The organism is Streptomyces kryoterrae, assembly GCF_054072135.1.
Map to the genome: position 1 here is coordinate 1 of NZ_JBSUSM010000002.1, position 54517 is coordinate 54517.

At 68.2% G+C, this 54517-nt stretch carries 66 protein-coding genes and 3 pseudogenes (1 of these 69 cut by a window edge); 25 read left to right on the forward strand and 44 right to left on the reverse strand.

Annotation, left to right across the window (positions count from 1 at the left end):
• The 21 genes from ACW4TU_RS44930 to ACW4TU_RS45030 form a co-directional block, all read right to left on the reverse strand.
• Window positions 1–466: N-6 DNA methylase (locus tag ACW4TU_RS44930; RefSeq protein WP_457430782.1), on the reverse strand; the 466-nt coding region annotated here is incomplete at its 3' end.
• 76 nt (window positions 467–542) lie between these two features.
• Entirely contained in the window at window positions 543–725 is a 183-nt protein-coding gene (locus ACW4TU_RS44935; RefSeq protein ID WP_457430783.1) for a hypothetical protein, read from the reverse strand.
• The gene (locus tag ACW4TU_RS44940) at window positions 725–1195 is read right to left on the reverse strand and encodes a hypothetical protein (protein ID WP_457430785.1); all 471 of its coding nucleotides are present in this window, start codon (window positions 1193–1195) and stop codon (window positions 725–727) included. The genes ACW4TU_RS44935 and ACW4TU_RS44940 overlap by 1 nt, the downstream gene beginning before the upstream one ends.
• Entirely contained in the window at window positions 1195–1938 is a 744-nt protein-coding gene (locus ACW4TU_RS44945; protein WP_457430787.1) for an Lsr2 family DNA-binding protein, read from the reverse strand. The genes ACW4TU_RS44940 and ACW4TU_RS44945 overlap by 1 nt, the downstream gene beginning before the upstream one ends.
• 99 nt (window positions 1939–2037) lie before the next feature.
• On the reverse strand, window positions 2038–2214 hold the full coding sequence (locus ACW4TU_RS44950) for a hypothetical protein (protein WP_457430789.1): 177 nt from the start codon (window positions 2212–2214) through the stop codon (window positions 2038–2040).
• Window positions 2215–2236: 22 nt separating this feature from the next.
• On the reverse strand, window positions 2237–2515 hold the full coding sequence (locus ACW4TU_RS44955; protein WP_457430791.1) for a hypothetical protein: 279 nt from the start codon (window positions 2513–2515) through the stop codon (window positions 2237–2239).
• Window positions 2512–2952 carry an ASCH domain-containing protein gene (locus ACW4TU_RS44960; RefSeq protein ID WP_457430793.1) on the reverse strand — a complete coding sequence of 147 codons (441 nt, stop codon included), beginning with the start codon at window positions 2950–2952 and terminating at the stop codon, window positions 2512–2514. The genes ACW4TU_RS44955 and ACW4TU_RS44960 overlap by 4 nt, the downstream gene beginning before the upstream one ends.
• Window positions 2949–3626 (reverse strand): diguanylate cyclase domain-containing protein, encoded by a 678-nt coding sequence (locus ACW4TU_RS44965; protein WP_457430794.1) that lies wholly within the window; start codon window positions 3624–3626, stop codon window positions 2949–2951. Before ACW4TU_RS44965 ends, ACW4TU_RS44960 begins: the two co-directional genes overlap by 4 nt.
• 91 nt (window positions 3627–3717) lie before the next feature.
• Window positions 3718–4020, reverse strand: a complete 303-nt coding sequence (locus ACW4TU_RS44970; RefSeq protein WP_457430796.1) for a hypothetical protein — start codon at window positions 4018–4020, stop codon at window positions 3718–3720.
• A gap of 107 nt (window positions 4021–4127) precedes the next feature.
• Window positions 4128–4556: a hypothetical protein gene (locus ACW4TU_RS44975; protein WP_457430798.1), complete on the reverse strand. Its 429-nt coding sequence runs from the start codon at window positions 4554–4556 to the stop codon at window positions 4128–4130.
• Between the two features lie 11 nt (window positions 4557–4567).
• Window positions 4568–4768 carry a hypothetical protein gene (locus tag ACW4TU_RS44980; RefSeq protein ID WP_457430800.1) on the reverse strand — a complete coding sequence of 67 codons (201 nt, stop codon included), beginning with the start codon at window positions 4766–4768 and terminating at the stop codon, window positions 4568–4570.
• Window positions 4765–5139 carry an AAA family ATPase gene (locus ACW4TU_RS44985; protein WP_457431009.1) on the reverse strand — a complete coding sequence of 125 codons (375 nt, stop codon included), beginning with the start codon at window positions 5137–5139 and terminating at the stop codon, window positions 4765–4767. Before ACW4TU_RS44985 ends, ACW4TU_RS44980 begins: the two co-directional genes overlap by 4 nt.
• Window positions 5140–5345: 206 nt before the next feature.
• On the reverse strand, window positions 5346–5801 hold the full coding sequence (locus ACW4TU_RS44990; protein WP_457430802.1) for a hypothetical protein: 456 nt from the start codon (window positions 5799–5801) through the stop codon (window positions 5346–5348).
• Window positions 5802–6052: 251 nt separating this feature from the next.
• Window positions 6053–6571, reverse strand: a complete 519-nt coding sequence (locus ACW4TU_RS44995) for a hypothetical protein (RefSeq protein WP_457430804.1) — start codon at window positions 6569–6571, stop codon at window positions 6053–6055.
• A 56-nt stretch (window positions 6572–6627) separates the two neighbouring features.
• The gene (locus tag ACW4TU_RS45000) at window positions 6628–6924 is read right to left on the reverse strand and encodes a hypothetical protein (RefSeq protein ID WP_457430806.1); all 297 of its coding nucleotides are present in this window, start codon (window positions 6922–6924) and stop codon (window positions 6628–6630) included.
• Window positions 6921–7169 carry a hypothetical protein gene (locus ACW4TU_RS45005; protein ID WP_457430808.1) on the reverse strand — a complete coding sequence of 83 codons (249 nt, stop codon included), beginning with the start codon at window positions 7167–7169 and terminating at the stop codon, window positions 6921–6923. The genes ACW4TU_RS45000 and ACW4TU_RS45005 overlap by 4 nt, the downstream gene beginning before the upstream one ends.
• A gap of 19 nt (window positions 7170–7188) precedes the next feature.
• Window positions 7189–7605, reverse strand: a complete 417-nt coding sequence (locus ACW4TU_RS45010; protein WP_457430809.1) for an RRQRL motif-containing zinc-binding protein — start codon at window positions 7603–7605, stop codon at window positions 7189–7191.
• A 238-nt stretch (window positions 7606–7843) separates the two neighbouring features.
• Complete coding sequence (locus ACW4TU_RS45015) at window positions 7844–8086, reverse strand: hypothetical protein (protein ID WP_457430811.1); 243 nt, start codon at window positions 8084–8086, stop codon at window positions 7844–7846.
• Between the two features lie 106 nt (window positions 8087–8192).
• A complete protein-coding gene (locus tag ACW4TU_RS45020; protein ID WP_457430813.1) occupies window positions 8193–8447 on the reverse strand; it encodes a hypothetical protein in 255 nt (84 codons plus the stop codon).
• A 49-nt stretch (window positions 8448–8496) separates the two neighbouring features.
• Window positions 8497–9285, reverse strand: coding sequence for a hypothetical protein (locus tag ACW4TU_RS45025; RefSeq protein WP_457430814.1), 789 nt, complete (start codon window positions 9283–9285; stop codon window positions 8497–8499).
• Between the two features lie 58 nt (window positions 9286–9343).
• Window positions 9344–9835 (reverse strand): hypothetical protein, encoded by a 492-nt coding sequence (locus ACW4TU_RS45030; protein ID WP_457430816.1) that lies wholly within the window; start codon window positions 9833–9835, stop codon window positions 9344–9346.
• 222 nt (window positions 9836–10057) lie between these two features.
• Here ACW4TU_RS45030 and ACW4TU_RS45035 point away from each other — a divergent pair, with 222 nt between their 5' ends.
• Complete coding sequence (locus ACW4TU_RS45035; RefSeq protein WP_457430818.1) at window positions 10058–10219, forward strand: hypothetical protein; 162 nt, start codon at window positions 10058–10060, stop codon at window positions 10217–10219.
• A gap of 1 nt (window position 10220) precedes the next feature.
• Here ACW4TU_RS45035 and ACW4TU_RS45040 read toward each other — a convergent pair whose 3' ends face one another.
• The 13 genes from ACW4TU_RS45040 to ACW4TU_RS45100 all read right to left on the reverse strand — a co-directional run bounded on the left by ACW4TU_RS45040 (window position 10221) and on the right by ACW4TU_RS45100 (window position 22114).
• On the reverse strand, window positions 10221–10409 hold the full coding sequence (locus tag ACW4TU_RS45040; RefSeq protein WP_457430819.1) for a hypothetical protein: 189 nt from the start codon (window positions 10407–10409) through the stop codon (window positions 10221–10223).
• A gap of 88 nt (window positions 10410–10497) precedes the next feature.
• Entirely contained in the window at window positions 10498–12648 is a 2151-nt protein-coding gene (locus ACW4TU_RS45045) for a chromosome segregation protein ParM (RefSeq protein WP_457430820.1), read from the reverse strand.
• Between the two features lie 83 nt (window positions 12649–12731).
• Window positions 12732–13151, reverse strand: a complete 420-nt coding sequence (locus ACW4TU_RS45050; protein ID WP_457430822.1) for a conjugal transfer protein TraB — start codon at window positions 13149–13151, stop codon at window positions 12732–12734.
• Between the two features lie 22 nt (window positions 13152–13173).
• Complete coding sequence (locus tag ACW4TU_RS45055; protein WP_457430824.1) at window positions 13174–14841, reverse strand: ATP/GTP-binding protein; 1668 nt, start codon at window positions 14839–14841, stop codon at window positions 13174–13176.
• Between the two features lie 550 nt (window positions 14842–15391).
• On the reverse strand, window positions 15392–15700 hold the full coding sequence (locus tag ACW4TU_RS45060) for a hypothetical protein (RefSeq protein WP_457430825.1): 309 nt from the start codon (window positions 15698–15700) through the stop codon (window positions 15392–15394).
• Window positions 15697–16173 carry a hypothetical protein gene (locus tag ACW4TU_RS45065; RefSeq protein ID WP_457430827.1) on the reverse strand — a complete coding sequence of 159 codons (477 nt, stop codon included), beginning with the start codon at window positions 16171–16173 and terminating at the stop codon, window positions 15697–15699. Before ACW4TU_RS45065 ends, ACW4TU_RS45060 begins: the two co-directional genes overlap by 4 nt.
• A gap of 255 nt (window positions 16174–16428) precedes the next feature.
• A complete protein-coding gene (locus tag ACW4TU_RS45070; protein ID WP_457430829.1) occupies window positions 16429–18573 on the reverse strand; it encodes a DUF2637 domain-containing protein in 2145 nt (714 codons plus the stop codon).
• Between the two features lie 371 nt (window positions 18574–18944).
• A complete protein-coding gene (locus ACW4TU_RS45075) occupies window positions 18945–19136 on the reverse strand; it encodes a DUF5999 family protein (RefSeq protein ID WP_457431010.1) in 192 nt (63 codons plus the stop codon).
• Between the two features lie 180 nt (window positions 19137–19316).
• Window positions 19317–19586 carry a WhiB family transcriptional regulator gene (locus ACW4TU_RS45080; protein WP_457430831.1) on the reverse strand — a complete coding sequence of 90 codons (270 nt, stop codon included), beginning with the start codon at window positions 19584–19586 and terminating at the stop codon, window positions 19317–19319.
• Between the two features lie 94 nt (window positions 19587–19680).
• On the reverse strand, window positions 19681–20169 hold the full coding sequence (locus tag ACW4TU_RS45085; RefSeq protein WP_457430833.1) for an ATP-binding protein: 489 nt from the start codon (window positions 20167–20169) through the stop codon (window positions 19681–19683).
• Window positions 20170–20434: 265 nt separating this feature from the next.
• The gene (locus ACW4TU_RS45090) at window positions 20435–20581 is read right to left on the reverse strand and encodes a hypothetical protein (protein ID WP_457430835.1); all 147 of its coding nucleotides are present in this window, start codon (window positions 20579–20581) and stop codon (window positions 20435–20437) included.
• Window positions 20582–20615: 34 nt separating this feature from the next.
• Entirely contained in the window at window positions 20616–21434 is an 819-nt protein-coding gene (locus ACW4TU_RS45095) for a hypothetical protein (protein ID WP_457430837.1), read from the reverse strand.
• 305 nt (window positions 21435–21739) lie between these two features.
• Window positions 21740–22114 (reverse strand): hypothetical protein, encoded by a 375-nt coding sequence (locus ACW4TU_RS45100; RefSeq protein ID WP_457430838.1) that lies wholly within the window; start codon window positions 22112–22114, stop codon window positions 21740–21742.
• Between the two features lie 252 nt (window positions 22115–22366).
• Here ACW4TU_RS45100 and ACW4TU_RS45105 point away from each other — a divergent pair, with 252 nt between their 5' ends.
• Entirely contained in the window at window positions 22367–23122 is a 756-nt protein-coding gene (locus ACW4TU_RS45105) for a GntR family transcriptional regulator (RefSeq protein ID WP_457430840.1), read from the forward strand.
• 38 nt (window positions 23123–23160) lie between these two features.
• On the opposite strand, the gene ACW4TU_RS45110 is transcribed toward ACW4TU_RS45105, so the two are convergent.
• On the reverse strand, window positions 23161–23310 hold the full coding sequence (locus tag ACW4TU_RS45110; protein WP_457430842.1) for a hypothetical protein: 150 nt from the start codon (window positions 23308–23310) through the stop codon (window positions 23161–23163).
• Between the two features lie 302 nt (window positions 23311–23612).
• Between ACW4TU_RS45110 and ACW4TU_RS45115 the strand changes: the two genes are divergently transcribed.
• Genes ACW4TU_RS45115 through ACW4TU_RS45130 form a run of 4 tightly spaced genes read left to right on the forward strand, consistent with a single transcriptional unit; the run spans window position 23613 to window position 27258 of the window.
• Complete coding sequence (locus tag ACW4TU_RS45115; RefSeq protein ID WP_457430843.1) at window positions 23613–25328, forward strand: helix-turn-helix domain-containing protein; 1716 nt, start codon at window positions 23613–23615, stop codon at window positions 25326–25328.
• A 38-nt stretch (window positions 25329–25366) separates the two neighbouring features.
• On the forward strand, window positions 25367–26347 hold the full coding sequence (locus ACW4TU_RS45120) for an asparaginase (RefSeq protein WP_457430845.1): 981 nt from the start codon (window positions 25367–25369) through the stop codon (window positions 26345–26347).
• Window positions 26348–26375: 28 nt separating this feature from the next.
• Window positions 26376–26837, forward strand: coding sequence for a PPC domain-containing DNA-binding protein (locus ACW4TU_RS45125; RefSeq protein ID WP_457430847.1), 462 nt, complete (start codon window positions 26376–26378; stop codon window positions 26835–26837).
• Between the two features lie 10 nt (window positions 26838–26847).
• Window positions 26848–27258 (forward strand): GIY-YIG nuclease family protein, encoded by a 411-nt coding sequence (locus ACW4TU_RS45130; RefSeq protein WP_457430849.1) that lies wholly within the window; start codon window positions 26848–26850, stop codon window positions 27256–27258.
• A gap of 432 nt (window positions 27259–27690) precedes the next feature.
• Here ACW4TU_RS45130 and ACW4TU_RS45135 read toward each other — a convergent pair whose 3' ends face one another.
• Complete coding sequence (locus ACW4TU_RS45135) at window positions 27691–28263, reverse strand: hypothetical protein (protein ID WP_457430851.1); 573 nt, start codon at window positions 28261–28263, stop codon at window positions 27691–27693.
• A gap of 988 nt (window positions 28264–29251) precedes the next feature.
• Between ACW4TU_RS45135 and ACW4TU_RS45140 the strand changes: the two genes are divergently transcribed.
• From ACW4TU_RS45140 to ACW4TU_RS45155, 4 genes are all read left to right on the forward strand, one after another.
• Entirely contained in the window at window positions 29252–30718 is a 1467-nt protein-coding gene (locus ACW4TU_RS45140; protein ID WP_457430852.1) for a transcriptional regulator, read from the forward strand.
• Between the two features lie 9 nt (window positions 30719–30727).
• Window positions 30728–31600 carry a DciA family protein gene (locus tag ACW4TU_RS45145; RefSeq protein ID WP_457430854.1) on the forward strand — a complete coding sequence of 291 codons (873 nt, stop codon included), beginning with the start codon at window positions 30728–30730 and terminating at the stop codon, window positions 31598–31600.
• Window positions 31601–31704: 104 nt separating this feature from the next.
• On the forward strand, window positions 31705–32955 hold the full coding sequence (locus ACW4TU_RS45150; protein WP_457430856.1) for a GIY-YIG nuclease family protein: 1251 nt from the start codon (window positions 31705–31707) through the stop codon (window positions 32953–32955).
• Between the two features lie 200 nt (window positions 32956–33155).
• Window positions 33156–33902, forward strand: coding sequence for a DUF5131 family protein (locus tag ACW4TU_RS45155; protein WP_457430858.1), 747 nt, complete (start codon window positions 33156–33158; stop codon window positions 33900–33902).
• 45 nt (window positions 33903–33947) lie between these two features.
• On the opposite strand, the gene tcmP is transcribed toward ACW4TU_RS45155, so the two are convergent.
• Complete coding sequence (gene tcmP / locus ACW4TU_RS45160) at window positions 33948–35126, reverse strand: three-Cys-motif partner protein TcmP (protein WP_457430860.1); 1179 nt, start codon at window positions 35124–35126, stop codon at window positions 33948–33950.
• A 217-nt stretch (window positions 35127–35343) separates the two neighbouring features.
• Here tcmP and ACW4TU_RS45165 point away from each other — a divergent pair.
• From ACW4TU_RS45165 to ACW4TU_RS45190, 6 genes and pseudogenes are all read left to right on the forward strand, one after another.
• A protein-coding gene (locus ACW4TU_RS45165; protein ID WP_457430862.1) for an IS3 family transposase occupies window positions 35344–36596 on the forward strand; the annotation gives its coding sequence in 2 pieces (ribosomal slippage) (window positions 35344–35626 and window positions 35626–36596; 1254 coding nt in all).
• A 30-nt stretch (window positions 36597–36626) separates the two neighbouring features.
• Window positions 36627–36875 (forward strand): annotated as a pseudogene (locus ACW4TU_RS45170) (hypothetical protein); the annotation flags it as partial.
• Between the two features lie 169 nt (window positions 36876–37044).
• Window positions 37045–37314: a hypothetical protein gene (locus ACW4TU_RS45175; protein ID WP_457430863.1), complete on the forward strand. Its 270-nt coding sequence runs from the start codon at window positions 37045–37047 to the stop codon at window positions 37312–37314.
• A 405-nt stretch (window positions 37315–37719) separates the two neighbouring features.
• Window positions 37720–37923, forward strand: a complete 204-nt coding sequence (locus ACW4TU_RS45180) for a hypothetical protein (protein WP_457430865.1) — start codon at window positions 37720–37722, stop codon at window positions 37921–37923.
• A gap of 134 nt (window positions 37924–38057) precedes the next feature.
• Window positions 38058–38300 (forward strand): hypothetical protein, encoded by a 243-nt coding sequence (locus ACW4TU_RS45185; RefSeq protein WP_457430867.1) that lies wholly within the window; start codon window positions 38058–38060, stop codon window positions 38298–38300.
• Window positions 38301–38867: 567 nt separating this feature from the next.
• Window positions 38868–39146, forward strand: coding sequence for a hypothetical protein (locus ACW4TU_RS45190; RefSeq protein ID WP_457431014.1), 279 nt, complete (start codon window positions 38868–38870; stop codon window positions 39144–39146).
• A 474-nt stretch (window positions 39147–39620) separates the two neighbouring features.
• On the opposite strand, the gene ACW4TU_RS45195 is transcribed toward ACW4TU_RS45190, so the two are convergent.
• From ACW4TU_RS45195 to ACW4TU_RS45210, 4 genes are all read right to left on the reverse strand, one after another.
• Complete coding sequence (locus tag ACW4TU_RS45195) at window positions 39621–40565, reverse strand: hypothetical protein (protein WP_457430869.1); 945 nt, start codon at window positions 40563–40565, stop codon at window positions 39621–39623.
• Complete coding sequence (locus ACW4TU_RS45200; RefSeq protein WP_457430870.1) at window positions 40540–41364, reverse strand: hypothetical protein; 825 nt, start codon at window positions 41362–41364, stop codon at window positions 40540–40542. Before ACW4TU_RS45200 ends, ACW4TU_RS45195 begins: the two co-directional genes overlap by 26 nt.
• 41 nt (window positions 41365–41405) lie before the next feature.
• Window positions 41406–41990 carry a hypothetical protein gene (locus ACW4TU_RS45205; RefSeq protein ID WP_457430872.1) on the reverse strand — a complete coding sequence of 195 codons (585 nt, stop codon included), beginning with the start codon at window positions 41988–41990 and terminating at the stop codon, window positions 41406–41408.
• A gap of 395 nt (window positions 41991–42385) precedes the next feature.
• On the reverse strand, window positions 42386–43435 hold the full coding sequence (locus tag ACW4TU_RS45210) for an ISAs1 family transposase (protein WP_457430874.1): 1050 nt from the start codon (window positions 43433–43435) through the stop codon (window positions 42386–42388).
• On the opposite strand from ACW4TU_RS45210, the gene ACW4TU_RS45215 reads away from it, so the two are divergent.
• Window positions 43427–43555, forward strand: coding sequence for a hypothetical protein (locus ACW4TU_RS45215; protein ID WP_314254458.1), 129 nt, complete (start codon window positions 43427–43429; stop codon window positions 43553–43555). The genes ACW4TU_RS45210 and ACW4TU_RS45215 overlap by 9 nt on opposite strands.
• A 211-nt stretch (window positions 43556–43766) precedes the next feature.
• On the opposite strand, the gene ACW4TU_RS45220 is transcribed toward ACW4TU_RS45215, so the two are convergent.
• Complete coding sequence (locus tag ACW4TU_RS45220) at window positions 43767–44612, reverse strand: IS5 family transposase (RefSeq protein WP_457430876.1); 846 nt, start codon at window positions 44610–44612, stop codon at window positions 43767–43769.
• A 765-nt stretch (window positions 44613–45377) separates the two neighbouring features.
• Between ACW4TU_RS45220 and ACW4TU_RS45225 the strand changes: the two genes are divergently transcribed.
• The 4 genes from ACW4TU_RS45225 to ACW4TU_RS45240 all read left to right on the forward strand — a co-directional run bounded on the left by ACW4TU_RS45225 (window position 45378) and on the right by ACW4TU_RS45240 (window position 49632).
• On the forward strand, window positions 45378–45605 hold the full coding sequence (locus ACW4TU_RS45225) for a hypothetical protein (protein WP_457430878.1): 228 nt from the start codon (window positions 45378–45380) through the stop codon (window positions 45603–45605).
• Complete coding sequence (locus ACW4TU_RS45230; RefSeq protein WP_457430880.1) at window positions 45602–46180, forward strand: RNA polymerase sigma factor; 579 nt, start codon at window positions 45602–45604, stop codon at window positions 46178–46180. Before ACW4TU_RS45225 ends, ACW4TU_RS45230 begins: the two co-directional genes overlap by 4 nt.
• On the forward strand, window positions 46177–47394 hold the full coding sequence (locus ACW4TU_RS45235) for a hypothetical protein (RefSeq protein WP_457430882.1): 1218 nt from the start codon (window positions 46177–46179) through the stop codon (window positions 47392–47394). The genes ACW4TU_RS45230 and ACW4TU_RS45235 overlap by 4 nt, the downstream gene beginning before the upstream one ends.
• A gap of 1032 nt (window positions 47395–48426) precedes the next feature.
• Window positions 48427–49632, forward strand: coding sequence for an IS256 family transposase (locus tag ACW4TU_RS45240; RefSeq protein ID WP_457431012.1), 1206 nt, complete (start codon window positions 48427–48429; stop codon window positions 49630–49632).
• Window positions 49633–49728: 96 nt separating this feature from the next.
• Here ACW4TU_RS45240 and ACW4TU_RS45245 read toward each other — a convergent pair whose 3' ends face one another.
• Both ACW4TU_RS45245 and ACW4TU_RS45250 read right to left on the reverse strand, forming a co-directional pair.
• On the reverse strand, window positions 49729–50253 hold the full coding sequence (locus ACW4TU_RS45245) for a DUF1877 domain-containing protein (protein WP_457430883.1): 525 nt from the start codon (window positions 50251–50253) through the stop codon (window positions 49729–49731).
• Between the two features lie 34 nt (window positions 50254–50287).
• Window positions 50288–50734: pseudogene (locus tag ACW4TU_RS45250) on the reverse strand (ATP-binding protein); the annotation flags it as partial.
• Window positions 50735–50854: 120 nt separating this feature from the next.
• Between ACW4TU_RS45250 and ACW4TU_RS45255 the strand changes: the two are divergent.
• From ACW4TU_RS45255 to ACW4TU_RS45270, 4 genes and pseudogenes are all read left to right on the forward strand, one after another.
• Window positions 50855–52056 (forward strand): annotated as a pseudogene (locus tag ACW4TU_RS45255) (tyrosine-type recombinase/integrase).
• Window positions 52057–52121: 65 nt separating this feature from the next.
• Window positions 52122–53225, forward strand: coding sequence for a tyrosine-type recombinase/integrase (locus ACW4TU_RS45260; protein ID WP_457430884.1), 1104 nt, complete (start codon window positions 52122–52124; stop codon window positions 53223–53225).
• A gap of 16 nt (window positions 53226–53241) precedes the next feature.
• Window positions 53242–53595 carry a helix-turn-helix domain-containing protein gene (locus tag ACW4TU_RS45265; RefSeq protein WP_457430885.1) on the forward strand — a complete coding sequence of 118 codons (354 nt, stop codon included), beginning with the start codon at window positions 53242–53244 and terminating at the stop codon, window positions 53593–53595.
• On the forward strand, window positions 53592–54517 hold the start of the coding sequence (locus tag ACW4TU_RS45270; RefSeq protein ID WP_457430887.1) for a site-specific integrase. Its footprint extends 1495 nt past the window's final position; only the first 926 of its 2421 coding nucleotides appear in the window; its start codon is at window positions 53592–53594; the stop codon falls past the right edge of the window. The genes ACW4TU_RS45265 and ACW4TU_RS45270 overlap by 4 nt, the downstream gene beginning before the upstream one ends.

Sequence of the window (54517 nt, forward strand, 5' to 3'; positions counted from 1 at the left end):
GGCCGACGTAGGCGGCGGCGAGGATGCGTGCTGCGGCGATGAGGAAGACGCCTCCGCCACACGCCGGGTCCAGCACCGAGACGTTGAGGACGTCGGCGGGGTCGTCGTCCAGGTGCAGGTCGGTGATGGTACCCAGGACAGCCCGGGTCAGAGGGTGAGCGATCTGGGGCGGGGTGTACCAGGTGCCGGACGCGCTGCGGGTGTCGGAGGCGAGTAACTGCTCGCGCAGGCTGCCGAGTTCTGCCGCACCCCAGGCGGTGCTGTTGTCGAGGTCCTGGAGGAGCTTGCGGATCCGGTGTGCGGTGTCGACGGGCAGGTCGACGGGCCAGGGTTCGGCGAGCCGGCGGGCGGCGGCGACCGTGTTCACCGCGAGCCGGATGATCTGGCGGTGTCCGTCATCGCCGGGCGCTTCCGCCGCAAGCGATTCCAGGGTGCTTGCGGGGATGTTCATACGGGGGCCGGCCATCAGGAGTTCCTCTCTTGTCGCAGGCCAAAGGAGCGCCGCACCCGCATGAAGGCGGGCACGGCGCTCAGGGGTGGTGCTACTGGAGGGTGGTGCCGGTGACAACGAGGAACTGGTCGCTGCCGAGGTCCATCACGACCTGGACGTCCGTGCCCTGGGCTCGCTGGGCGGCGGCGTACTCCTCCGCCGGCCACGAGCCGCGGGGCCCTCCGGCGGGGAACCGCTCCAGGACGGTGCGGGACTGCACGATGTCCGTGGCCATCACGCGTCACCACCGTTCACGCGCTCGTGGATTACGATCAGCGGGCCGATGGCGTCGGGATTCTCTGCCATGCCGACCCACTGCCCGAGGGCGGTGAAGACCGGGACGGCGTCGGTGCCGGTGTCGAGCACAACGACGTAGTCGCCGTACCTGTCGAGGACCATCTCCTGCAGTGCACGCGCCGGTGCGGCGGCCAAGACCTCCAGAGCGTCGACGCTGAGCCGAGCGGGCTCCGACGGGTTGCCGGACTGGGTGAGGAACCCGGAGACGTGCAGTAGATCACCGGGCTGGATCTCGGTGAGCAGAACGGACGCGATGCGGGCGTTGCCGGTGGTGCAGGACCAGATCACGTCGTCCACGGCCTTGTCGGTCAAAGAGACGACCAGCTGGAACCGGACGGTGCCCGGGGTGTCGCCGGGTGTGGGGACGGTGTCGAGGAAGCCGTCGACGGTGAGGGGCTTGGTGTCCATCAGCCCGCCACCGCCAGGTTGATGGTGCGGTGGGCGGCGTCATACGCGTCCACGACGGCTTTGCGGATCATCCCGGCGTCGGCGACCTGGTGGCCGTGAGCGCGCGCCCACACCCGGATCGCGGCCAGCTGCTCCTTGCCGCGCCCCGTGCTGGTCGGCGCGGGCACGGCGGCGGGGGGAAGGGGACGGCTGCCGGCCTTGACCACGCGCAACGTCTCCTGCGCCTGCTCCAGCTTTGCCTTGAGCTTGGCGACGCGCTCCTCGGCCTCACGCAGGGCGTCGTCGCTCTCGCGGCGCACGGTCAGCTCGTAGAGGTCACTGCAGATCCGGGCGGCCTTATTGCGGATCACGGCGGCCGGATGGATCTTCGCCCAGGCAAGCAGGGCCTCGATCCCGTCACCGTCCACCGGGCCCTCGGACGCCGGATCGGCCGTCTCCGGGGTGTCGGCGTCGGCGCCCGGGGTGGGGGCACCGTTGTCGGTGTACTGGAGGGCTTCGGCCAGTTCACTCTCCGACAGCCCGAGGGTCTCGGAGACGTGCTCGGGGGAGTCGCCGTTGTTGAGCATGGAGGCGGCGGTGGCGGTGAAGGCGTTGGCGGGCATGGAGTCTCCGGGCGTCTGGGTGTCATCGGGGGTGGTGAGGTGGGGGAGCAGGGACACGAGGTCGTCCTCGTCGCAGGGCAGTCCGAGCGCGCCCAGGAGGTCGGCGAGGTCGTCTTTGTCGCGGGCCTGATGGGCGACCACCAGGGAGGCGGCGGCGCTCTAGTCGCCGTCGAGCGGGGTGAGTTCGAGGGCCTCGGCTTCGAGGGCCTCTTTCATGTCGGTGAACACGGGCTGGTCCTCCTACGCAGCGGTGGTGGTTCGGGGCTTGCGCTGCGCGAGGTCCAGGAGCTCGCGGTTGCGCTTCTTCTGTGCGTCGGTGAGCGGCCGGGCCTTCGCGCCGTGGCGGTGCCAGAGCGGGGACGCGGGCGGCTCGGGGTAGGCGAGGGCGTGGTCGACGTCGCGGTCGGTGTTACTCAAGGGAGCCTCCAGGTGGAGGAGTTCAGGCGTGGTCGTCGTCGCGCCGGCGCTTGGACTGGAGGTCGGAGGCGAACCGTCCGAGGCGGGCCTCGGCAGGGTTCTGGCTGATCCAGTCCTCAGCGCACGCCTTGTGCACGGGCTCCCCGTAGTGGGAGCGCATGGGCGTGGGCTGCTCGCACAGCGCGCAGGGGCGGTCCTGCCAGCGGTCGAAATGCTGGGCATCGCGCCAGTCCAGCAAGCCGCCAGGAGCCGGGATCAGACCCGGCTCGAACAGCGGCTTCCTGCCTCGGGGGCGGGTCACGGCCGGAAGGAAGGCAACTGCTGGAACACGCGGGCCACCAGGTCCGGCGAAGGTTTCCAGGCCGGAAGCGCACCCGTGGCGGGCACCGGCAGGGCAAGTTCCTGGACGTCGGCGAGGACCAGGTGCTGCGTGCCGCGCTCCGCCCAGGGACTGGTGCACCGCTCGGGCCCCAGATCCAGGTGGCAGCCGGTGAGACGGGCAACGCCGATGACCGCACCCAGGTGCAGTTCGCGGCCGCGGATCGCGGTGGCGACCAGCGGGTCACGCAAGGCGGGGCGCTCCAGCGCCTTCCCGGCGTGGATCAGGACCCAGCCGCGCCACGGCCAGGGCACGGGCCGGTTCTCCGTGTTCTTCCCTGCGAGGATGCAGGTCGCCCAGGGCTGGCGGATCGTGATGCCGCGAATCCAGTCGCCCTCGGGCAGGGTCGCGATGCTCATGCGGCTCGCCCCCACATCGCCGTGCCCGGGCGGCCCGCGCGCCGGCCGTTGATGGACGGCACCGTCGCGTGCTCCTTCGTGGCGAGAACGGCCCGGCCGGAGTGCTTGCCGTCGTAGAGGGCGGCGTCGGCGGCGCGCTGCGCCACGGCCAGGTCGCGGGTGCCGATCACGTCCAGTGCCGCGGCGCCGACCGAGGCGGCGACGTCCACGGCCTGGCCGCCCTCGAGGACCACCGGGATGCGCAGCATCCGCACCAGCTGCGCGAGGCGGACCTCGCGACGGGCGCGGGGCAGGTTCAGCACGATGGCGAACTCGTCTCCACCGAGCCGGCCGACGGCCGCACCCGGGCCCGCCCATGCGGTGAGCCGGTCGGCGGTCGCCCGCAGCACCGTGTCCCCGGCCGCATGGCTCAGGCGGTCATTGACGTCCTTGAAATGGTCCTGGTCGACCAGGACCACGACGGTGTCGTCGCCGTGGCGGCGCAGGACCTGCCCGGCCTGGGCGGTGTAGGCGTCGCGCCGAAGGAGCCCGGTGAGGGGGTCCTTCTTCGCGGCGGCGAGCTTCCGGTGCAGCGTGAGGGCGTGCACGGTCCAGCCGGTGAGTGGAACGGCGGCGGCGGTCAGTAGGAGTGCGCGCTGCCCGAACCGGGCCTGCACGCGCAGGACGGAGCCCATAATGAGGATCTCCCTCTCGTCTTGTACGGGTTGGGTGGGCCCGGGACAGCCGTCGAAGCCGCCAAGCACGTGCGGCTGTCCCGGGGCGGAGCTACAGGTCGAAGGGCTTGGAGTTGAGCCAGCTGTACGGGCTCCTCCAGGGGCCGGCCTTCGCGGCGGGCCAGTCGAGGTCCCAGCCGGGCCGGTATCCGCAGGCGCCCCAGCCGTCCGGCCGCCCGTGGGGAATCTCAAGTCCGGCCTCCGCCGCAGCGCGTGCCGCCGCGTAGACCTCGTGCGCCCTCTGGACGGCGGCGCTGCGGCTGTCGGCCCGGCCGGTGAAGACGTGCACACCTTCCAGGCCGGGCTGGGCGGTGCTCTTAGTCGGGACGTCGACCTCGTAGTAGGGCAGGCCCATGACGCCCATCTCCTCTCGTTCGTCTCGTGGTTGAGGGGCCACTGCGACCGCCCCGGACCCGGCGGGTAGCGGGGTCGGGGCGGCACAGAATGCGCTCAACAGCGGGGCTACGGGCGCGGACCGACGCCGCAGACGCGGGTGTGGTCGATGATCGAGGCGACGTAGCTGGAAGCCATGAAGGTGCCGGCGTGGTTGATGGCGCCGCGCAGGTCGTCGAGCATGGCGCGCCACTCGGTTTCGTCGGTGTCGAGGATCTTGCGGATCTGGGTGTTGTCGGCTTCCAGCTGCTTGATGCGGCTCCGGGCCTTCTCCAGTTCGCGGATCAGCCACCGCATGTCGTCGTGGGAGTGGGCGACGAACTCGCCCAGCGGCAGCTTGGCGGGGCCGCTGGTGCCGAGGACGGCGATCGGGCGGCCCTGGGTGTCCTCGATGACGCCGGCGTCGCCGGGCCGTTGCCGCCAGCCGTCGATCTGTACGTCCAGGGTGCGGCGTTGGATCGTGTCGAGGCGGTCGGGATCAGTGTCGGTGTCGGTCATGGCGTTCTCCGTCAGTGCTCAAGGTGGATGGTGATCGGCCGCCGGGGGTCCCCGGCCGAGGTGTGGACGGTGCGGCGGTGTGCGGCAAGGCCGGCGCCACCGCCCTGGATCGGGAGGTGCCAGTCCTGGCAGCCGTGCCACCACTCGTCACCGGCCGGGAGTTCGGCCGGGGTGAGCGGGTGCGGGTGTGGGCCGGGTGCCGCCCGGCTCACCCTCCGGCTCCCGCCGTGGCGAGCTCGGAGGCCAGGTGGACCGTGCCGAAGCCTTCTGCGAGCAGCTGCTCGCGGGTGGGCGTCAGCTCATGGAGCTCGCGTACGACATGCGGCGGAACCATGCGGTCGCGGGAGGCGTTCTGTGCCTCCACCATGACGAGCGGGACGTCGAACAGGACGGCCGTGGTGGGGCGTTGCCAGTAGCGGGCGCGGGCCAGCAGTCCGGCTCTCACGTGCGCCATGACGTTGGTGGAGTCGAGGATCGCGTGGAGGTTCCGGGAGAGCCGCGCGTCCAGGAGCAGGTTCTGGATCTCGGCTGCGACCGGGGGTCTGGTCGGCTTCGGAGTCGGTCGCGGCCAGCCGGTAGAGATCGAGGCAGATGCGCCAGCTTGCGGGGTACCGCAGGGCGAAGGTCGACTTGCCGCAGCCGGGCGGGCCGACCAGGGCGCACACGGTGCCGGCGGGCAGGGTCAGCGGGTGCATCGGATCCTTTCAACGGGGCGGCTGGCGCGGTTCGAGCGCGCCAGCCGCCCTCGGGCTATTACGGCCGGGCGTCGCCCCAGGCCCGCAGACGGCGCTAGCTGTCGCAGCCAGCCCCATCGCTGTCGTGGGGGAAGCGGCCTCCGGTGGCGCGAAGGTCGTTGAGGACCTGCAGGAGGTCGAACTCGCCGTCCAAGACGGTGTCGATGTAGCCGTTTCCGCAGGTGCAGGGCGCGATGAGGGTGAGGACGTCGCGCTCCTGGTCGCCGTCGCTGGAGTGGTGTAGCCACAGGCCGCCGTCCAGGTAGGCGACGGCGCTCGGCTCCAGTCCGGCCCCTTCGTGGGCGGGGTGGCCGCTCCAGCCGTCGTCATCCAGGGCCTTGCCGAGGGTGTCGGGGTAGGCGTTCCAGACGTGGTCCAGGGCTGCCGTTTCGGCGTCGTCGCGCTGTTCGTCCTCGCCCTGCACGCCGATCTGAAGAGCGATGTCGAAGAGGAGGGCGAGCGGCGAGTCCGCGCCGGCGGCGATGGTGGGCGGGGTGAGGGTCTCGGTCATGTGCGGCTCCTTCGGGGTTCCGGAGCGACCGGGCTGTCCGGTCCTCCGTGCGGCCCCGGCCAGCGCTTGTCAGCTGGTCGGGGCGGCACGGGGATCCGTCAGAACGGGGTTCGTCGTACGGGACCGTGCGGCGGGGCAGAACCAGCAGGCCTGCCGCGGCCCGGCGCCCGCGCGATGCTGGTGGCGGTTGGTGAGGACGCCCGCATCGGCCACTCCAGCCAGTTCGTCCTCGATCTGCTGGAGGGCCTCGCTCAGGCGATGGTGTGGATAGGTGCGCGGCGGGCTTCGCGGACGGGTCCGACGGCAGGGTTGAGGTGGGCGGCGAGGCGCTCCAGCTCGCAGGCCTGTGCTTCGCCGTCGTCCCACCGCGTGTGGTACTGCTCCAGGGCTGGTGCTGTGAGCCGGGACAGGGACTCTTCGGTGCGGAATTTTTCGACGCGTCGCACGCCCGGCCGCAGCATCTGCGCGGCATGTACGAGTTCGTGAATGACCGTCTTGTCGACCTCAGCCGGATCGGTGAGGTGGGCTTGCGCGTTGGCAACGCAGAGAATCCGGTCCAAGCCGTACAGGGTGCACCCGTACAGACCGGCGCCGTCTTCTTCGCCGGCGAGACGGCGGGTGAAGTAGGTGTCGGTGACGAGGAGTTCCACCCCGCGCAGGCACGCACCCATCTCGCTCTCGACAAGGTGGGCGGCCTGGTCGGCGATGGCGCACACCCGGTCCAGGACTGGTTGGCGGGCCGGGCCGATGGCGTAGGCGTTGACCTGCACGGGGGATTCCTTTCGGGGGGTTCGGGAGCGACCGGGCTGTCCGGTCTGCTGTGCCGTCAGAACGGTGGTTCGTCGTACGGGGCGGTGCGGCGTGGCAGGAGGCGGAGGGACAGCTCGTGCCACTCTGCCCAGCACCCGCAGGTCTCCATATCCGGGTTCGGGCCGTTGGTCCACCAGCCGCCCGCGCCCCGGCAATGGGGGCAGTTGGGGCGGGGGAGCGGCTCCAGCCAGATGCCGTGCCGGGAGCAGGTCAGCCTCCAGTGGCCGGCCTCGATGGCGACGGCCGCCGCCGCGGCCGTGACCGGCACGGCGACCAGCAGCAGGGCCGTGGCACGCAGGCGGCTGACGGTCACGTCAGCGGGATCGCGCGGCAGAGGCCGGCGTGCTCGTTGGCCTTCTCCCGGATGGTGAACAGGTAGTCCTTGTCCGGGCACCGTGAGGTGTCCTTGCAGCCGAGGCAGTCCCAGCGGTGCTTGTCGGAGCCGCGGCCGGAGGGGATGACGTCGACGTACGAGCCGCCGACCGTGATGAACCGGATCTGCAGGCCCTTGGGCCTTTCGGGCTCGGTGAAGGCGGAGGCGATGGGTGCGGTGCGCATGGGCGGTCGTCCTCTCGGATCAGGCAGCCAGCAAATGCTTGGCTGGGGAGGTCATGACGGTGTCGGGGCTGGGCTCGAAGCCGTGCCGGCACGGGTCGCAGCAGCCCTGGCGGCGTAGCGGAAGGCAGTAGTAGTACCGGCGGCGACACCGGGGACATGTGCTCCTGGCGGCCATCGCCTGGTCCAGGGCCCACTCCTGAGCGAGCGTCGGGACGCGTTTGGGCTTGGCCAGGTCGACGCGGAGCAGGAAGCCGCGGGTGGGATGACGGCAGGACCACTGCGGCCGGGTGGCGCACAGCTTGCAGCGAAGGATCGCGAACGGGCCCTCGTTGCCACCGGGGCTGAGGCCCATGTCCCGCAGCTGGCGCCGCGTGACCAGGCCTTCGGGAAGATCGCTGCGGTCAAACTCGGGCAGTGTCGCGTCGCTGCGCGGCACCCGGTTCGACTCTCGGCGGCGCCTCTTCCGGCGGCGCGGCATCACCTGCTCCAGGCGCCGGGCAGCCGGTCGGGGCGGTGCGGGTAGCGGGGGCCGGGACGCTGCGGGCGGGGCCGGCCGATCCGGCGGCGCGGGCGAGGGATGAGCACGAGCAGTTCCTCCAGTCGTCGGTGGACAGCGCTGCGCCCCGCCGACGTCGTGCTGGTGTCGGCGGGGCGCAGCAGGTGGTGCGGCTGGGTTATGCGGCGAGGCCGTGTGCCGTGCGCGTGGGGTGCTCACCGGGCGTGGCCGGGGCGGGCGTGGTGTGGCCCGGCCGGGGCGTCTCCGGCTGCTGCTGGGGGGCACCGTGCAGGTGGGTGGCGACCAGGTAGCCGATCAGCAGCCCGGTGATGCCGAAGACCTTGTGGCGGTTGACCTTCCACCAGGTCGGAGCCGGGGGCTCGGTGAGCACTCCTATGACAGCCGGGGCTTTCGCAGCCAAAACGGGGTCTCCTTCTCGCTCGGGGGGCGGTGGGTGCGGCCAGGCGGCCTGTCCGGTCCTCGCCGACCCCGGGGCGGGGCGGGCGAGGGCCAGGCAGAGCGTCAGGTCAGCGGGCGGTGCGGAAGAGGCGGGCGCCCCACGACCGCAGCCGGTCGACGCGGGTGGGGTGGGTGTGCCGCCAGGCGGTGGGCCACACGTCGTGCTCGGTGGGGAAGGAGCGGGACGCGCCACACGTGCACGTCCAGGCGTACGGCTCGGGGCGGGTGTCGTCGCGGGTCGCGGTGATCTTGGCCCTGGTGCCGTCGTGGCTCCCGTGGAAGGTCCCGACCCAGAACTCGGTCTCCTCCAGCTGCGGCTTCATCAGGTTCCCTTCGTGCGCGGTGATGGTGCTGGACAGGACGGAGCGGGGGTCAGCGCTGGAGCGGGTGGACGTTGTCGGGCCCGAGGTCGTCGCCCGCCGGGGTGGGGGCGGGGATCGTGGCGTGCAGGTGGAGCGCGGGGCTGAACTGATACTGCGGCGGGTGGTTGTGGACGATGGGCCGCAGGGTCAGTCCACGCAGGGCGAACATGCTGGCCAGTGCCCACATGAGGGCGGCGAGCCCGGTGGCGGCGGCGCGGCCTCCGGCCGGGGAGGCGGACCAAACCATCGCCAGCGTTACGCAGCCGAACAGCGCCCACGCGATGCGCGCCCCGGAGTTGCGGAGGAAGCCGCCGATGAGGGCGAGCAGTCCAGTCAGCTGCCAGAAGGCGTACAGGGCGGCCGGGGCCACGGCGAGGTGGTCGGCCTGGTCGGCGAGGAAGAGCCGGATGGGGTGGTCGACCGTGCCCCACAGTCCGCTGCCGTCACCGGCGCTGGTGGCCGGGATGGCGGACAGGCCCTTGAGCGTGACGGAGGCGATGTCGCCGGCGGCGTCCACCATCATGACGATGAGGCTGAGCCCGCCGAACAGTCCCGCCGCCTTGATCCAGATGGCGACCTCGTGCCAGCCGGCGTGCCGGGCCCGGAAGACCTCATCCCACCGCTGGTAGAGAAAGCCGCCCTCCTCCCAGGACTCCTTCCACGCGGCGCGCAGCCGCGCGAGCCGCCTGGTGCCGTGCTTGCCGTCCAGCTCGAGGACCGGCGGCGGAGGCATCTGGTCCATCAGGTCGAAGAAGGACGGGGTGTCCTGGCCGTTGACCGGCTTGTCGTTGTTGGGCATGGCGTAGTTGCTCCTTCGGCGAAGGGATCGGTGGGCGGTGCGGGCTGGCCGGAGCCGGTCAGTGGATCTCGTTGCGGGTGCGGGCGAAGAACGCCCCGCGCGTGGTGCTGTTGTTGTGGATCTCGGTGCGGTGGGTGACCGGACCCTCGAAGACGTTCTTGGTGACGGCGGAGCGCGCCTTGCTGATCGCGCCGCCGATGGCGGTGGCGGCCATGGCCAGGCCCGCGAACGGCAGGGTGACCATGAGGACGGCGTTCAACGTGACGGAGGCCAGGCCCTGGAGCACGAGCCAGGCACCGCAGCCGATGCCGGTGACGCCGGCGCCCACGCCGATGGAGGCCACCGCGATCCCGGCCGCCCAGGCCGGGACGATCCGGTGGTCGGGCTGTGGCACGGGCGGGGTGGTACCGAAGGGCGGCGGCTCGGTGTCGTCGCGGAATGCGGTGGGGTGGTGGCGTACGGGGTTGCTCGCCCAGTTGTCGATCAGGCGGCGGGCTTCGGCCGCGGCCTCGGACTCGGGCATGCCGTGCTGAGTGTTCAGGGGGTCCATCGGTCTTCTCCGATCACGCGGGAAGGGGAGCGCCCTCCCGGCCGTGGTGGCCGGGAGGGCGCGTAGGGGAGTGGCCGCGCGCAACGGCGAAGGGCGTCGCCGGAGTTGTCCGGCGGCGCCCTTAGGCGTTGCGTGGCAGGTGAGTTGAGGCTGGCGGGTGGGTAGTCACCGCACCTGCGCCCCGGGCATCCTCGATCCAACGGGCGCGGGGAAGGGGATCGGGTGGAGTTCGTCTTCGAGTGCGGGTGGTGCGGCGGGGACAACTTCTTCGTGGGCAGGCAGGTCGGCTTCTGGGCCGACAAGTGGGAGGTGCCCTCGGAGTGGGACTGCCGCTTCTGCGACGGGCTCAACTACACGCACGACCCGCCGTGGACCGAGGCATAGTTCAGAAGCTGGAGATCAGTCCGGCGAGCGAGGCGAGGCCGCTGTTGATGGCCGGGGCCAGGCCGGTCGCGGCGAGGGTGAAGCCGAACAGCGTGCAGGCCAGCATGGAGCCGACACGCACGTAGCCGCCCTTGAGCAGGACGACGACGATGATGCCCAGCAGCACGGCGGCGGAGATGGAAAGGGCCACGGCGAGTGGTGCCTCCTTCGGGATCGGATCGGGTGGGGCCGGCCGTGCTCGGGCGGGCCGGCCCCACCGGTGACGGGTCGGGAGAGGGTCAGGCGTTGTTGAGGCTCTTGATGGCCTCCAGCGCCTGGCGGGGCGAGGTGATCTGCTCGGAGCGGCTGCTGCCGGACTTGGCGCCGCGCTTGCCGCCTCCGCCCTTGCCTCCGCCGCTTCCGCCGCGTCGGCGGGAGCCGCCGTCGTCGTCACCGTCGTCCTCGTCGGGCTCGGGCCAGAACTCGCCGGGCCGTACGGGCTCGTTCCAGTCGAACCACAGGCCGCGCTTCTCCAGCTCGCTGATCTCGTGGTCGGTGAGGTGGTTGACCTCGTCCGGGAACAGGTTGGACAGGTCGGTGTCGAAGTCCGCGTACAGCGACCGCATAAGGACCGCGCGGCCGTTGTCGAGGACCATGACGGCGACGCCGCCCGTGCTCACCCCGTTCTCCGGGTCGGCCTCACCCTTCATGGCCCGCTCGATCGCGGAGCCCTCGTTGCGGGAGTAGCGGGCCGGGATGGTCGGCACGTCGTAGGCGTTCTCCATCGTGCCCTCCGCAGCCTTGCGGGTGGCACCGGGCGAACCCATGTTGAAGATGGTCGGCCTGCTGTTCTGCCGCAGGTTGTCCTTCATCTCGGTGGAGAACCCGTTGTGCGCGAACGGCGACTGCCCGGCCGGGTTGAAGCCGATCCCGTACTTGAGGCCGGTGACGGTGAGGTCGTCTCCATCGGTCTGGATGAACTCGCCGTACAGGGCGTCCTGGGCTGCGGTCATGAACTCATCGCCGTACACGTTCAGCTGCCGGTAGGGGCAGCGGGAGTCGCCCGGCTTGTAGTCGTGCGGCTGGCCGTCGTGCGGCCAGGGCATCTCCGCCCTGATCTCGCACAGCGCCTTCGACGCGCGCAGCGAGCGGGCCATCCACAGCGCGTTCGAGCCCTGGCGGTCGATGTACTTCCCGAGCACGGTGGTCTTTTCGTCCTTGCGGACGGTGGAGAGCCACACCACCTGGCCGTCCAGGGACTGAGCGGCCATGTTGATCGCGAAGAACTGCGTCTTCCCGGACCGGGACACCCCGAGGATGAGGCCGTGGGCTGCGGCGTTCTTGTCGTGCTGGTACACCATGCTCTTCACCGGCTGGCCGGTGATGGTGAACCCGCACACGTACATGCCCTTGGCGTCCGGGGTGAGCAGTTCCCGGGTGGCGGGGAAGATCGCGCTCAGCGGGGGCTTGTCGAACGCGCTGATGAGGAACTCGGTGCCGTCGATGAGGACGAACACGCAGGAGTCGTCCTCGGGCAGGCCCAGGCCGCGGCAGACCTTGGCCAGGTCGATGCGCGGAGTCTCCGTGGCATCGGCCATCCTCGCCCGGTAGAACGTCACCCCGCGTACGTCGTCGCGGCTCTTGTGGATCAGTTCGGAGCCGGGGGCACCGCCCTTGGGGGAGCCGACCTTGTCCGTCCAGCGCTCCTGGGGGGTCGGCTTGGTGCGCCGGCGCAGGTTGGCGTCGGGGGTGATGCGGGCCTCCAGCCAGCCCGGCCCGCCCTGTCGGCCGGGCTGCATCGCGACGTCCGCCAGGACGACGTCGCCGGCGTGCACGCCGAACGGGGCGGCGACGGCGGCCTCCGTGAGGCCGGTGATCGGCCGTCCGGGCTCCGAGGCGCGCAGCAGGATCGTCATGTCGTTCCGCATGCCGGGGTGCCGGGTGGCCTTGACGATGTGGGTGCGGGCGGGCATCCCGGCCTGCTCCCACAGCACCCTGGCGTCGCGGGTGAGCAGGTCGGCGCCGTCGTCCGGCTGCGCCACCGACTCCTCGATGGCTTCGGCGGGTACCGGCTGGGGGGCCGGGGCCGCGACGGCGGGACGGTGGCGGCGGCGGGCGTGCCGGGAGAACGGCATCACCAGGTAGCCGGCCGCCGCCCATCCGGCGGCGAGCAGGGCGTCCATCCAGTACGGACCCCAGCCGGTGGTGGTCTTGGCGGCGACGTCGACGGCGGCGGCCAGGACCAGCGGGGACCAGCGCAGGATCTTGCGTCCGGCGCCGTGCTCCTCGCTCTTGGCGGCGAGGAACCAGCCGCCGATCCCGGCGGCGCCGGCCAGCTGCACGACCTGGTTGACGGGGTGGTCGGGGTAGATGTTCGGAGCCACGGCCAGCACGGGCGCGGCGAGGGTGTAGGCGAGGCGTTCGAGCGCGACACTGCGCGGCGTGGTCACCGGCTTCTCCTTCGGGAAACGGGACGGGCGGCCCCGCGGTTGTCGCGGGGCCGCCCGTGGCGGGGTGGGTGGGGGAGTGGGTGTCAGCGGTTGAAGAACCCGGGCCTGGGGGTCTTCTCGGGCCGGTTGGAGCGGATTTCGTCCAGCGCGCCGTAGAGCTTGGAGTGGGTGCGCTTGGTCTCGTGGGTGAGGTCGGCGGTCTCCTGCGTGGTGTCGTGCAGCTTGCGGACCTCGACGGCGGCGCCGCCCAGGGCGACGGCCACCAGGTTGGTCACCTCCACGAACTTGCCGTCCAGGCCCGCGTTCTCGATGTCACGGGCGGCGTCCTCGGTACGGCCGGCGTTGGACCGCATGCTGCGCTGCAGCGATACGAGCTCGAGGACGGAGTCGTCCATGGCCTTGCCGAGCCTGTCCAGCTTGGCCTGGACAGCCTTGTAGCGGTTGTCACCGTCGGCCGGCACGGGTGCCGCAGCGCTGGGGCGGGGTGCGAGGTCGCTGCTCATCAGCGGATGTCCCTTCCTGCTTCTAGTCGTGGTGAGCGGCGGCCGACACGTACTTCAGGCCCGCGTCTTCCTTGGCGGCCATGTCCTCGCCGTACACGCGAGCGACCCCGGTGGCCGCGACCCTGGCGGCCTCCTTGGCCACGCCGCACTGCTCGGCACACCGTTCGGCCTGCTGCCTCATCAGACCGGCGGAGTCGGCGAGGTTCGAGATCAGCTCGGTGACCGCAGTGCTGACGTTGTGGTCGCCGACCAGATCGGCGGCCATCTCCCGCAGGGCTTCGGCGACCTTGCCGAGCGCCTCCGCCAGGGCCTCCGCCCGCTCCTGGTCGGAGGCGGCCCTGATAGCGATGTTCACCATCTCCATCAGGTACTCGTCGAACGTGATATCCGTCCGGTGCTGGGCGCTGAGATTGCCCTGCCCGGACGGCTTGCTGACCTGCGCGCTGCTCACGCTGCTCCCTTCCGTGCTGGTCGGCCGACTGGTGCCGGGCCGCGCGGTGTGACGTTCCGGCGCGGGCGGCAGGCCCCTGACGCCGGTCGTCATCGCCGCGGGCTTGTCGGGGACGATGTCCGCGTCGACGATGTCGTCGTCGCCCTTGGCGGCACGCTTCGGCGGGCGGGTGTCGTGCTCGGGCCACTCCACCGTCGGGGTGGGATCGTCCGGCCCGAACGGGCTGTCCGCCGGCCGCTCGCGCCGCCCCGTCCGGCGAGTACGGCGCGGGCCACGGGTGCGGCGACGCCGTCCGGCCCGGCCGGTGCCGGCGGTACGACGGCGCCGGAACCCGCGGCGCTTCTTCGAGCCGCCAGACGCCCCGTCACCAGCCTTGCCGTCCTTGGCGGACTTCCCGTCCTTGGCGTCGGTGCCCTTGCCTTTGGAGTCCTTGTCCTTGGTCAGGCTCACCTTCTCGGTGCCGGCCGCCTTGGCGGCCTTCGCGTCGGCGGCGGCCTTCGCGTCGGCACGGCGCTTGTCGAAGCGGCGCTGGACTTCCTCGCCGACGGCCTGGCCCAAGGTGGTGCGACCGGAGCCGGCCGACGCCGCGGCTTCCCGCTTCGCCTTCCGCGCCTCCCCCCGCTCCGCCTTCTTGGCCCGGCGGTCCTCCCATTCCTTCTGCCGGTTGGCGCGGGCCTGGTCGCGGTTCTTGGTCCGGTCGGCGACGCCGGCGGTGTGCCCGGCGCCGCGCCGCTCCTGCCGCCCGGCCTGCCGGGTACCGGCGCGCTCCTGACGGCCGCGGGCCCGCTCCGCACGGGCGCCGGACGCCGGGCCGTTCTGGCCCCGGCCGCCGTCGCCCTTCGAGCTGCCAGAGCCCGTCTGGGAGCCTTTCGAGCCCCCGGATGCCCCGTTGCGCCCGGAACCGGCTGCGCGGCCACCAGAGCCCGTCTGAGAGCCCTTCGTGCCGCCCTTGCCGCCCCCGGTCGACCCGGACCCCGAACGCCCGGCGCTACCGCCGGAGTTGGACCCACGCGAGGCCGGCCCCTTCGAGCCGGAACCCGAGTTGTTGCGGGACGGACCGCTGCCGCCACCGCCGCGCGGGGACCCACCGCCACCGCCGGCCTTCGAGCGGCCTTTGTCCGCCCCCAGGCCGGAGCCGGACGACTTCGTGCGGTCGGCGTCGGCCTTTCCGCGCGCCGCCGCCTTGTCGCCCTTCGCTTTCATCATCGCGGCGTGGAGCTTTCCGTTCTGCTCCATCATCGCGACTTCCTGCGCGGTGCGGCCCTCCAGCAGCGCGGCCTTCCTCGCTATTTCAGCCTCACGGAAAGGCGCTTCGCTTTCATGATTTGTCCGCGCCATTTCCAGCCGGTATTCCAGCCAGTCACCGAGACGGTCAGCGAGAGAACGCGGCTGTTCGTATTCACCTTCCTCGTATTCACCGTCATCTTCACCGGCTTCCGGCGCCGTAATGCCTCCGGACCGCAGGGCTGCCGACGGGTCCGGAGCGGCCGGAATTACCGGCAGTTCCATCGTCGTCTCTTCCGGCGACTCCGGCGGTGCTGGGGGAATGTCTTCCGGCGGCGGAATGGTGTCGCCGTAATCCGGGATCGGCGGTGGCACGTACGTGGAATCACCGCTCCAGGGGCCCTGGACCAGGGTCCCGGTGCCGTCCTCATCGGACACGGTGCGCCTCCCTCCTGTGACTTGACAGAGCGTGGGGTCTTGTGTGCACGCGTGTGCACGTGCACGTGTGCACGCTTTACACGCGCGAGGCCCCGCCGGAGCCCGGCGGGGCCTTCGCTGGTGACGGTCAGTTACGCGGGGGGTGCTTCGCCACGACCTGCTCCGCGTACTGCAGCAGGTCGCTCCAGATCCGTCCGTTGCCCTCCACCCGCTGGTCCAGCGCCGTGATGAACAGGCGGCAGATCAGCGCGAATCCGGAGTAGACGTCGCCGCGACCGGCTTTGACGTCCTTGGCCATTCGGGATCGTGCCAGGCGGAGCCAGAATTCCATCAGCCCCGCCTCGCCGCGAGATTCGCGGGCTTTCGTCGCCTCTTCCTTCAGCCAGTTCTGACGCCGTTCAATGGAACGTTCGGCACTGCTGAGGGGGCGGTTCACGCCGACTCCCGGTTACCCAGGTCGTAAATCGACGTAGGAGCACTATAGCCCGGATTCCGGCTCTGCGCACCCTGCTGCGGAGAATTGGGTGCGGCCGGAAGCTGCTGCGGGTTCTTCTTCCGCTGCCTTTCCAGCTCTTTCTCCTTCCTGTCCTTGGCCGTATTCACAACGGCCTCGTCGTGGGAGCGGCGCTTATAGGCGCTCTTTTCCAGGCCCCCGGTGAGGTTGTTCAGGTTCTTGAGCACGTCCCCGAGGGCCTTTTCGACGGGCATCGCGCGAAGCCTCGCGTGGTACCAGCGGTCGCCCTCCACGTGCGTCTCGCGCAGGTGCACGCGGGTCTCGATCGCGAGGGTCTCCAGGTTCTTGCCGATGTCCAGCAGGACCCGCTGAACGTCGGCCAGGTACCGGGCGGTTGCCTCCGGGCTCTGCGCGACGTCGCGCAGAGGGGAGTGGTTCGGGTCGTTGCTGTTCATGCGAGAAGACCTCCAGGTCTCGGGGTTGGGGAACGGGGGAATCCGTGATCCCCGAGGCTGTTGCGCGGGGTTGGGCGGTAGTCGGAACGAACCTCGCCCGCACCGCATCCCGAGTGGGGCGCGGTGCGGGCGAGCGGCCTGCCGGCCGTGGCCGTCACCGGTCCGCGCTCGGTGGGCGAGCGCGGGCCGGTGACGACCATGAGCGGCAGGGGTTCTGCCAAGGGGTGAGCGCCTGAGCGCTCACCGGGCGCTCACCTACGCGCCCGGGGCGGCCTTTTCGACCTGCTCGCGCAGGCGCTGAGCGGTCGGCCGGGAGACCGGCTTGTCGGACAGGCCCGCCTGGGTGAGCGCGTCGCGGATCTCCGTCCACTCGGGACGGCGCCCGAGCTCGGTGTAGAGCAGGCGGATGCGTGCGTGGCGGCGCTCGGTCAGCGCGTCACTCTCGCTGCGCGTAAGAGCGCCCTCCGCTCGCTGAGCGTCTCCGTCCTCCGTGGCGCGCTCACTCTCGTGAGCGCCGGAGGTGAGCACCGGGCGCTCACGCTCGCCGCGTACCTCCCCGGAGGTGAGCGCGCTCACGTCGGGGTGAGCGTGCTCGGTTTCCTCCGCTCGCTCGATGGTGTGAGCGTCCTCGGGGGTGAGCGTGTCGGCGAGCGCGGCGGGCAGTTCTCCGAGCTTGAGCGTCATCCGCTGCTCCAGCGGAGCCTTCCAGCGCCACAGCAGACCGTGCTCTTCCTTGAGCTGCGCTCGCAAGTAGGTCTGCTCCTGGAGGCGGGTGAGCGCCTCCTCGTAGGAGGTGATCTCCCACAGGATCATCCGGCGGCGCAGCCGGGCGGTGGGGATCGGAGCGAGGATCCAGCGGCTGCGGCGCACCGTCTCCATCCGCTTCTTGCCGGTGACCGCGCCGATCCTCGTGGCGTACACGTGGGAGGCGATCTCCGAGAAGACGACCCACAGCAGCGTGAGAGCGGCGTGCCCGAGGCGGCCGGACATGCTGTCGGAGGCGTGCCAGTTCAGGTAGACGGTCACCGCCGTCAGCGCCCTCGGCACCCACCGGATCCAGCGCAGTTCCATGCCCATGCGGATCAGGACCAGGCTGGCGCCGGTGAAGGCGGGGATGGAGACGTCGATGCCGACCGGCAGCAGCCACGGCCACTCCCAGCCCCACCCTGCCGCCTTGGTCTCCAGCGCGGTGTAGGAGGACAGCAGACCGATGGTGGAGACGGCCGCGGCGGCCAGCACGATCGCGACGACACCCACCAGCTCCCCTCCGGACAGCGGCGGTACGCCGCCGGCGGGCCGGGCGTCGTTGCGTGCCTTGCGGCGGGCGGCGCGCGACTCGGTCCGGATCTCGCGGCGCCGGGCCCGCTGCACGGTGCGCTGCGTCGCCGCCTCCAGGACGCGTTCGCCTTCGGCCCGGGCCTGGGCAGCGGCGATCTGGTCGGCGGTGGCCTTCTCGACTGCCTCCCGGGCCGCCATCGCGTCGGCATCTGCCTGCTCGCGCAGCCGGGCGATGTCCTTGTCGACACCAGCCCGCAGCTCCTCAGCCGTGGCACGGGCGTCGGCCAGGGCGCGGTCGGCGTCCTGACGAAGGCCGGCAGCCACCTTCTCGGCTCCGGCCCTCACCTGCGCAGCCTGGCCGTCCGCGCTCTCACGCATCCGGTCGGCGTCGGTCCGTGCCCGCTGAAGGACGTGTTCGGCGTCCGTGGTGGCGCGGGTGCGGGTCTCGCTCGCGGTGCGGTCCGCGTCGGCCAGCAGCTCGGTGCGCTGCGCCTCCGCGTCCGCGCGGACGGTGACCGCGTCCCGATCGGCGGCGGACCGGAGTTCACCGGCGGCCATCCTCGCCTCGGTGACGACGTCGTGCGCCTGGCGGCGCGCGTCGGCGAGAACCTGGTCGGCCCTGCCGGTCGCGGCCGTGGTGAGGGCGTCGGCCTCCGAACGCGCGTCGGCGAGCAGCTGCTCCGCCTTCGCTTCGGCGTCGGCCAGGACCTGGTCGGCGTCGGAGGCTGCGGTGGTCACGGCGGCCGCACGGACCTGGTCCGCGTCGGACTGGGCGTCGACGAGGATGCGGACCTGCTCGGTCGTGGCCGCCTCGGTGATCGAGGCGGCCTCCGTACGGGCCGCGTCCAGCAGTTCGGCGGCGCGCTCCCGGCCGTCGGCGAGGATCTGGGCGGCGTCGTCGGCGGCCAGGTCCCGGAGGTCGGCGCCGCGGTCGGCGGCGTCGGCCAGGAGCGGGTCGGCCTCCGGGTACACCGCCAGAGCGGCGGCCTCGAGGGCGGGGGCTTCGGGCACGGCGGCCTGGACGGGAACGGCCACCGCCGTCGTCGCCTGGGTGCGCCCGCCGCGGGGCTTCGGCGTCGTCGCGGGCTGGCGCCTGCGGCGAGGGGTCTTGGTGTTGGCCACGGGGATGTCCTTTCTTCCGGGCGCCTCCGTACAGAAGGGGCACCGTGGATCAATGGCGGTCGGTAGGGTCGTGACCAGGCCCTCCGGGACCCCGGCAGCTCAAATGCCGGGGGCTCGGAGGGCCGTTGCGCGAAGGGCGGGGGTCAGCTCCGGTCGAGGTCGATCCCGACACGGGCTGTTCCCTGACTGGGACGTGCAAAAGACCGGCAGCCCGTTGTGCGGGCGTCCGGTTGGTGGCGGTGCTGTGGGGCGGGCTCGAAACTGTCCGTGGCTCCCGCCGGGCGGGAGCGAAACGGGACTGCCCGACTCCCCGTCACCGCCCGACCCAGCCACCAGGGTTCGGCGGCCGGTGCGAGCGGATCAGGCAGTCGTCAGGCCGTGATCGCGAGAGGACGGTGCGGGTCGATGATCCGGCCGTCGGGGAGCAGTTCGCCGGTGTCGTCGAAAACGACGACGCCGTTGCACAGCAGGCTCCAGCCCTGCTCCGGGTGGCCGGCCACGACGCGGGCGGCCTCCGCGGCCGGGCTGTCGGCCGACGGACAGCGCGGCGTGTGCGTGCACAGCGAGTCCGGCAGCAGGGTGGTGCCGGTACCGTGCGTCGCGGTGTCGAGCGGGGTGGTCGTCGTGCCCATCAGGGCCTCCCTGGGCTGTCGGTCCGGGCTGTCCGGCTCCCCGTCACCGCCCGTCCCGGCCGCCAAGGTGCAGCGGTCGGTGCGAGCGGATCAGGCAACTGTCAGAACGGATCAGGAAGCGGCACGAGCGCGGTTGCGGACAGTCCGCTGGCGGGCGGCGCGGCGCTTGATCCGGCGGCGCTCGTCCTCGGACAGCCCGCCCCAGACACCGGAGTCCTGGCCGGACTCCATGGCCCACTGCAGGCACTGCTCCATGACCGGGCAGCGGCGGCAGACGGCCTTGGCTTCTTCGATCTGAAGCAGTGCCGGGCCGGTGTTGCCGATCGGGAAGAACAGTTCGGGGTCCTCTTCGCGGCAAACAGCGTTATGACGCCAGTCCATTACGTCCTCCGTGATGGGGGGGTGGGCAGTTCGGGGTGACGAGCCGAGCCGCAGGGGCGGGCAGAAGGTGATCCCGCCCCTGCGGCGGGACGTGCTACTTGCTGCCGGCGACGTGGCAGCGGATCTGCTTGCCGACCGGTGAGGGAGCCGAGTCCCAGCCGGGCGCCAGCATGTCCAGCAGACCCAGGCCACGCCCGGACTCTGCGATGTCGCTGTCCATCGCCACCGTGTTGCGGCGCGGCAGCAGGTCCGTGGCGGGGTCGTGCACGTTCACCTGGATTCCGAGTCCGGTGGCGTACACCTCGATGACCAGCGGCACGTGATCACCGCAGGCCCGCAGGGAGTTGCCGAGCAGTTCCGAGACGACCCACTGGGCGGTGTCGGCGGTGTCCTGGTCGGCTCCGTGCGCCAGCGGCACCGACGCGGTCAGACCGCGCACGAGGCTGAAGGCGTCATCGGAGGCCGTGATGTGGGCGACGAACCCACCTTCACGGTGACGCAGGTAGCGGCCGGGGACGGAGGCCGGGAGCGCCGGCGGGTCCGCAACCATGGTTCCGGTACCGAAGACGGTGAGCGTCGTCACCGTGACCCACCGCCCTGGCCGCCCTGGCGGGCCCGGCGCAGCGCTTCGTCCATGTCCGGGTCGCTGTCACCCTGCGCACCGAGCGGGGCGAGGGATGTCATCATGTAGCTCAAGGTTGTTGTCCTTTCGCGAGGGGATGGCCTGCTGAACGGCCTCGGGGCGCAACCCGGGGCCGCTCGTTTTGACTGCTAGTACGAGCAGCCACGGCCTCCGGCCGACCCGAGGTGATCGGGTCGGCCGGAGGCCGTGGTCGTTCGTCCAGGCGTCAGCCCTGAGCGGCGTCGCGGGCGTCCATCTCCGCGTTGAACTCGTCGTAGTCGGCCTGGTCCAGCGCCTCGTACGTCGCGTACATCTCCTCCAGTTCGGCCTGCTCCTGGTCATGTACGGCGATCCGGGCCTCGAAGGCGTCCATCGTGGTGTCCTTCCTGGTCAGTAGTCGTGATGGGCTACCGGCGGAGTTGCTCCACCTTCGTCGCGAGCATCGTGATCGCGCTCATGAGGTCGGCCCGTTCCCAGTCGTTCAGTTGCGGACCGTCGGCCTTCTGCGGGCTGAGGGGATGCAGCATCGCCACCAGCGCGTCGTGGACACGCTGGATGTCGGTCCGGCGAACCGAGTCGGCGGTCAACACCCACTGGAGCTGGCGGAGCCGCCACAGTCCCTGCTCCCGCTGCTCCGCCAGCTCCTCCCGGAGCGTCAGCCCTACGCGGCGGGCGGGCTCGGTGCGCTTCTTGTGCGCGACCAGGTGAGCGAGCCGACCGCCGTCGGCGCAGCGGTCACGGCCGGACGGGGCGCAGGTCGCGCAGCCCTTGTTGTGGGCCTCGTACAGCTTGACCGCGGCCGTCTCGTCCAGGAGCGGCGCGACGATCTGGGTGATGGCCGGGACGACGGCGGTCTTCGGCTTCCGTGTGACGCGGTTGGAGCGGCGACCGTCGGTCTCGGCAACGCCTTCCGTCAGACGCTGCCACCAGCGCTCGATGTCCACATCGAGGACGACCAGGCGGTGGCTGCCGGGGCAGCGGCTCGGGTCCTCAGCGCCGGCCTCTTCCATGTGGTGCGGGACCAGCTTCGGGCGCAGCGTCCCGGGCTTGTTGATCGGCACCCAGGTCCGGCAGCTCGGGCAGACCAGCGAGATGCAGGCCGGCCGCAGGTCGTACTCGTGCGGCCGGAGAGTGGAGACGGAGAGTGCGGGAAGGGCGCTGACGGCCCGGGTACGGGTCCGGCGCAGTCGCTTCCGGGCGGCATGTTCAAGAGTCGGTACAGACATGCGGAGCTCCTCGTGTGCGGAGGGACGGGGGGTGCATCGCGGGTGCTCTCTCCGCCCCCCAGGCCACACGGCGAACCGGCGTCCTGCAGGACAGACAACGCATCTGCGCTGCGACGTGCACACAGCAGTCCTGGTCCCGAGAGGAGTTAGAAGTGCCTCAGACTCCGGGGCCACCACCGAGGTGGTGACTACTGCGGTCTTGCGGTGGTGCTGGTAGAGGACCGAGGTTCCGGCTCCCTCATCCGGCGCCGCCCGAGGGCGGTTCCGGGTGGGGGAGCCGGGTCCCTGAGGACCCGGCGGGAGTGTCAGGCCGCGACCGGCATGGGCGCGGCGGCAGGCGCGGTGCGCAGCTGCGCGGCGTAGGGGAGGAGCACGTCGACCAGGCGCTCACGCACGAAGCTGGCGATGCTCGGGTCTGCGGCGGCAATGTCGCGGGCGGCGAGCATCCGGTTCTCCCGGGCCTCGGTCGCCTCGATCGCCGCCTCCAGGTCCAGACTCTCCAGCCGCTCGTGGGGGAGGAGGCCGGCCTCGTACATCGAGAGCGGCGTGCCGAACGCGACGTCCAGGTCGACGTCGCCGAAATCCGGCAGCTCCACCTCGATCGCGTCCAGCAGGTCCTGGGTCTCCGCGTCGAAGCCCTCGGTGGCGAGGCTGGCAGCGGGGCGGCGGGTGACGTTCATGGGGTGGGCCTCTCGGTTGGCGGGGATGGCGACTGCAGTGCTGTTGTTGGGCAGAGCGAAGAAGTCGGCAGTCGAGGTTTCACCAACCTCGCTATCGAGGTCTTCAGTCAAAACCCCTTCTCTATCGATGTCAATAACTTCGATAGAGAAGTATGCTTCCGGGTCAGCAAGGCGTAGATCAGAGAAGGCCACCCCCACATACGCCGGACACCGCCGACCCGCCGTAGGATCGCTAGCGAGGTAGGGAGACGTATGCCGGATGAGCAGGGCGCTGAGCGGCCCAAGTACCAGCGGATCGCCGACGATCTGAAGGCGGCGATCGAAGCAGGCGAGTACGCGCCTGGCGACCGTCTGCCGGGCGAGAATGCGCTTGCACCGCAGTACGGCGTAGCCGTGATGACCGCCCGACAAGCTCTCCGCACGCTCAGGAACCAAGGGCTCGCGGAGTCCCGGAAGGGTGCAGGCGTCTTCGTCCAGGCGTTCCGCCCCATCAGGCGGCGCGGCATCCAGCGCTTGGCCCGGGACCAGTGGGGTTCCGGGAAGTCGATTTGGGACGCAGACGACGATCGGGCACTTAGCGTCGACCAGGTCAGCGTCGAAGAGGTCACTCCCCCGCGCCACATCGCAGATGTCCTCGGCCTGGCCGGCGACGAGAACGCATGCGCACGTTCCCGTCGCTACAGCCTGGAGGAGCGACCCGTCATGCTCGCAACGGCCTACCTTCCATACAAGTTGGTGGCCGGATCTGCCATCGCTCGCCCCGATACCGGGCCGGGCGGGATCTACGCCCGGCTCGCGGATCTCGGGCATGCGCCGGTTCACTTCAGAGAGGAAGTCCGCGGCCGCCTGCCCACGAGTGTCGAAGCTGCCCAACTCGGCATGTCTGTTGAACGACCTGTCTTGAAGGTCTGCCGAACCGCGTACAGCGCCGCCGGCCAAGCCGTAGAAGTCCAGGAGATGACCCTGGATTCCGCCTCGTATGTCTTGGACTACGAGTTCGACGCCTGACACGGGAGAGAACTTCATCCAGGTCGCGACCACGATGCTCACTGGTCCCGCCGGTGGGACGGCGCCAAGAGGAGCTTGAGGAGGAAGCCAGTGAGGCCGGTGCTGGCCACTGTGGTGACGATGTCTCGGATCACCACGAGCAGCACGCATGCGACCAAGCCCACTGTCAGGGTGATGGCGATGCGCACGGCGACTGCGCCGCGAGGGCGTCCTCTCGGCTGTGGTCCTGCAGGCGTTCTTGTGCACGGGCAGCCGTGTATCTGCGTCGGTGTGGTGGATGCGAGGTCGATGGTTCGGCCGTGGGCGTCGGCCACGTGGTGCGCTGTGCCGTGGGCATGCAGGAATTCAGACATCTTGCCCTCCTGGAGTGGTGGTTGCTTTACGGCTGGTAGAGCCGTCACTTCAGGTTTAGGCGTGGTGCCCGCTGGCTTCTACGGTTGCCATGTAGCCAGCTCGGACTGGATACATGGACACATCTGGAGGGAGAACTGTGGGACAGCGGCCGGCTGAGTTGACGCCGGAGGAGTCGCCGTGGCATCGCTGGGGTGCCGAACTGCGGCGTGCGCGCGAGGCGCGCGGTTTGTCCCTCGAGAGGCTCGGTCAACGGGTCCACGTCACCCGCAGCTACCTGTCGAAACTGGAACGGGGTAAGCAGCCGCCCTCCCGGCAGATCGCAGAGGCATGCGACCACGAACTGGACGTTGGGGGAGGGCTACTACTGGCCTGGGAGCAGGCCGATGCCGAGGTCCGCGGTGCCTTGGGCCCGAGTGTCCATGTGTCCAATCAGCCTCTCCATGTTTCCAAAGTCCCTGTTGGCCTGGTCACCGCCGTATCCGGACAGGCAACGTCGGACGGTGAGGGGATGTTCGTCCCCGCTCGTCTGGACGATGGAACGGTGGTTCTTGTGGCGCTCGATCGACGCGCACTACTGCGCGGTGGGGTGGGGATCGGAGCAGCGGCTGTTGCTGGCTTCTCTCTGCCGACAGCCGGCGCGGTCAGCGCATCAGAGGATCCGTTCGGCTTCGCGAGGAACGTCACTCAGAGTTGGTCCGGTCTTCGGCTGTCCCGTCCTGTGCCTGACTACGGTGTCGACTGGCAGGCGCTGATCCCGGGCGGTCGTTCCATGCTCGGGTCTCAGCTCTCGCTCCAGGTCCACCCGGCGCGCGTTGAGGCGGGGCGGGTGATCGTGTCCATCCCGGACCAGCGACGCGCTGAGGAGTTCCTGAGCCGGCCGAGTCGCGGTCTACTGGTCGGGGCGATCGACACCGAGGATGCTCCCCGGTTCTACGTCCTTGACGCCCGCAAGGCCCGCGGCAAGGTCATGAAGAACGGCGGCGCCTACGAAGTCACCGCTCCCACCGCCTACGAGCTGGACGATTTCACCCAGGGCATCCTGTGGGCCGTCGCGAACTACGACGATGCGCTGCAGGCTGATGACCAGGCTCTTGCTGAAACGCGCAGCGATCTCAGGGCGTACGAGCGGCTCTCGGCTTCCGCCGTCAGCCGAGAGGCCGCGCCCGGGCTGAACACCGTCGCCCACATGTGGCTCGGCTCCGATTTCTGCGCTCGCCATATTCTCCGGGCGTTGCCCGACCTCCCCGAGGTGCCCGCCTTCTGGACCCGCGAGCAGCGCGGGGAGGAGGCCAGCGCCTGGCTGATCTTCGATCACAAGTATCCGTACCTGCGTGAGACCACCAGGGCACTTGGCAGTACGAGCACCCGCGCCTTCTGCATCCCCGAGAACGTCGTCCGTTCTTCCCCACGTCACGAGCGTATCCTGTTGTTCCTGGCCATGGCGCTGATGGAAGCGATGGGCATCCACACCCAGGTCACCTCCGACGCGTCCTACGAGGCGGTCGAGGGGTTCGTCGTAGCCCCCGACAAGGAGGCCGTGATCGCCAACTGGGTTGGCGGTGAGGGCATGTGGCACGTCGACGTGACCGCCCGGTCATCGGTAGTCCGCGAGTTCACGAACGCAGCGCAGGATGTCGGCGCCCACTCGGTCACCGCAGCGGCCACCCCTGCTGAACGTCTCCGTGCTCTCGCCCAGTACCTCGATCTGCCCTGGTCCTGGTTGATCCAGCGGTCTGCCCAGCTCGCCAAGGTCGGGTCATCCGGGCTGATCCAATCCCGCAGCCGGCTCGTCTCACCGGATGGCATCGACACCGCATGCAGGTACGTGGGCTCCCTCCCAGCTGACCACTGACCCACACCACCCGCACGCCCACGAAGGGGCAAAAGACCATGAACGACAGCACCCGACGCGTCGCGGTGTTCACTCTTGGCGGCACCATCGCGATGACCGCCCAGACAGGCGAGGGAGCAACGCCCACGCTGTCGGCCGACGAACTCATCGCGGCCGTACCGGGCCTCGCAGACACAGGTATCGCGGTAGAGGTCGTGGATTTCCGCCAGCTTCCTGGGGCGTCGCTGTCCCTCGCCGACCTGCTCGAACTCGCCGTAACGGTCGAGACGCTCCCGGTCGACGGCGTGGTCATCACTCAGGGGACGGACACAATCGAGGAGACCTCGTATCTGCTGGACCTCGTCACCGCCGGGGACATGCCGATCGTCGTCACGGGCGCCATGCGCAACGCGAGCATGGCCGGCGCGGACGGTCCGGCGAATGTGCTTGCCGCCATTCGCGTCGCGGCCAGCACAGAGGCACGGGGTACGGGCTGCACCGTGGTGTTCGGAGAGGAGATCCACGCTGCCTGCTGGGTCCGCAAGACCCACGCCACGAGCCCGATGGCCTTCACCTCGTACCCCGGGCCGATCGGCTACGTCGCGGAAGACCGCGTACGGATTATGGCGCGCCCCAGCAGCTCTCTGACGGTCGCTCCTCACGATGCCATTACTCCCGCGCGCACCGCGATCGTCACGGTTTGCCTCGGTGACGATGGAACTGTCCTGCGAGCCGTTGGCGACCATGTCGACGGACTGGTGGTCGCGGCGTTCGGGGCGGGCCACGTACCCATGACGTGCGTGGACGAACTCGCCGATCTCGCCAAGCGCATGCCGGTCATCCTCGCGACGCGAACCGGATCCGGTCCTGTGCTCAGCCAGACCTACAGCTTCCCCGGCTCTGAATCCGACCTGCTCACACGCGGGTTGATCTCCGCCAGCACGCTGGACCCGATCAAGGCACGCATCCTTCTGCAGCTGCTGCTGATGACCGCCGCCGACACGGACCAGATCGCCCAGACCTTCAGCACCGTCTCGTAACCGTCTCACCAGCATCCGGAGAACCGTCTTGCGTAGCTACGAGCTGACCACCGGCCGGACTTTCGCCGTGAATTTCGACCACGGCGACGACTTCTTTCCGACTCTTGCCGATTTCTGCCGCGCGAACGGGGTCCGGCACGGCTACATCCCGATGTTCATCGCCGGCTTCGCGGAGGCGGACATCGTCGGGGCCTGCGAGAAGCTTGAAGACCCTGACGCCCCGGTCTGGAGCAAGGTCCACGTCACGGGTGTGGAGGCAATGGGGTGTGGAACCCTCGCCTACGACGCTGAGACGGACTCGGTCTCGCCGCATATCCATACATCTCTGGGGGAGAAGGCGCGGTCGGCGAACGGATATACAAGTCATCTACTCAGTGCCCGTGTCCAGTTTCTCGTTGAAATGTATGTCGTCGAGGTCACCGCGCCCGTGATGACCCGCCCGAAGAACCCGCTTCTCTATGACGTGCCGTTGCTGACCTTTGAAGCCTGAGGAAGTGGTGATGACGACCGGAAGTGGTGCTGCAGGCCAGGTGTATCTGGTCGGCTCGCTGGGCTCAAGGTTCGTGAAGATCGGCTATAGCAGGAACCCGGAAGAACGTCTCTGGTTCCTCCAAGTCGGGTCGCCTGTCGAACTTTCCCTGCTGACGACATTTGAGGGCGGCCCAGATCTGGAAGCACAGCTACACCGCTACTTCGGCGCCCACAACGTACGTGGTGAATGGTTCAGGCTCGGTGACAACCCAGTGGAGGCTGCGTGCTGCCATAGCTCTGGGCATGGCAGGAATGCGCTCAAGCCCTGCAGCCAGCCGCACCACGCGACAGAGTTTTTCCGCTCTCCAGCTCGGGGGAATCGACTGGGATGTTCGCTTCCCTCCGGTATCTCACTGGCGTGTCAGGGTTGTCCTTGCTGAGCACAGCATCACCCTGGAGACGCCCGGCTCCGGAGAAGTGATGCTTCATCAGTGCAACGCAAACGGTGGCTGCGTCGACTGCCGCACTGGCCGTCTTGCCTATCTGGGGGATCCTGACTTCATCGTGGAGGAGACGAGTTCGGAACCTCGTTGTTGGGATGAGCGGTTCCCATAGATATGTCCGCCCAGAGGGAACTGAAGAGTCACCCTCGCACTTCCCGCCTCACGGGAAGTGCGAGAGAAAGACGACCACCCTACGGGAATTTCGACATATCAGCCCTAATCCTTCTTGGCAGTATCCGAAGAATCTGCTCAGATTGGGGGCACCGCGGGCGCAACCTGCCTGCAATTCATAACCACTTGATGACCTTACTGAGGAGGAGTGGCGAACGGATGAGCGAGGTGTCCTGGCGCGACCGCATGCTCCTCCTGTTAGGCCGGGCCCAGTGCCTCGAGCGCGGCCTGGAGCGTCGAGCTCTCACGGTTCCATCTCTTCGGCGCGATGAGCTTCAGTCGCGGCGTTCCCCCCGATGTGAGGACTTGGCTGTGGCAGTCGATGACCGGGATGAGTCCTTGGCTGTGGGCGTAGAGCAGGACGGGCTTTCGGGCGATGAGCGAGCGGAGTTCGAGTCGGGCCACGGGTCCGAAGCGGTAGACCCTGCTCCCCGCACGTTTTTGTTTTCCTACTACAACGAGGCCATCGATTTTTTCGGCGATTGCGTCCCAGTCGTACGGCCGGTCGTCGGTGAAAACACTGCGGTAGTGCAGGACTTCGGCGCTTTCGGGCAGCTCCTGAGTGATCTGTGCCAGCCAGCTGTCCCACTTGGGGTTGTCCACGGTTCTGGGTGCGGCACTGACGTATACGCGCACTGGAGCGTCGGGGGCCCTGCTGGCGGCGAGTCGCTGCATGGCTGTTGTGAAGCGGCGCTGTTGCAGCGGCGTGGCGAAGGACTCCACGTCCAGGTCCTGGGAGTCGGTCGGCGGTGCATGCATGGTGCTCATCATGCCGGTTTGATCTCCGGTGCGGGCTCACGGGGGCGGGCAGCGGAGCAGCTGATGGTGCGTCAAAAAGCATTTCTGCAAGGCCGACACGGTAGGGGGCGGGGTGCCGTTACGTGCCGTGAGGGGGGTACTGTGTCTCCGGATAAGATCAAAATGGACATGGTTGAGCCCCGCGAGGCTGCACTCCGGGGCACGGCCGCAGACCAATCTAAGGGTGGTCTCGACATGGCTCAGGGTACCCGTACCTTCGGGCAGGCACACAACAAGGCACCTGCTGCCGTAGTAGCGATGATTCGTACGTCGCTCCGGCAGGCGGGTGCCTTTCCTATGCTTCCGCACCGCTCAGCGTGCGGGCACACGTCTCGCCCCCCGAGGGGGTCGAGATGAGGTGAGTCTGCGGGCGGCGCCTGCAGTGCAGGACTTCTAGCCGCCCGGGGCCCAGCCACACGGTGATGCCACTCACCTCGGCACGGCGCCCCAACTAATTCTCCGGTTTCGGCCTGCCACGGCCTCCCCGGAGGGGCTGCTCGCCCCGGTACCAGCCGGCTGCGAGCGGTTCGAACTTGGTTCTCCCAGAACCCGAAGCACCGCCTTCACAGGAAGAGCTTCGTCATTTCGTCACACCCACCTTCAAAGAAGGGTGCGCCGTCATTCTGCACGACCGCTCGGGCTTTTGCCAGCCCGCTTATGCCTGTTTCATGCGCTTTTGCGTGTCCGTGACATTCCGAATCGCGCAATCTCACAGCCCGATTTGTCCTGTACGTCTCGCTGTTCGGGACGTCTTTCTGATCTCGCGCCCGTCAAGCGTCACACCGGGCCCGATCGCGACACCTGTAGAAGGTGTGCACCGCTCCGTCCCGGCTCCCGCCGTACCCGCACCCGTTGTCCACAGGCCTGCTGCCGCTCGCTGGAATCTGTCCACAGGTGATCTGGTCCATGGTCGCCGGATGGATCATGTTCTGGCGTCCTTCCGGGGTGCCCGGTGAGTGCCGTGGCGGCGCCGGCCGCGGCGATGATTCCCGCTGCGCGTTCGTCGGTCGACGACGTCGCGGTCGCTGTGCTGCCCGAGTTGTATGTGCTGGAGGCGGGTCAGCGGCTGTCGACGTCGACGGGGCGGGTCGCGCCGGAGGGCTACTCGTGGATGCAAGCGGTCCACTGGGTGGCCGGGTCGGGGCTGTACCGGCCGCGGCGGTACCGGTCGCACGGGCCGCGCTCGTTCGGGCCGACGACGGTGTTCGTCGCGCAGCTGCTCGCGGAGCTGTCGCCGTGCCGTCCGGGGATCGATTACCTGATGCGCCGCACCGGGCTGTCGGAGCGGGCGGTGCAGAACCATCTGCAGATGCTCCGGGAGACGGGACTGCTCGCGTACGTCGCGAAGGGCACGCGGGTCAGCGGTGAGCCGGCGCAGGCGAGCGAGTTCGCGTGGATGGTGCCGGTGGAGTTCGACGATGCGCTGGGAATCCGTACGGCGGGCGAGGGCACCAGTCGGCGGATGACGGGCATCGCGGAGGCGGGCCGGGAGCTGATGGCGCACCTGGCGAAGAAGGCGGCCCGGAAGGTGCGCCGACGCCGGTCGAAGACGTCCTCAAGGACCGGCGCGAAGGGTGCCCGGAAGGCAGCTTCTGTGACTGCCGTTTCCGGTGGGTCGCGTTGCACCCCAATGGGGGGTGGTACTGATGGTTCTTCTACTGCCGGTACTACTTCTCTCCCCCCTGAGAACAAGCTCGCAAGCGGGGGCAGCGAGTCACCCGTCCCGAAGAAGTCCAAAGCCAAGGCCGACGGTCGCCGGAAACTGAACACCGTCGGACGGCGCTTCCAGCTGGCGAGGGTGCTCACCCAAGAACTGGACTGGCTGCGCGGCTGCGCGGTGCCCCGGATCGCCTGGGTGGCCCGCAGCGTCGCTGATGCCGGATGGACCGTGACCGACGTGAAGGCCTGGCTGCACTTCCGCGGCGAGGCAGCCCACGTCCGCCGGGGCTCCGGCCTGCTCGCCGTGCTGCTCTCCAACGCGGTGACGGTCCTGGACACCCCCGCCAAACGGGCCGACGCGATCGAGCGGTGGCGCGGCGCCCAGGAAGCCGCTCGCCGCGACCGCATCCAGCAGGTCCGCGCCCGCACCGAGCGCTACGAGGGCGACTGGCAGGCCCCGTCCAGCCGCGCCGTCCAGCTCGAGGTGGAGGCCGCTATCGCCCAGGTCAGGGACATGGAGCACGGCGGCCGCCACCAGGACCAGGACCACGTCGTCGATGGCCAGGACGCGGGACTGGAGCCGGGCAACGAAGAGATCACCGCGCTGATCGCCGCAGCCGAGGGCGAGCTGATGCAGGGCGAGACGACGCTGATCGCCGGCTTCGACAAGGAGACGGCGCTGCAGATCTTCGGCGAGGAACTGGTGAGCAGCGCCCGCCGGATTGAACGCCTCGCCCACAGCTCGCTGACGAGCATCCGACACCGGTAGGAGGACCACGTGACCGAGACGATCAATCCCACCGAGCAGACCAGCGGCAACACCCCGGAAGTGTCCGGCGTCGACCTCGCCAGGGTCGCCCTGCGCCAGGCCAGGGAGGCCGCCAGGAAGCGCGGAGACAGCGAGGCCCACACCCCGCGCCGCCGCCAGCACACAGCCGTACGGCGCGACGGGCGGGAACCAAGCGGGTTCGCCGCCGTGCTGAAGAGCCTGATGGCCGACCGGGCCTGGGAGCTCCCGGCCGCCGGCGGCACCGTGCTGGACCGCTGGACCGACATCGCGGCCTCCATCGCCCCGCAGCTGCCCAGCCACGTCACCGCCGTCGCGTTCCACCCGGAGAACGGGCAGCTGGACCTGCGCCCCGACTCGCCCGCCTACGCCACCCAGCTGCGGCTGATCTCCGCCCGGATCGTCACCACGGTGAACAGCGCGGTCGGCACCGAAGCGGTGCGCACCATCCGGGTCCTGCCCTCCGGCGCCGCCCCCGACCTTCGTACGGCGCAACCCGCACCGGCGGCGGCGACGCCCGAGGCGCCCGTGAAGACCAGAGAGACAGCGTCCGACGGCTACCACCAGGCCCTCACCGCGCACCAGGCCGCCGCGCCCCGGAGCCGGATCGACCCGGGCATCTCGGAGGCGGTGGAGCGGCAGACCAGGGCGATGCGCGCCCTGAGCCGACAGGCGTTCCCGGAGCCGGAGGTGCCCGCAGACGACCAGCCGGCCCCGATCGCGGCGGCCCGCATTCAGCGCCGCCGCGAGTCCGAGGCCACCCGCACCCTGGCGCTGCGCCGGGCCCGGGCGGAACGAGCAGGACGGGAAGCCGGGCCGGCGGCCTCGGTGCCGGTTGCGGAACCGCTGCGGTCCACGGCGTGAACAGGCTCTCGCCTCAAAAGTGGGCTGCCCGTTAACGTCCGCGCGGAGGGAATCCGCAGGCAATGGCACGGGCCCGTAGGGCAGTTGGAGCAGAGGAAGAGGCCATGAAAGATCAGATCTATGTCATCGGCGCACTAGACTCGCCCGTTGCCAAGATCGGAGTGTCGGCGGCCCCGGAGCGGCGTCTGCGGCAGATCCAGTCCATGAGTCCGTTGAGGCTGGAGATTCTTTGGACGTGCGCAGGCAGCTACCAGTTGGAAGGTCGTCTTCATGCCCACTTGAGTGCCTACCGTTCCCACGGAGAGTGGTTCGACTTCCAGGAACTGGACCCTGTTGCGGTCGTACAGGATGCCGTCAACGACGTCTGGGAAAAGCCGACTTCGTGGCTCGTCGCAACAGCACGAGTCGATGCGCGTGCCGGAGGCACGGGCCCAGGCTGCGCCTGTGGGCACAAGGGCCGGCTTCATGGAGCGGGCGGATGCACCGTGATGGGCTGGGATGAGTCACACGACTGCCGTTGCACCGCGTACACGCCGACATCCGAGCCGAACGTGGCCACCGACGGTCAGCAAGAACGCGTTCCGTCCAGCCCCGGTCATCCACTGGCCCTGAGTACGGACAGCCGGATACGCCTGGGACGTGCGACGCGAGAGTTCCTGAACACTCCCGGCCTGGCGGGTGCTCCAGACTCGGTGCGCCTAGCGGTGTTGCTGCTGGCAGCCCGCGCCACGTGGGCAACGGGGCGGGTGGAGACTACTTCTCGCGAGTTCGGACAGTGGCTGGGGCTGTCGGCGTCGCGCATGCAGTCGATGGTGTTGCCAGGCCTCCGCGACTCCGGTGTCGTCACTACGACGACGCTGACGGGAGAGTTCGGTGAGCACCGGAGTCTGGAGTGCGAGGTGCTGCCGTTGCGTGCCGCGCGGAGCGCGCCCGGACACTCGCTGGCCCTGTCACCAGCAGAGTTAGCCACCTGGTTGCGGCTGATGGAGGCGTTGATGGCCCCGCGGCCGTCGTCCCAGGGCTGTGGGCATGCGCCGGCCGGGCTGCTGGACGGCCGTACTGGACGGGGAGCGTCCACGGACCGGTTGGCGTTACTACTGCTGGTGCTGGAGGCGGCGGAGACCGGACGGGTTCGGCTGTGCGGCGGGACAGTGGACACGCACCGGGGCCGACCAGCGGCGACACTGGCACGGCTCCTGGACAGCGGACTTCCGGGTGCTGAGCGGGTGCTGGAACGGTTGGAGAACGCCAATTTGGTGCGGCGCATGCGTCGGGCGACGACGTCCGGACTGCGCCACCGGACGCGGCTGGTGGCGCCAGCTATCGCGGCCGTCCACCGTCAACGAGCCCTGTGAACCTCCAAGGATGGCCGGTTTGCAACGCGCAGACCGTTACAGAAAAGGGAACACATGTTCCATTCACGGGGTAGTGAACATGGTGCGGGCGTCGGATGGTTGGATGCCGGTACCCGGTGGTGCGGCGGGTCGTTGGTGTTACGGGCCGCAGTTGCTCCGTCGGGGATGAGGCTCGGTTCGAGGGGATGGAGGGCCGGCCGGTGAGTGACCGCAGTGCGATCGAGTGGACCGAAGCGACGTGGAACCCGACCACGGGGTGCGACCGCGTCTCCGAGGGGTGTGACAACTGCTATGCGCTGACGCTGGCGAAGCGGCTGAAGGCGATGGGGTCGCCGAAGTACCAGGCCGACGGTGACCCGCGGACGTCCGGGCCCGGGTTCGGGCTGACGGTGCATCCGGACGCCCTGCGCGTGCCGTACGGGTGGAAGAGCCCGCGCACCGTCTTCGTGAATTCCATGAGCGACTTGTTCCACGCCCGGGTGCCGCTCGACTACGTGCGCCGCGTCTTCGACGTGATGGCCGATACCCCGCAGCACACCTACCAGGTGTTGACCAAGCGGGCGCGGCGGTTGCGCCAGGTCGCCGACCGGCTGGAATGGCCGGCAAATCTGTGGATGGGCGTGTCCGTGGAGAGCGTGAAGGAGCTGCCACGCGTCGACGACCTGCGGCAAGTCCCGGCCGCCGTCCGCTTCCTGTCCTGCGAGCCGCTGCTCGGGCAGTTGGACGGCCTAGACCTGACAGACGTGCACTGGGTGATCGCCGGCGGCGAGTCCGGTCCCCGATTCCGGCCGGTGGAAGAGGAGTGGATCACCCACATCCGCGACACCTGCCACGACGCCGACGTCGCGTTCTTCTTCAAGCAGTGGGGCGGGCGTACGCCGAAGGCCTCCGGCCGCCTGCTGGAGGGCCGCACCTGGGACCAGATGCCTCTGCCTGTGATGGCCTGACCGGATTCTGGCGGTGAGGGCCGGGCAGTTCGCTGCCCGACCGGGTCAGGCCGCGAGACCTTTTGGCTGGAGTGTTATCTCGCGGGTCCGGCGCACGCCGACACCGCTGCTCGGGGTCTTGCCCTGATCGTGCAGGAGGCGTACGGCCTTGCGCACCGCCGGCTCGGTCACCTGTCCGTAGAAGCTGCCGAAGACTTCCAGCGTGTGGTCGACCAGCTTGATCGGACGTCGGGTGCGCAGCAGCAGTTTCTCCAGGTTGTCCGCGATCTCCGGCACCGCTTTGCCTTCGACGGCCTCCGGGTCCGGCCGTTTGGAGAACAAGGACAGTTGCCCGTCGCTCTCCTCCCGTGTTTCCAGGGTCTCCCACCAGGTGTCCCTGGCCCGGGCGACGGTGTCGCCGAACACCCACAGGCCGTACTGACTGCGGGTGGCGAACACCAGCCGGTAGACGGCGCGTTGGTGCGGGGCGTGCGAAACAGGCACCGACTGTACGAACATGCCCGTACGCCGGGCCAGGCGGCGGGCGTATTCGGCGGCTACGGCCTCGATGGCGTCCTCCGCGGCGCCGTCGTCGGCGGAGACGGCCGCCGCGTCGGCGAAGTACTCGCGCCACCAGGTGCCGCCGCATACGTCGTCGAAGCGCTGCAGCGACCTTTCGTTGCCCTTCGGCGAGCGGACGTGGCCGCCCAGGCGCCATACGGCCATCATGCTGAAGTTCAACAGCAGCTCGGTCGCCGGCTTCTTCTGAGGACGCTGCTGCGCCAGTACATCCACGAGCCGGCCCTGGGGCAGGGACAGCCCGCACGGATCCATGAAGAGGAACAGCGGCTCGCTCACAGCCCGCTGGATCACGCTGTCGAGGAGGCCGTCGACCTCGCCACAGTGAGCGTGGGCCAGCACACCGCCGGCTCGGTAGTGCTCGACCACCTGGTGCAGCCGGTCGAACGACTTTTGGTGTGGCTCCGTGAAGAAGCACTCCACCGTGACGCCGTGCCGGGCACGGAAGTGGGAGGCGACCCGTAGCGCGATCTCGGCAGAGGCTGGCTCACCGTTCTCGTAACGGCCCTCACCTGCGTATCCGTCCAGGTAGACCACCCGCTTGTCGTGCGACTGAGTACCTGTCATGCCGCCGAACTGAGGCAAGTAGCGCTTCAGTAACTCGTGCTTGAACACGCTGGGCAGCGCCTTGTCCGCCCAGTAGTCCCCACCCGTTCCCGTGGACATGGGTCCCCCACTCCGTCACGGCTCACCTGACCGTCTGTAACGCATGGTCAGCCCACACACCAGATCCCGACAAGAGGCCCATCACGCCACCTGCCATGGGTTCGCAGTCCCACGCCCTTATGAAGGGAGGGGCCGCCCGATAGTCAGCCAGGTCCAGGGGCACGGATTGAACCGTTCCGGGTCGAATGGAGGCTCGATTCTCTGAGAGGATTGAGTCATGGCACGTCCCTCCCCTTACCCTCCTGAGCTGCGCAAGCGTGCGGTCCGCATGGTCGCCGAGGTGCGGCCCGACTACGCCACCGAGTGGGCCGCGATGAAGGCGGTCGCGAGCAAGCTGGGGATCGGTTCGACCGAGACGCTGCGCTCGTGGGTCCGCCAGGACCAGGTCGACGGCGGGACTCGGCCAGGGACGACGACGGAGGAGTCTGCCCAGGTCAAGGCGTTGAAGAAGGAGAACGCCGAACTGAAGCGGGCGAACGAGATCCTGAAGGCCGCGGCGTCTTTCTTCGCGGCCGAGCTCGACCGGCCACATCTGCGCTCGTAGCGTTCATCGACGAGTGCCGGGACCGCTTCGGCGGTGTCGAGCCGATCTGCAGAACACTCTCCGAGCACGACTGCAGCATCGCCCCCTCCACCTACTACGCCCACAAACAGCGCCAGGAGAATCCCTCCGCCCGCCAACTGCGGGACACCGCTCTCAAGGACCTGATCAAGGAGATCTTCGACGCCAACTACCGTGTCTACGGGGCCAGGAAGATCTGGCGGGAGCTGAACCGGCAGGGCCACACGGTGGCCCGGTGCACCGTCGAACGCCTCATGCGTGAACTCGGCATCACCGGCGCCGTCCGCGGCCGGAAGGTCGTCACCACCATCGCCGACCCGGCCGCGACACGGGCCCCGGACCGTCTCGACCGCGACTTCGTCGCCGACGCGCCGAACCGCACCTGGGTCGCGGACTTCACGCATGTCGCGGCCTGGGCCGGCACCGTCTACGTCGCGTTCGTCGTGGACACCTTCTCCCGCCGCATCGTCGGCTGGTCCGCCGCGATGAGCAAAGAGACCCAACTGGTCCTGGACGCGCTGGAGATGGGTATCTGGCAGCGGGACCGCGACGGCCACCCGCACACGCCCGGCAAGCTCATACATCACTCGGATGCCGGGTCGCAATACACCTCGTTCAAGCTCGCCGAGCACCTGGCCCACGACGGCATCGCAGCCTCCATCGGCTCGGTCGGCGACGCCTACGACAACGCCCTGATGGAATCCACGATCGGCCTCTACAAGACCGAGCTGATCAAGCCCCGACGGCCCTGGAAGACCCTGGCCGAGGTGGAGTTGGCCACCGCCGAATGGATCGACTGGTACAACTTCCGCCGCCTGCACGGTGAGATAGGCCACGTCCCACCCGCCGAATACGAAGCCGGCCACTACCAGACAACCCAGAAACTCCAGGTCACAACCACAATCTAGAGTCTCCAACCAACCCGGGGCGGTTCACGTATGAGCGATGCCGAGTACGACCACCTGATCAGCCTGCAACTGGGCGGGGACCCCAACGACTACCGGAACCTGTGGGTGGAGCCCGCCGACCCGGGCCACAAGAAGGGTTCTGGGGTCAACAACCTGAAGGACCCGGTGGAGACGAAGCTGCACACCGCGGTCTGTAAGGGCACGGTAACCCTCGCCGCCGCGCAGAAGGCCATCGTCACCGACTGGACCACCGCGCTCAGCAAGCTCGGCCTCGGCTGAGGCCCGGCGGAGGGCGGCCGGGCAGCCACCCGCCCTTGCGCAGCGGCGACTTCAGCGAGAGACGGCGCGCCGGGGTCGGGGCGTATGGTGCAGGCGCCGCGGTGGGGATGAGGCCTGGGCCGCGTACGCAGCCCAGGAGGTCGCCGAACAGGTCCGTGACGAGCGTCGGGTGGTCGCTGTGCGGCGGCTGATGGCGAGCGAGGACGCCGTAGCGGAGGCGGATGCCGCGTACGAGGCAGCGCTGCGCCAGCGGCCCCTCGATCACCGGCGTGCGGAGGCCGCCGCAAACGACGCCCGTCGCCGTACCGCGGGCTACCTGCTGCGCAGCAGGCTCGGACAACTGACGGTGCTGCGGGCGCGGGCGGCGGCCCGCACCGAGACGGCCGCGTCCGCGCGTGCTCCTCGTTCGGCTCCAAAAGCAGATCACCTTTCCGTGTGAGCGGCAGAATGTCCGCTCCGGCATAGACGTCCGTCCAGCCGGTCCTATGACCGGACAACTGGCAGGCGATGTCGGCGTGGGCGGTGGCCATCAACTCGTGCGCCGGCTCTGCAGCGAAATCCGTCTCACGCGGCTCCGGCAGCAGGCGGGCAATGAACTTGGCGGCGTTGACGCGGCCTATAGACATGTGTTCTTCTCATCCTCCGTAGGCGAGGTACCGGTAGGTGAGGGCTCTGGGGTTGTGGAAAACTCGGCTTCCGTGACTGCGCGTGCGGAAGCCGGCGGTGATCTCGCGCTTCGCGCGGGTGGAAACAGCCAGCCCTCCCCCACGAAGCCTGAAACCGAAAAGCGCAGCAGAAGGGACGGGGGTGCCCCCGGTCCTCGTACGACGGACTGCAGCTGGCCATGAGCCCACAGATCTACGCCGTGCTGGAGCCGGTGCACCTGCTGCCGGAGCGGGTACACAACGACTTCATCGTCCGGCAGATCGCCCGAGAGGTGGGCCGCCAGCTGCGCGAGGGCACGGATGCGGCCGCCACCCGGGCCGCGGTTGCAACTTGCCGCAGCTATGCCACGCTGGAACTGCGAGAGTCCGAACAAAGGGGTTGACCTCTTTGGCTTCAACGTCGAGGTCCGGCTGACAGACGACGGCGACCCTGACAACGTGCAGTTCATAAACATGACCCTCGATTCGGTTCGGTCTGGCGCAGGCCGCCTCATTGGTAACTGGTAGGGAGCGACGGATGAGCCCGGTTGATGGATTGCGAGTGACCGTCGAGGGCGCGTTGCCTACCGAGGTCATGACCAGGATCGCGGACGCTGTCCGGCAGGCAGTCGTCACCGAGATCGCGGAGTTCGACATCGCTCCACCGCTGCACGAGGTGCCACTCCAACCGTCCGATTTCGGTGAGCCAGCACCCGGATCAGACTCCGACGGGCTGATTGACATTCTCCTCGGGATCTGGTTGAAACAAGCTGGGGAATAACTGCCATGAGCGACGACGGAGGCAGCTCCGCGCTCTGTCCGAGCGGTTCCTGTAGCCCGGGAAACCTGCTTCTTGGCATCGTCCGTCCCGACGGGACCGTCGCCGCGCTCCACCCACCCATCGAAGTCAACGAGCGCTTCGTCGAGAGAGCGTCAGCGTCGTCCCCGCGGCAACCAGAGTCCCGGTTCCGTTTCGCCGGCAGGTGCGTGACCGCGGCCTGCGAGCATTGGACCGACGGTCGTTGCGGCCTTGCCGACGCCGTGGCCAGCGCGGCGCAGCGCCGGCCGGAGGCTCGAATTCCCCCGTGCGACATCCGGACGTCTTGCCGGTGGTGGTCTCAGTCCGGGCCGGACGCCTGTCGGGTCTGCCCGACAATTGTCCGGACGCCAGCCCGTCCGGACGGACAAGTGCCTCCTCGAGGCGAGCCCTGAACGGGGCGCCGTCACGGAAGGCCCGGCCGTTGACGAACATGCCGGTGAACCAGTTCACGGTGGGGTTGTGCGGATCGTCCTTGCCGATCTCGAAGGGTCACTTGTCCGCCGCCGGGCGGCACGGTGCCGGTCGCCAATGTCCGTACTTTCGAGGGCACTCAACGTCACCCTCAACTCGGTGGTCTTCCGCTCCGCCGACCAGGACTTGACCACCGCCGGCACCTACATCGAGATGACCTCCCGCCTGGCCGAACCAGTCCTCCTCGTCGGCCTCGCGGTCCTCGACGCCATCCGCAACCGCGTCAAACCCCGGTCCGGTCCGCGGGGAAGCGCGCCGAGGGCCGAAGAACTCGGCATCCGCCCGCCTGGCCGGCCGGACGAATTCGCCGCCCTGGTCGCCGACTTCATCAGCTGACCCTGGCGGTGGCTGTGCTCCAGCTCACCGCGGGCGGCGAGCGGGAACACCCCGCACAACGCGGTTGACCGTTGATCTGTATGTGTGGCTGGCGGAGGGGAGGGTGTCCCTGGGCCTCACCTTCCGCCCTTGGGGACGATTCGTCCGTGAAGCCCATGGAGCACCCCGCCGAGAGGCGACCGCCCTCCGTACGCCACCACGCACGGCCCAGGCTGGTCTCCCCCGTCCAGCCGGGGCCTTCCCGTACCGGCGACCGACACAGACCCTTTGGGGACATTCCGGCGTGCGGCACGTACTGCCCACCAGCCGCCTGTTCAGGCGAGGTGAAGGGCAGACCGTCCCAGACGACGAAGTCGGCCCCGGCGATCAAAGCGTCGCGTGCAGGCCCGCACCCCGACCGCTTGAGTTGGCGAGTCCGCCTTCGATCTGGCGAGTCGAACCCCTCGCTCACCGTGCCGACACGACAACGGCCTCTCAGGCTCCAGCTGAGTCGCCTCCCAATCGCATAGTGGATCCGTAGTTGGCGAGTTCCAAGCTGACCAAGTACTTCACTGTCTCGGACTGGTGGGCCGCTACGTCGGCCAGGATCTGATCAGCGCGGTCGGCGTCAATGTGGATTTGGGCGGCCAGGGCCAACGCTCGTACGCGGGCGCTGGGGTGACCGTTCCCGATGCGTACTAGCGCATCCGCGCATTCACGCGACCGCATGACGTCGGCCACACGGACCGCCGCTTCCAAGCCGCTGAAATTGAGGTACCTGCAGATCGTCCCCGAGTTCTCGTTGAATTGGAATTGCATTTCGTTTTGCACTGGTGCGCGCGGAATAAGGTTGAGGGAAACCGAGATCTGGTTCGGTGGCAGCTGGATATGCACATCCTCCTTAGCCCGGTAAAGCGCTACTCGACCGCTGGTCAGGGAGAAGACACCTTCATTGGTCAGCTCGACCATCTCCCCGAGGCGGCCTTCATACGCGGTCCTGTCATACGTGTACGATCGGCAGTTGTAGCCTAGGCCTAGGTATCCGACAGTCAGAATGTCGAAGTTGTGGTCGTGGCAGACGTCGTACTGGTAGCCAGGGATCGCCTCCTCGGCGGCAGAAATCGGCTTCCAGATGTTCGCCCGGATGAAGTAATTCTTGGCCGAGTGCAGCAGTAAAACTTCCGGCGCGTACATGTTGTCGGCCTGGAATCGGAGTTGATTCCGCAACTCATCGAACATGCGCTCCATGAGGAACGTCTTATTGTTCGCCAGTTTCCGAAGTAGGGGAGCAGAGGCGATCAGGTCATCATGCCGAGTCAGGTCGAAATCGCTGACTTCGATGGCTCGTACGTACTCCTCGAGCGATAGCTGATCCTCTGCGGCGGGAACCTCAAGGTCGATCGGCAACGCACTCTCACCTGCCTCCTGCGAAAAGATCATCCAGAATGGCGTTAGCGCCATTCCGCAATCCGTTTTGATCTGATTCAGCGGCGCGGTGGAGTGCCGCGAAGCTACCCGGGTGACCTGATTCGAGCATAGACTGGATCGCTGTCAGCACCACCTGGGGAGAGCCCGACTCCAGTGCAATTTCGTAGATGTCCTCAGGCACTGCAGCACCCGTCTCGTGGGCGATTCGCAGGACGTTCCGGAAACGCGATGCCGCGATTGAGGACTGCTCGCAGTAAAGTGAGGTGAGTTCGGGCGTAAAGGTCCAGAAGAGGTTCGGAGCGGCGCGGCGGTACGTCAGAATCTGAGCGATCATTGGGCCGTTCGCCGCGCAGATGTCCATGATCTCGTGCCGGTTGTCAGTGACAATAACGGCACCGTCTCGAGCATCTTGTACTGAGGACTCGCTAATATGAATGCCTGCGACGAACTGCTCGATGTCGCACTGTGGTGGCACCGCTAGCGTCCGAACCGTGACCGTATGCAGGCCCTTCACCGCGATCATCTGAGGCATCCCGAGCCACTTCACTCTTCGCGGCTTCTGGCTGAATGGCGCAATGATGCGGATTGAGTACTCAAGGTCTGGCGTGTTGACGAAAGTGAAGCTGGCCTGCCCGACACCGCGCCGTACGACGTGATCGCTGTCTTCTGCCGCGGCCCCCAACTCCCGGAGAAGGAATTCAGAAAGAAAGTCACTATTGGCATGGTCCCGGAATATTGCACCGAGAGACGCCCAATGGTCCGCATTCCGCTCGAAGGATTCGGCGAGATTTTCCAGCGGTTCGCGCTTCACGGCGTCTCCCGGTTCCGTCACACCGTCTCCCGGTGTCCAGATCAGATGAGGAAAATTTCGATGACGACGAAAATCACCGCTCCACTGCAGTCCTCATCTGCGGCCGCGAGCCGATCCGAGCCATACGTGGCGGCCGCATCGGAGAACTTGACGCCCTTGAAATCGCCGGTCAGAAGCTCACGCTGGCTCGCCAGATACTGGTGGAGATTATCCACTTCGCGGCCCGCTTCTGCCGAATAGTCGGCTTCCCAGAGGACGTGGATCAGATCCAGCTTCGATGCCACTTCCTTTGCGACCTCGAACTGCGCCTCCGATATGCGCACCAGCCGGTATTCAGTGCCCGGCTTGAAGCTCGTAATGGGAGTGCAGGTCGCGGTTGACTCCTTGGAGTGGATCACCGACTGAAGAAATGATCGCAGTGGCCGGTACTTCTCCATGAGGGGCTCGAGGCTGGCGTATTTCGCTTCGAGCTCCGCGTCCGCATCGGATTCGAATTCTTCGGCCGAGATGGTCAGCGACAGCGCTGGTCCGACGTCATCTGACTGCCGCTGGAAGCGAATGTTTGGCTTCATGGCGAGAGCGAAGGTGACGAACGAGCGCAGGTCTTCGGTGGTTGTCTCAGTCATGGCACTTCCCTGACATTAGGGCGACTTGTGCGCGCGTCATTTCCATTTAAAGCCTGAGATGGCCAATGGTTCGATGGCGCGACTGTGATTACCTGCAGATGATTCGCGTAGTGACTTTGCGACTCATCACCATGATGCACCGTCAATAGCGTCAGTGCCACTCGACTCGAATACCTGGCTCCGCATCACCAAGGAACTCCAATCATCATCACATTCCGCTCATGAAAGAGATCGTAGAGTCACGAAACCGGTACGGCCGATGCTCTGCCGATTCAACTTGTCCAGCACCGCGCGGAATTGGTGAGAGGTCCTTGTACTACAGCCTCAGATCTTGTGACTTGTGATCGGTGCTGACCGCAGGGCTTCGGCGTAGTCGGCGAGCGTCCGTTTCGTGATCACTTGAGGCCGAGCAGGGCGAGCGGGCGGTCCGCGTTGCGGGCGTTGTGTCGCAGAGCTGCGGCGATGTTGGTCGCGCCGGCCAGTCGCAGGGTGCCGATGGCGAGGTTGCGCCAAGTGGCCATCGCCCGGGGCCCGTTGCCGGTTCGCAGCTGTGAGGCGTCTTCGGCGAACGTGGTGTCTCTGACGTGGTGCAGAGCTTCGATCTGCCAGTGATCACGGATCAGGGTCGCCAGCTGGGCGGGGTTGGCTTGCTCGGCGGTGAGGCTGGTGACGGCGTGGACGGTCTTGATGGTGGTCTTGCCGGTCTTGCGGTCGGTGCGGCGGCGCTTGATCTGGACGGCCTGCCGGGCTCCGGGGAAGAGCAGGCTGTTGACCGTGACCACCTTGATCCGTCGGATCTCCGAGCGTCCGTGGCCGATGCCCCTCACGCGGCCCTGCAGCGGGATCTCTGTCCACGGAAGGGATCTGAGCTGCTTGCGGAGCTTCTTCTGGTTGCCCTTGACGATCACGATGTAGTGGGCTTCGCGGCCGAGAAGGTAGTCGGCGTGCTCGCGTTGGGTGTGCATGGCGTCGCTGGTGACGACCACCCCGGCCAGGTCGGCCATGGTCTCCAGCAACGGCTGGAAGCAGGTGATCTCGTTCGTCTTCTCGCCGACGTCCAGCTGGGCCAGGACCAGGCCGGTGGTGTGGTCCAGGGCTGCGAGCAGGTGAATCTTGCGGCCGTTGGCCCTGGCCGCTCCGCGAAGGCTCTTGCCGTCGACCGCCAGGCCGCGCAGCCGGCCCCGGGTTCGGTTGCGGCGGTCGGCGAGCCAGCGGCCGACCGCCAGGTCCAATGCGTCGCCGTCGATCCGGGCCAGCAGTCGTCGGACCGTCGTTTCCGCAGGCAGGGACCGTTTGGGGAACAGGGGGTCGAGTCGCACGCCGACGTGTTCCAGCACGTGGGGCGGAGCGTCGGTAATCCATTCGCCGACCGCCAGCAGTGACGTCGCCCCCGCCAGCACCGCGCAGGCGACCAGGGCAAGGACGCCCACCAGAGCGTGGCGCACTCCACGGGGATCACGCGGATCGGGCACCTGGGCGAGGCGGCCCAGCAGTCCGGGCACTTCTTCCGGCGCGACCTCTGGATGCTCGCGGAGTTGGTCAAGGGCAGGCGGGATCAGCGATGATGCTTCGGCAGGCACGGTCTTCCAGGCAGGTCACGGGGCGTCGAGAACTCCATGATCTTGGAAGCCGTGCCTGTTCCGCTCTCCCTGGCCGACCAACCTGGCGGACCGTCACAAACCGGATGCCCGGCGACCACGCCGAAGCCCTGGTGCTGACCGTTGTCCGGTCATGCTGATGGATGTGAGAGGACGTCCCGTTCGATTGGGGGATAGTTCATGGATTGTGCCAGGTTATGGGCGTTTCGCCGGTTGCTCGTCTCGCGAGGTTCGAGATCATCGCGAGGCGGATCATGCTCTCGGAGTGGGCGGGTTTGGCCTCGTAGTCGCGAGCGAGGCGCCGATGCATCATGATCCAACCGAAACTTCGCTCTACGACCCAGCGTCGCGGTACCACTGAGAAGCCCTTGACCTGGGTGTTTCGCGGGACGACGTCGACGTCGATGCCGAGGGTGGCGCCGTGTTCGATGGCCTGGGTCTTGTAGCCGGTATCGACCCACGCCTTGGTGATCGTGGGATGGTCGGCGGCGATCTGACTGAGCAGCTGCTTGCCGGCCTCGTTGTCGGAGACGCTGGCCGCGGTCACCATGACCAGGAGTAATAAGCCGAGGGTGTCGACGACGATGCTGCGTTTTCGGCCCACGATCTTCTTGCCGGCGTCGGTGCCCTGGGTGTCGGTGGGCACGCTGGGAGCGGTCTTGACGCTCTGCGCGTCGATGACGCAAGCCGTGGGCTCGACAGCGCGTCCTTCCTGCTCACGGACCATTCGGTGCAGGCGGACGCCGAGTTTCTCGATGGTGCCGTCGGCGGTCCAGGCGCTGAAGTAGCTGAACACGGTGGTGTGCGGCGGGAAGTCGTGCGGAAGGTAGCGCCACGGGACCCCGGTCCGGTTGAGGAAGAGGATCGCGTCCATGACTTCCCGCAGGTCAGTGACCTTGCCGCCAAGGTTGAGCGAGGTCTTCTGCCGCTCGGCCCGCCAGGCCGTCAAGGTTGGCTCCATCAACGCCCAGCGGGCATCGGACAGGTCGCTCAGGTAGGGCTTGCGTTGCTTCGAAGGGGCCATGAGGATACTGACGCACGAGGCGTCCAACCGGGCATATCACTCGATCGGGCGAGGCAAAAGCGGCGTTCAATCCCATATTCGAACCGGACAGGAGCTCTTGGCGAGAATCGATGCAAACCGCAAGGTCATGCCCGTCTCGACTGGCGCGACATACTGCTTGTTCTGCCTTTATGCGGCTAATCCCGACGGGTGTTGAACCTCCTCAAATAGCCGCAAAAGTGATGAGGACGTCCTCTGAGATCTGTAGGGCTCACACCCCGTTTTCCCAGGTGAACGGGGTGAGCTGTGAGGTCTGTGAGGTGGAGCTCGCGGCCGCGCTTCCGTACGCCCTGGACCGGCCAGCCGACGCGCAGGACGATGGAGTCATGGGCGAGCACGACCACGACCAGGACGACGCCGTCGCCGAACCGGCACGGCCGCCGTTGAGCGCGGCACAGGCCCGGGAGATGACGGCTGGGCTGCGCGAGGCGATGGACGACGTCCGGCGCTCCGTGGCGGTGCTCGCTGCCCGGGTCCGCGACGCGCACGCCGCCCGCGTCTGGACACCCCTCGGTCACCCGAGCTGGGAGGCGTACCGCAACGCGGAGGTCGGGATCTCCTCGCATCTGCGCGGGGCATGGGGGGCACTGAGTGATGGTGGTTTCCCATCCGCACGCCAATGTACGAGAAAAGAATCTTGGTTCGTCTGTTCACGCGGGCGGCCTCTCGGACCTCTCATCCATGGACGGCCGATCCGTCCCCCGTACGACGAGAGGATGAGGCGCGATGGATGCTGTCACTGTGGTGGAGGTCGCGGGCCCGGCGCTTGCCGGCACGCTCGCCGCGTACTTCCGCTACCGGGTGCTGCACGCTCGGGCGACCCGCAGGCACCTTGCCGAGGTGGCGCGAGCGGCGGGGCCAGATGGGCAGGTATGCCTGACCGAGCGGCGGCGCGGACAGTACGTGCGGCTCACCGTGAGCCGCCGCGGCGGTGAGGGGGACGAGGCCGCGTGACAACTTCGGGGGAGCCCACGGACGCCGACCCGCCAGTGGACCTGTCCGTCGGCGAGATCGAAGACCGGGCCGCGGAACGCGCCGCCGTCGACGCGGAGTTCTCCGCCTTCTACCGGGCCAACTTTCCGCGCCTGGTCGGGTTCCTCATCCTGATAGGAGCCGGCCGGGAAGACGCGGTGGACGCCGCTCAGGAGACGATGCGCACCCTCCACCAGAAGTGGCGCGAGGTACGCCATCCCAGGGCGTGGTCGCGCACGACCGCCCGCCGGGAGCTGATCCACGCACTCAAGTCCCTCCGGGAGCAGGACCTCGGAGAGCCGCGGGAACCGGCTGAGGCGCCTTTGGTCGGCGACCAGGCCATCTGGGAATCACTGGAACGCGACGAGGTGTTGGCCATCCTGCGAGAACTGCCTCCCTGCCAGCGGCAGGCACTGGCCCTTACGTACGACGGATTCAGACCGGCGGAGATCGCACAGATCCTGGACGTGCCCGCGATGCAGGTGCGGGGCAACCTCGCCCGCGCGCGCCACACCGCGCTGATTGTGCTCGGGAAGCGGAAGGGTGAACACCAGTGACCGCTCACAGGGGCAAGCCCGGGCCCGGCGGCCCGATCGACCGCGAGCTGGCGCAGCGCCATGAGGCGTTCACAGCGAAGCTCGAAGCAGCGCTGGATGTCGAAGCCGGACTGCGCGACATCCTGTTCCAGTCCCGTCACGAGACGTTCACGGCGAAGGTCGAGACCGCTCTGGACGTGGAAGCCGGACTGCGCGACATCCTCACCCACCCCACCATCCAAGCGCCCCCCGGCCACTCTCCTGCTGTCGCCCCGCCTGTCTCCAGCACGACCCCTGGCAATAGCGGGGGGCAGGCCCGTCCGGCCCAGCGGCTGAAGCTGCGCAGCAACCCCCGCGTGAGGGCTGCGCGCCGCGCGCTGCGTGTCGTAGAGAGCTGGACCAGAAACTCCGACCTCGACCTCGACCTCGACCTCGCCGGCGCCCGTACCCGTGCCCTCGATCGCGCCCGTACCCGGAACCCCGACCTCGACTGCGACCCCGACTGCGACCTCGACTTCGACTTTGACTTCGCCCGCGACCTCGACCTCGACTTCACCCGCGCCCTCGACCTCGCCCTTGCCTTCGACGTTGCCCTCGACCTCGACTGCGCCCCCGGCCGCGCCCGCGCCCTCGACCGCATCCTTGACCGCGCCCACGACCTCCTCAACGACCTCGTCTACGACCTCAGACTCGCTGACGTCATCGCCCGCCACACCCTCGCTCGCGTCCTCACTGCCGCCCTCACTGCCGCCCTCGCCCGCGCCCTCGACCTCGCCCGCGCCCTCACTGCCGCCCTCGATTGCACCCGTGAGCGCGCCCGCGACCTCGCCCCCGCCCGCGTTGACGCCCTCGCGCGCGACCTCACCCGCGCTGACGCCCTCGCCCGCGACCTCGCCCGCGCCCTCACTGCCGCCCTCGACCTCGCCCTCGACGCCGCCCGATCCCGGTGCCTGCAGATCATCAGCGACGAGTACACCCAGGCCGTCGGTACGTCAGTGGCGGTGGACGAGGAATCCCTGGCGAGTCTCATGGACGACTTCACCACGGACGACCTCAGCGACGCGGATATGCGCGAGGGCGACATCGAGCTGACCGGAGTCAGGTGGTCGGACGGCACCACGTGGCCAGCTTCCACCAACATCGACCGTCTCAAGCGGCGTTCCGATCGTCAGGAAGACGGATCCTGGATCATCCGTGCCGGCACCGGGAACGCACGCGAGAACATCCTCACTTGACCGCCCCACCCACCCTCGCCGCATCGCGCACCGTACGGCTGTACCAAGTCGTCCCTCGCGCGTGCATACATGAACCTACGTCTGTCTCTATGCAACCAGTGGCTTTCGCCCGCCGTTTACAGAGATAGCAGCTATCTACTTTTTATGGCGAGAGGGGAGTCATGGCCTCTGCGAGTTCGAGCAGTCCAGAGCCGGACCCAACCTCAGACCCAAACCCGGCACCAGAACCGGAGCCGGGTAGCCCACCCCGCCCGCGTCGCTGGTGGCTCAACGTCCCGATCGGCGCGGCGGTCATTGGGGCACTAGCCACCCTCGCTGTCCCAGTTGTCACCGAATACTTCGACGACGAAAAACCCACACCAACACGCAGCGACAGTAAGAGTTCCCCGTCGACAGAGGAAAGTAGCAAAAGTTCCTGGCCTGTAGAGGACAACGGTAAGAGTTCCCCGTCGGCACGGTGCAGTGTCCCTGTCGAGATCAGCGCGCCTGATCAAGTCGGCAGCACTTTCGAGACGACTACCAAAGTACTTGCGCGCCTTCAAAGGGGACAAAATACTACTTCATCAGCCAGGAAGACAATGTCGGCGAGAAGGGCACGGAGCACTCTGTTTACTGCCCCAAGGAGTCCATCGTCCCCGAGGCGGAAACGAGAAGCTCCATAACCGAACGTGAGATACAAAGGTCACCCATCGGCTCCATGAAACGCTGTACTACCGGCGAGTCGATGCCACTCAGGAGCAGGAACTTTCTACAAACGTGGTGGACACCTGCGTCTGGAAACTGCCGCTGGGGGCGAACAAGGTCTCCAACACCGTCAAGATTAGGCGCCTTTGGTAGCGAGTTCTGGGACGGTACGTACTTGTGTGGACGTTCGCGTAATTCCCCAGCCGGAACGTCGGGAGTGTCTAATCAACGGCGGATCTGATGATCAAGGAGATGCGTCTGATGACGGAGACCGCCGTGGAGAACGGGCAGGCCGAGCAGGTGGTTCAGGCACAGTCGAGTGCGGTGTCGGACGAGCAGCTCGTTGCGATGCTGGTTGACCGTGCCCGCAACGAGGGGCTGCAGCTGACGGGCGAGGGCGGGCTGTTGCAACAGCTCACCAAGCGGGTGCTCGAGTCCGCCCTGGAGGGCGAGATCACCGACCACGTCGGCTACGAGAAGCACGATCCGGCCGGGAAGAACAACGGCAACAGCCGCAACGGGACCCGGGCGAAGACCGTGCTGACCGACGTCGGCCCGGTGGAGGTAAGGGTGCCGCGCGATACCGCCGGCAGCTTCGAGCCGCAGATCGTCAAGAAGCGCCAGCGGCGTCTGACCGGCGTCGACGAGATGGTGCTCTCCTTGTCCGCGAAGGGCCTCACCCACGGGGAGATCTCCGCTCATCTCGCCGAGGTCTACGGGGCGGAGGTGTCCAAGCAGACCATCTCCACCATCACCGACAAGGTCATGGACGGCATGGCCGAATGGCAGAACCGGCCGCTCGACCGCGTCTACCCCGTTCTGTTCGTGGACGCCATCAACGTCAAGATCAGGGATGGGAAGGTCGCGAACCGCCCGATATACGTGGTGATGGCGGTGACCGTGGACGGCACTCGCGACATCCTCGGCATCTGGGCCGGCGACGGCGGCGAGGGCGCCAAGTACTGGCTGCATGTGTTCACCGAGCTGAAGAACCGCGGCCTGGACGACGTGCTGATGCTGGTCTGTGACGGGCTCAAGGGCCTGCCCGAGGCCGTGGAGACCGTCTGGCCCCGCACGATTGTCCAGACGTGCGTGGTTCACCTGCTGCGCAACTCGTTCCGTTACGCGGCCCGCCAGGACTGGGACAAGGTCGCCAAGGCGCTCAAGCCCGTCTACACCGCACCCAGCGAGGACGCGGCGACGGAACGGTTTCTGGAGTTCCAGGAAGCCTGGGGCCGGAAGTATCCGGCGATCATCAAGCTGTGGGAGAACGCCTGGGCCGAGTTCGTCCCCTTCCTCTCCTTCGACGTCGAGATACGCAAGGTCATCTGCAGCACGAACGCGATCGAGAGTGTCAACGCCCGCATCCGCAGGGCCGTCCGCGCCCGCGGGCACTTCCCCAACGAGGCCGCCGCGTTGAAGTGCATCTACATGGCCCTGATGAGCCTGGACCCGACCGGCAAGGGCCGCAAGAGGTGGACCATGCGCTGGAAGGCGCCCCTGAACGCCTTCCAGATCGCCTTCGAAGGCCGCCTGACCCCGAACAACAACTGACACCTCAACAACCAAGATCAGCCGTTAAGTTGACACACCCGGAACGTCACGTAATTCCCCAGGTGCGGGGTCGTGAGCCGACTATGAAGTCCTGGGTCAGTCCCACCAGAGCACGAGGAGAAGGTGCCGTTGGGATGCAGCAAGGTAGAAATCGCGCAGGGCATTGAAGTGCCCCAGCAGGTACTTCCTCGGGCCACCGACGATCTTGTCCGCCCCATGACCGATCAAGGAAGCGGCCTCGGTGTCTTCGGTCGGCAGGCCGGCCAGGACGGCCGGGAAGTCGATTTGACCGAGCAGTTCCGAGACGCGGGCCACTTGAGCTGCGGAAAGGACAGTGGGAGGCGGTCCGAAGGGACCAATGGCATGCGGGTGCGTGTTGAGGAAGCTGAGATCGATGACAGAGTCCCCCTCGGTGGCCTGCCGAAGAGCATCCAGGTGGACGCCGTCGAGACCTGCCAGCTCGCAGACCCGTTCCAACACGGCTGGCGCCCAGTCCAGGTCCAGGACGTCCGCCGACGGCGGATCCCAGTTGGGATCTCCATCGGTCGATGTTCCGGCTGACTGGCGGCATGCGGCGAGATACTCCGCCGGGACGCGGGCGAGTTGCTGGGTGACGGCCATGACGGCAGTATCCCGACGGCGTCCACCGGTTTTCCTACTTGCTTGGGGGCCTGCCGTTCTTGTCGGTGGGGCTCTTGGGGCGCTTGTTGGGGCGGTAGCTGGGGCCGTTCATGATGACCTGGTGGCTGGTGTTGATCAGCCGGTCGAGGAGTGACTCAGCGACGACGGGGTTGGGGAAGAGCGGATACCAGTCGCTGGGTGCCCGGTTGCTGGTGATGATCAGGGACCGTCCCTGCCGCTCGGAGACGAGTTCGTAGAGGTCGTCGGCCTGGGTCGCGGTGAGCTGACGCATGGCGAAATCGTCGAGGATGAGCACGTCGGGCCGTACCAGTTCACGGATCCGTTTCTCCCAGGTGCGGTCCGCGTGGCCGCCGGCCAGGTCGGCGAGGATGCGGCTGGTCTTGGCGAAGCGGACGTGGGCGCCCTGGCGGACCGCGAGATGGCCCAGGACCTGGGCCACGTGTGTCTTGCCCACCCCGACCGTTATCAGCGGGGCGTGAGCCCCTCGATTCTCTGTCTGCGACGAGCGTCACCGTGAGCGTTCTGCGTCGTTGATGCATTGCTATCAACGGGAGTTCTTCAACGAGACGGAACGGCATCAGTGGCGCACAGCTTGGCGGTCCGGCCCGCGAACGGGCGGCGGACGTGGACCGTGATCGACGAGAAATACCGGACCGTCGCGCCGGTCGAGGACTGGCTGGAGGCCCACCGGCAGCTGTGGTCACCGAACACGGTCCGCGGTTATGCGACCTCGCTGGCCCAGTGGTGGACATTCCTCGAACAGCGCGATGAGGCCGAAAGATGGGGCGATCTCGGGGTCCCGGCAGTCGCCGGGTTCCTGTCCTGGCTGCGCAATGGCCGCACCGTCGAGCACGCCCTCGTCACGCCCGAACAGGCCCCGGAGGCAGGGACGCTGGAGGCGAGACTGGCCGCGTTGATCTCCTTCTATCGTTGGCAGGAGGCGGTCTTCTCGGTGCCGGTCGCGGCCGGCTCATGCGCGGGACGCCGCGCCGGGCGCCGGCCCGGGGGCTGCTCGCGCACTTGGACGCCCGCACCGCACCGGCACGGTCCTCGCTGGTCAGGGTCCGGCGCCAGAGGCATCGCGGGCGCCCTCCGCTGCTGCTGCCGACCGAGATCCAGGCGATCCTGGACGGCTGCGCGATGCCGGACGCCACGGTCGGCGACTGGAACGGAAACCTGCGCGACCGGCTGCTGTTCGCTCTGCTCGCGGAGACCGGGATGCGCCTCGGCGAGGCTCTTGGCCTGCGGATCTGTGACTTCGTGATGGGCCGCGGCGCGACTCCCTATGTCGAGATCGTGCCGCGCGAGGACAATCCGAACGGGGCGAGGGTGAAGATGATGCGCCCACGGCGGGTCTATGTCGGCTGCGACCTGGAGCGATTGTTCGCCGACTACCTCACCCAACTCGCCTGCGGGGCCGCAGAGTTGGGCATCGAGATCGATACCGGCTCGCCGTTGCTGGTGAACCTGGAACGGCCGCCGCTGCTGGCCGCCCTGCGCGAGGGCACGGTGCGGGACAAGGTGTCCGCCCTGCGCAAGAAGAGCATCGGGCCCGCCTCCTGGACGCCGCACTGGTTCCGTCACAGCCACGCGACCGCGCTCCTGCTGGCCGGGACGCCGGAGTGGGTGGTCTCCCGGCGGCTCGGTCACGCACACGTGCAGACGACGCTCGACCTTTATGGCAACCCTCGGGAATTGCATCAGACGGGCGAGAAACCGCAGGTCGCGTGGTCACGGCGGGAAACGGAAGGACTCCGTAGCCTATACGAACTGGCGTCCTGAGCAGTGGTGTTGCCGAGACCATCCCTTCTGATGCATGATCTGCTCTCCAGAAGGGATGGTCTGGAGTGGTGCATCAGCGCAAGGTGGCCCTGGCCGGGGCGGCTCATATGGAGCTTGTCTCCGGAGTGGTCCAGCTGCGTCCGGAGGACGCGATGTTCGACGCGATGCTGCGGGGCTGGCGGGCTCAGCAGAAGTCGCGAGGGCTGAAGGACGAGACGATCGACCCGAGGGAACGGCTGATCCGCCGTTTCCTGGAGTTCGCGAACGAGTACCCGTGGCAGTGGACGCCGGCCCACCTGGACGAGTGGTCGGCATCTCTGACGAGCGAGAAGCATCTGGCGCCGTCCACGATCCGCAGCTACCAGGGCACTGTCCGGCTGTTCACCGAGCTTCTCATCGACGCCCGTTACGGTTGGGGCCCGGCATGTGAGGAAGCATTCGGCACCTATCCGGTGGCGATCTGTCATGAGTGGAATACCCTCCCTCACCTGCAGGAGTACGAAGGCGCCCCGGAGGCGAGGCCGTTCACAAGGGAAGAGCTTCAGCGGTTCCTCGACTACGCCGACGACCAGGTCGCACGCGCCGTGAAGTCCAAACGCAAGGGGGCCCTCGCCGCCTACCGGGATGCCACCCTCTTCAAGGTCATCTATGGGTGGGGGCTTCGCCGGACCGAAACGTCCAAGCTCGATGTGGTCGACTTCGGGCGGAACCCGCAGGCCCGGCAGTTCGGCCGGTACGGCACGCTCAACGTCCGCTTCGGCAAGGCGAAGAAGGGGCAGCCGCCGCGGCGGCGGAACGTGCTGTCGGTGATGGACTGGGCCGTCGAGGCTGTCGCTGACTACGTCGAGAACGTCCGGCCGCGGTTCGGAGCCCCTGATCACCCGGCTCTGTGGATTACCGAGCGAGGGGGCCGCCTCCAGCCCGGTTCTATCAACGACAGGTTTGAGGCATACCGCGACGCCTTGAAGCTTCCGAAAGATCTGACTCCCCACTCAATCCGGCATTCTTACGTCACGCATCTGACCGAGGACGGGGTCGATCGCCGGTTCATCCAGCAGCAGGTCGGCCATGAGTGCGACAGCTCCCTGGCCATCTACACGCACGTCAGCGATGACTTCATGAACACTTCCCTGCACAAGGCACTGGCTCCGGCGTTCGCCGGGGCCTGACAGGAGGAATCCGGCGATGGCCGCCAAGCTCGACTACCACTGGCACCTGCGCAAAGTCATGGCCGATCGCGGGATGTTCTCGACCACCGACCTCATCCCTCCGCTCGCCGAACGCGGCATCAGCCTGTCATCGAGCCAGGTCTACCGGCTCGTCGTCGAGCGACCTGAACGGCTGAGCCTGAAGATCCTCATGGCCCTGCTCGACATCCTCGACTGCACCATGGACGACCTCATCGAGCCCATCGTGGCGGCCGGGGCCGTGAAGAAGCCGAAGAAGGCAGCCGTCGGCGGCGGCACGGCATCCGGTTCGGAGGGACTCGGCGGACTGCGGCCCAAGCGGGCCAGGATCAGGGGTGTTGACCGGCCGTGACCACTGCTGACCATCTCGATCGGGCCGTCGCGGACCCGATCGGCCTGATCACAGACCTGGTCGCAGACGTCGAGGAGGGACTCGGCGCCGAGACCATCCGGGCCGTGGTCACCGCGGTCGCGGGCGGCCGCGCGAAGTCACGGCGCCTGGCGGAAGCCCTGGCCACGCGGCCCGCCGTCCTGACCGACGGCCGGTCCCCGGCACCCCGGGCCATCGGCGATCTACTCATCGGGCTCCGCAGGGCAGGCGCCTCGGCGATCTCGCCGCCGGTCTGCGTCGAGTGCGGCAAGAAGTTACGAACCTTCCAGCGGCAGGGCCAGGACTGGTACTGCTCGGTCTGCGGGCAGGAGACCACGGAGTGCACCGCCTGCGGCAACGTCCGCCGCGTCGGCTTCCGGGACCGCATGGGGCTGCCACGTTGCAAGATGTGTCCCGACAACGACGACCGTGATCCGGTCACGGTCGTCCACGAGGTGATCACCGCGATCGCCCCGGACGCCGACCGCGACGTGATCGCCGAAGCCCTCCGTCGCACGGCACCCCAGCGTCCCACCTATCGGCAGCGAGTGGTCTGGGCCCTGGAGGAGAACCCACGTCTGCTGACCGGAGAGGGCCATTTGGCACCGCATCGTGCCATTCTGCGGTTCATCGACTTGTTGCACGAGGCAGGCGTCGCCGGGATCGTCCGGCCCGCCTGCCCCCGCTGCCACCGGGTTGTCCACATCGACAAGCCGCTGGACGGGCAGCGGGTCTGCCGCAACTGCATCGCCAAGTCCCGCATCGAAGAATGCGTACGCTGTGGTGCTCGGCGCGAACCGGCTACCCGCGACGCCCAGGGGCGACCACTGTGTCCGAACTGCCTGATCAGGGACCCGGCCAACCGGGAGACGTGCACCGTCTGCGGCGAGTCACGCATGGTCAG

Coding starts and splice junctions, on each gene's coding strand:
- ACW4TU_RS44975 (WP_457430798.1), bottom strand. CDS start 4,556: ATGACCGACACCGACACTGATCCCGACCGCCTCGACACGATCCAACGC.
- ACW4TU_RS44940 (WP_457430785.1), bottom strand. CDS start 1,195: ATGGACACCAAGCCCCTCACCGTCGACGGCTTCCTCGACACCGTCCCC.
- ACW4TU_RS45190 (WP_457431014.1), top strand. CDS start 38,868: ATGTCCGTACTTTCGAGGGCACTCAACGTCACCCTCAACTCGGTGGTC.
- ACW4TU_RS45100 (WP_457430838.1), bottom strand. CDS start 22,114: ATGAACGTCACCCGCCGCCCCGCTGCCAGCCTCGCCACCGAGGGCTTC.
- ACW4TU_RS45090 (WP_457430835.1), bottom strand. CDS start 20,581: ATGGACGCCTTCGAGGCCCGGATCGCCGTACATGACCAGGAGCAGGCC.
- ACW4TU_RS45120 (WP_457430845.1), top strand. CDS start 25,367: ATGAACGACAGCACCCGACGCGTCGCGGTGTTCACTCTTGGCGGCACC.
- ACW4TU_RS45095 (WP_457430837.1), bottom strand. CDS start 21,434: ATGTCTGTACCGACTCTTGAACATGCCGCCCGGAAGCGACTGCGCCGG.
- ACW4TU_RS45055 (WP_457430824.1), bottom strand. CDS start 14,841: ATGATGGAGCAGAACGGAAAGCTCCACGCCGCGATGATGAAAGCGAAG.
- ACW4TU_RS44970 (WP_457430796.1), bottom strand. CDS start 4,020: ATGGGCCTGCCCTACTACGAGGTCGACGTCCCGACTAAGAGCACCGCC.
- ACW4TU_RS45025 (WP_457430814.1), bottom strand. CDS start 9,285: ATGCCCAACAACGACAAGCCGGTCAACGGCCAGGACACCCCGTCCTTC.
- ACW4TU_RS44990 (WP_457430802.1), bottom strand. CDS start 5,801: ATGACCGAGACCCTCACCCCGCCCACCATCGCCGCCGGCGCGGACTCG.
- ACW4TU_RS45220 (WP_457430876.1), bottom strand. CDS start 44,612: ATGGCCCCTTCGAAGCAACGCAAGCCCTACCTGAGCGACCTGTCCGAT.
- ACW4TU_RS45205 (WP_457430872.1), bottom strand. CDS start 41,990: ATGACTGAGACAACCACCGAAGACCTGCGCTCGTTCGTCACCTTCGCT.
- ACW4TU_RS45265 (WP_457430885.1), top strand. CDS start 53,242: ATGGCCGCCAAGCTCGACTACCACTGGCACCTGCGCAAAGTCATGGCC.
- ACW4TU_RS45180 (WP_457430865.1), top strand. CDS start 37,720: ATGAGCCCACAGATCTACGCCGTGCTGGAGCCGGTGCACCTGCTGCCG.
- tcmP (WP_457430860.1), bottom strand. CDS start 35,126: ATGTCCACGGGAACGGGTGGGGACTACTGGGCGGACAAGGCGCTGCCC.
- ACW4TU_RS45185 (WP_457430867.1), top strand. CDS start 38,058: ATGAGCCCGGTTGATGGATTGCGAGTGACCGTCGAGGGCGCGTTGCCT.
- ACW4TU_RS45080 (WP_457430831.1), bottom strand. CDS start 19,586: ATGGACTGGCGTCATAACGCTGTTTGCCGCGAAGAGGACCCCGAACTG.
- ACW4TU_RS45050 (WP_457430822.1), bottom strand. CDS start 13,151: ATGAGCAGCGACCTCGCACCCCGCCCCAGCGCTGCGGCACCCGTGCCG.
- ACW4TU_RS45005 (WP_457430808.1), bottom strand. CDS start 7,169: ATGCGCACCGCACCCATCGCCTCCGCCTTCACCGAGCCCGAAAGGCCC.
- ACW4TU_RS45225 (WP_457430878.1), top strand. CDS start 45,378: ATGGATGCTGTCACTGTGGTGGAGGTCGCGGGCCCGGCGCTTGCCGGC.
- ACW4TU_RS45105 (WP_457430840.1), top strand. CDS start 22,367: ATGCCGGATGAGCAGGGCGCTGAGCGGCCCAAGTACCAGCGGATCGCC.
- ACW4TU_RS45135 (WP_457430851.1), bottom strand. CDS start 28,263: ATGATGAGCACCATGCATGCACCGCCGACCGACTCCCAGGACCTGGAC.
- ACW4TU_RS45150 (WP_457430856.1), top strand. CDS start 31,705: ATGAAAGATCAGATCTATGTCATCGGCGCACTAGACTCGCCCGTTGCC.
- ACW4TU_RS45240 (WP_457431012.1), top strand. CDS start 48,427: ATGCTGGTTGACCGTGCCCGCAACGAGGGGCTGCAGCTGACGGGCGAG.
- ACW4TU_RS45065 (WP_457430827.1), bottom strand. CDS start 16,173: ATGAACAGCAACGACCCGAACCACTCCCCTCTGCGCGACGTCGCGCAG.
- ACW4TU_RS44965 (WP_457430794.1), bottom strand. CDS start 3,626: ATGGGCTCCGTCCTGCGCGTGCAGGCCCGGTTCGGGCAGCGCGCACTC.
- ACW4TU_RS45130 (WP_457430849.1), top strand. CDS start 26,848: ATGACGACCGGAAGTGGTGCTGCAGGCCAGGTGTATCTGGTCGGCTCG.
- ACW4TU_RS45020 (WP_457430813.1), bottom strand. CDS start 8,447: ATGAAGCCGCAGCTGGAGGAGACCGAGTTCTGGGTCGGGACCTTCCAC.
- ACW4TU_RS45030 (WP_457430816.1), bottom strand. CDS start 9,835: ATGGACCCCCTGAACACTCAGCACGGCATGCCCGAGTCCGAGGCCGCG.
- ACW4TU_RS44960 (WP_457430793.1), bottom strand. CDS start 2,952: ATGAGCATCGCGACCCTGCCCGAGGGCGACTGGATTCGCGGCATCACG.
- ACW4TU_RS45195 (WP_457430869.1), bottom strand. CDS start 40,565: ATGATCTTTTCGCAGGAGGCAGGTGAGAGTGCGTTGCCGATCGACCTT.
- ACW4TU_RS45245 (WP_457430883.1), bottom strand. CDS start 50,253: ATGGCCGTCACCCAGCAACTCGCCCGCGTCCCGGCGGAGTATCTCGCC.
- ACW4TU_RS44935 (WP_457430783.1), bottom strand. CDS start 725: ATGGCCACGGACATCGTGCAGTCCCGCACCGTCCTGGAGCGGTTCCCC.